Origin of the sequence: Mesorhizobium sp. M0029, assembly GCF_040323735.1 — a bacterium.
Lineage (GTDB): Bacteria > Pseudomonadota > Alphaproteobacteria > Rhizobiales > Rhizobiaceae > Mesorhizobium.
In genome coordinates this window covers 443,379-498,926 of sequence record NZ_JAMYVF010000002.1, presented here as the reverse complement: position 1 = coordinate 498,926, position 55,548 = coordinate 443,379, and the positions used below count along the sequence as shown (strand labels likewise).

Below are 55,548 nucleotides of genomic sequence, written 5' to 3'. Positions count from 1 at the left end.
GCATTTTTCATTCTGTCCGGCGTCTTAAATGTTGACTCAGTTGGTCCGGTATTGCACTGACTAATAAACATGATTATTCGAGTCAAGAAATGAATCGGCATTTTTGCAACGCCTAGCCAGTTGCCCGGCACAGGAAAGGGATCGAAAGAGATGAACACCCACAATCCCAACGACTTTCGTTACCGCGTCCGCCGTTCCGAGGAGACGCCGACCCGCTTCGACCGGGTGCCGCTGGCGGTGCGGACGCTGTCCTCCAACACGCTGTTCCAAGGCGAGCACGAGATCGGCATCGAGCACCATGGCGCGCTCTATCGGCTGAAGATCACCCGCCAGGGCAAGCTCATCCTCAACAAGTGACGAAACGACCAAACACGGCAGACAGGTAAGCAGGACATGGACCAGCGCGCAAAACCCGCCCCGCATGAAATCCGGCGGGCGCGGGCAGACAATCCGAAAGCGCGCGAGCGCGATCTTGCCGCCGAGCTCGGTATTTCCGAGGCCGAGCTGGTGGCCGCGCATTGCGGCGACGGCGTCGTGCGCGTCGAGCCCTGGGTCAACGATCTTCTGACCGGCCTCGACGCCGTCGGCGAAGTGATGGCGCTGACCCGCAACGAAAGCGCGGTGCACGAGAAGATCGGCGTCTACGACAAGGTTGTCACAGGCACGCACAACGCCATGGTGCTGGGCGAAAACATCGACCTGCGCATTTTTCCCAAAGTCTGGGCGCATGGCTTTGCCGTGGAAAAGCGCGACGGCGGCGACATCCGCCGCAGCCTGCAATTCTTCGACGCGGCCGGCGATGCGGTGCACAAGGTGCATCTGCGGCCGGCTTCCAATCTCTATGCCTACCAGAAGCTCGTGGCCGCACTCGAATCGCCGAACCAGGAGGCGACCGTGTCTATCGCAGGCCTGGCCGACGACGACGCGGAGACGTCGGGCATTGCCGCAGACATCGATGATCTGCGCGACCGCTGGAGCCGGCTGACCGACGTGCATCAGTTCTTTGGCATGTTGAAAACGCTGAAGCTCACCCGCCGCCAGGCCGTGCGCATGGTCGGCCAGGACTATGCCTGGCTGCTCGACAATGACGCCATCGGCGCCATGTTCCACCATGCCGCCGCCGACGGCATGCCGATCATGTGTTTTGTCGGAAACCGAGGCTGCATCCAGATCCATTCCGGTCCCGTCAAGTCGATCAGGCCGATGGGGCCGTGGATCAACGTGATGGACGAGACGTTCCACCTGCATCTGCGCACCGACCACATCCAGGAGGTGTGGGCGGTGCGCAAACCGACCAAGGACGGTCATGTCACCTCGCTCGAAGCCTATGGCGCCGACGGCAAGATGATCATCCAGTTCTTCGGCGAGCGCCATGAAGGCGAGGGCGAGCGCGACGACTGGCGGTTTATCGCCGAAAATCTGCCGCGCATTCCAAGCCCGACCGCAGCCTGAGGAAACGACGATGATTTCACTGTTCAGGATGCTTGCCGCGGCCATGGGCCTGTCGCTGTTTATTGCCGCCCCAGTGCCGGCCAGCGAGAACGTGGCCGTGTTTGCCGACACGTCGCGGATCGTGGCGATCGGCGGTTCGATCACCGAGATCGTCTACGCGCTTGGCGAGGAAGGTCATCTCGTCGCCCGCGATTCGACCAGCCGCTACCCCGCCGCCGCGGTCGCGCTGCCCGACGTCGGCTATATGCGCCAGCTGTCGCCGGAAGGCGTGTTGTCGGTCAATCCTTTGGGCATTCTGGCGCTGCATGGCAGTGGGCCGAAGGAAGCGGTCGATGTGCTGAAAAAGTCGAGCGTCCCGTTCATCGACGTGCCCGAGCACTACAGCCATGACGGCATCCTGGAAAAGATCCGCATCGTCGGCAAGGCGCTCGGCGTCGATGCCAAGGCCGAGAAACTTGTGGCCGAGACCGACGCCAAGCTGAAGGCGGCCGAGAAGCAGACGGCGTCGATCAAGCAGCGCAAGCGCATCCTGTTCGTGCTGTCGATCCAGGGCGGCAAGATCCTGGCCGCCGGCACCGACACCGCCGGCGACGGCATCATCAAGCTCGCCGGTGCGGTCAACGCCGTCGAAGGTTTTTCCGGCTACAAGCAGATGTCCGACGAGGCCATCGTAACCGCCAGGCCGGACGTGATCCTGGCGATGAAAAATGCCGGCCCGCCGATTGCGGAGGCCGAGCTTTTCGCCATCCCGTCGATCACCTCGACGCCGGCCGGTGAAGGCCGCAAATTGACCCTGATGGATGGCAGCTATCTCCTCGGCTTCGGGCCGCGCACGGCCGATGCCATCCACGATCTGGCCGCCTCGCTCTATGGCAGCCAACTCACGGACTGAGCCGATGGTGGATCAGTCGATCGCCGGCGCGGCGGGCAAGGTGGCGGAGGGCGATCGTTCCGGGCGCGCTCGCCTGGTTATTGTGCTCCTGTGTGTGGCGCTTGCCCTTTCGATGTTCCTGTCGCTGAGGTCGGGCGCTTCCGATGCATCGGCCGTTGGTGTCATTCGTGACTGGCTGACCGGCGCCATGCCGGACGACGCCGCGCTTGGTGCCCGCGACCGGTTGATCGTCTACGATATCCGCATGCCGCGCGTACTGCTCGGTGTGCTCATCGGGGCGGCACTGGCCGTATCGGGTGCGGTCATGCAAGGCCTGTTTCGCAACCCGCTCGCCGATCCCGGCCTGATCGGCGTTTCCGCCGGGTCGAGCCTCGGCGCCGTCGCCGTCATCGTGCTCGGCACGACGTGGCTGGCGCCGCTCACTTTGGCGCTCGGCGGCATGGCCTTGCCGCTCGCCGCTTTCTGCGGCGGCCTTGCGGTCACGCTGGTGCTCTACCGCGTCGCCACACGGCAGGGGCGCACATCGGTCGCCACCATGCTGCTTGCCGGCATTGCGCTCGCAGCCCTTGCCATCGCGCTGACCGGTATCCTGATTTTCATGGCCGACGACCGGCAGTTGCGCGATCTGACCTTCTGGCAACTGGGCTCGCTGGGCGGCGCGACCTGGCCGAAGATCGCTTCCGTCGGTCCGATCATCATCCTGGCGCTTGCGGCAATGCCGTTCCTGGCCAAAGGCCTCAACGCCCTGGCGCTCGGCGAGGCGACGGCCGGACATCTCGGCATCCCGGTACAGCGGCTGAAATACACCGCGATCGTCGGCGTCTCGGCAGCGGTAGGCGCCTCTGTCGCAGTCAGCGGAGGCATCGGTTTTGTCGGCATCGTCGTGCCGCATCTGCTGCGGCTGCTGATCGGTCCGGACAATCGCTATCTCTTGCCGGCTTCGGCGCTGCTCGGCGCCTCGATGCTGCTGATTGCCGACACAGTTGCCCGCGTCATCGTGGCGCCGGCCGAATTGCCAATCGGCATCGTCACGGCGATCGCCGGCGCGCCGTTCTTCCTCTGGATCCTGCTGCGCAAGCGCGGCGTAATCGACTTGTGAGGCGGCATGATCGAAGCACGCGATGTCTCGGTGGCGATGGGCGGCAAACGCATCGTCGCTAATGTCGATTTTGTCGCACGGCCGGGCGAGATCGCCGCCATCGTCGGACCGAACGGCTCGGGCAAGACGACTTTCTTGAAGGCGTTGTCGGGCGATCTGGCGTTTACGGGGACAGTGGCCGTCAACGGGCGCGACCTCTCCGCGATGAGGCCGGTGGAGGCCGCGACCGTGCGTGCCGTGCTGCCGCAGGCGACGACCCTGTCCTTTCCCTTCACCGTGCACGAAGTGGTCAGGCTCGGCCTTATCGGCGGCCGTTCCGGCGTTCTGCCGGGCGAAGATGATCGTCTGCCCGAGCGGGCGCTGGCGCGGGTCGACCTCGACGGCTTTGCCGGCCGGTTCTATCAGGAGCTTTCGGGCGGCGAACAACAGCGTGTGCAGCTGGCGCGCGTGCTGTGCCAGGTCTGGGCCCCGGTGCTGGACGGCAAGCCGCGCTATCTCTATCTCGACGAGCCGGTCTCCAGCCTCGATATCAAGCACCAGCTGATCATCATGAACATCGCCCGCGATTTCGCCCGGCGCGGCGGCGGTGTGATCGCCATCCTGCACGACCTCAATCTGACGGCCATGTATGCCGACCGGATTTTCGTGATGCATCGCGGCCGGCTCGCCGCCGACGGTTCACCGCAGGAGGTGCTGAGCGACGATCTGATCGAAAAGGTGTTCGATTGTCGGCTAAGGGTCGGTGTGTTGCCGGCGGCGAACATGCCGTTTGTCTTGCCGCAGTCAGCCGCCTAAAGCGCGTCGCGTTTGAACGGACTCAGGCGACGCGCTTTAGGTCTTTGTCTTTATGCATGTCGTTGTCTCAAAACCGGGGCCACTTTTGAGCGACATGCACTAGAAAACTCAGGCGGCCGGTGCTCGCTGGACCAGCATGTCGATGCCGAGCAAATGACGCACATTCGGGCGCGCCGCCACCATATCGGCGATGGTGTAGCGGGAGAGTACGGCAAAGAAGGCGTTGAGCGCCTCGCGCAGCGCCGAATTCAGCTGGCAGCTGTCGACCAGCGGGCATTCGGCGGCATCGTTCTCGAAGCATTCGGCCATGGCAAAGCTCTCTTCGGTCACCCGTACGACGTCGAACAGGCTGATCTGCTCGGCGGGGCGGCCGATCCTCACGCCGCCATTCCTGCCGCGCACTGTCTCGACCAGGCCATGCTCGACCAGCGGCTGCAGGATCTTGAACAGGAAAAGCTCCGACACCGAATAGGCGGCCGCAATCTCGGGGATGCGGCTCAGGCGATCGTTGTTGGCGGCGCAATACATCAGGATGCGCATGGCGTAGTTGGTCTGGCGCGTCAGCCGCATTTCATTCCTCACCCGAGTGCTGGCGCGCTGGAACTGCACCAGATTTTAGATTGTGCTGGTGCGGCTTTCTCACCCGGAGTTTCGGATTCGCTCACACTGGCCTGATCGGAATATGGCCTATACCTTGGAACAATTCCAGACTGGGATTGCATGATAGATGAACATTCTTGTCAACTTTACGTGCGAAACCGGCAATTCCCGGACGAAATCGGCCCATCCGATCATGCTACGGGCCCAAACACCCCCTAAATAGCCCATGCCAGATAGCCAAGAGATCGATGAGGAGCGGCGTATCATGTCCCAATCGGCTTCGTCCCTGGCGCCTGGCGGTTTTGATGGCGAGACGGGCGCCAAGCTTTTCGCGTTGCGGCGGACAAAGTTCCTCGCCACGGCTGCGCTGGTGCTTTGCGTCGTGGTTTTTGCCGTGGCCAAATCGTCCGAGGCCAAGTATCCGTGGCTGGGCTTCGTGGCGGCCTTCGCCGAGGCGGCGACAATTGGCGGCCTGGCCGACTGGTACGCGGTGGTGGCGCTGTTCAAGCGGCCGCTGGGCCTGCCGATCCCGCACACCGCCATCATCCCAGCGAACCAGAACCGCATCGCCGATAATCTGGGCCGCTTCATCGAGGTCAATTTTCTGGCGCCCGGGCCGGTGCGGGAAAAGCTGGCCGAGGTCGATTTTGCTGCACTCGTCGCCGACTGGCTGACTGACGCCGAACGCTCTGCCGGCCTGTCACGCTTCGTCGTACGGCTGGTCCCGCAGACGCTTGCGGCGATCGAGCAATCCGGCCTGCGCGGCTTCGTCACCAGCCGCATGCTGGAGCAGATCGACAAGGTGCCGCTGGCGCCGCTCGCGGCCGAATTGCTGTCGGCACTGACCGACGACCGCCGCCACCAGAAACTCTTCGACGAATTCACCAGGGTGATCGGCCGGTTCCTGAACGATGAAGAGGCGCTGGCGACCATGCGCGAGAAAATCCGCGAGGAATTGCCGTCGCTGTTCAACCTGTTCAGAGCCGACGCCTATCTGCTGAAGAAGATCGTCGCTTCCGCCGGTTCGCTGCTTGACGAGGTGCGGGCCGACCCCGACCATCCGATGCGCGCCGAATTCGACCGTTTCGCGCACAGCTTCATCGAGCGGCTCAGAACCTCGAAGCAATACGCCAAACGGGCCGAGAAGCTGAAGCGCGATTTCCTGGCGCGGCCGGAAGTGAAGTCGCTCGCCGGCGACATGTGGCAGAGCCTCAGCGTGTTCATCGAACAGGACGCCAAGGCGGAGAATTCGATTGTTCGCGCGCATCTCGCCAACATGTTCGTCGAGGTCGGCCGCCATCTCTCAGGCGATCCGCAGATCAGGGCCGACATGAACCAAGGCTTTGTCGTGGCGCTGTCGTCATTCGTCGAGAGCCAGAAGAGCGGTGTGTCGACGTTCATCTCCGACCAGGTCAAGCGCTGGGACCTTGCCCAGCTGACGAGGCTGATCGAGATGAACATCGGCAGGGACCTGCAATATATCCGCTTCAATGGCATGATTATTGGCGGCCTGGCCGGTCTCGTGCTCTACACGGCGGAGAGGCTGTTTCTCGCTGGCTGATGCTGCATTTGCCGCTGAATTGCTTGGGCGTCCGAATGGACACACGGCGCGCGAGTGCTATTGTCCAGAACAGGGTTCAGCATTTGCGACACTGGGGAGCACGAGCAATGGCCAAACAACCCGACTCCGATTCGTTCCTTGACATGTTCAGCCGGTTCGGCCGTGACCTGAAGGTGCCGAATGTCGAGGCGATCCTCGCGCATCATCGCAAGAACCTCGAGGCCCTGGAAAGATCGGCGCGGGCGGGAGCTGCCGGCGCGACCTCATTGTTGTCCAGACGGCGCGAGATGCTGCAGGACACGCTGCGTGAAGTCAGCGACATGGCGCAGAGCTACAAGGCGCCGGGCAATCCCCAGGAACTGATGACAAAACAGGCGGAGTTCGCCAGGAAATCCTTCGAAGCCGCCCTGAAAAATGCCGGCGAAGTGGCCGAGCTGGTCAAGAAATCCGGCACCGAATCGGTCGAAATCCTGCGCAGCCGCATCAAGGAAGCGATGGAGGAAATCCGCTCGGGCTATGACAAGAAGTGACTCTCAACGTAACCATGAGAGGAGTGGGCCGGTTGCGGCGCATGAGCATGGACGAGGGACGCTGTTTGGCGGAAAATGGCGGAACGGAATCGCAACGGGCGAATTGACAGGAGCCGTCCGTTCGTGGTCCGAGGCACTGGGAGCCACCGGGAAAGCAGGAATGACGGAACTACGGCCGAAAACGCCGCCGACCTTCGAGCAGTTAAGGGCGATGGCCGGGCAGGAGCTCGGCGTGTCGGAATGGACGACCGTCGACCAGAACCGCATCAACCAGTTTGCCGAATGCACAGGCGACCATCAGTGGATCCACGTCGATCCGGAGCGGGCGAAGCGGCAGAGCCCATTTCGCACCACGATCGCGCATGGCTATCTGACGCTGTCGATCATCGGCGCGCTGGCGCTGGGCATGGGCATCGTACCCGAAAACACGCAAGCCGCCTTCAATTACGGCTTCGACAAGGTGCGGTTCCTGGCGCCCGTCAGGGTCGGCGCACGCATCCGGCTGCGCACGACGCTGTTGTCGGTGGAGGACAAGGGGCCGGGCCAGTATCTGATGAAGGCCGCCAATACGGTCGAGATCGAGGGCGAACAGAGGCCGGCGCTGACCGCCGAAACGCTGGTCATGCTTTATGAGCGGCGCAAGCGGGCGGGAGCGTAAGCTCCCTATCTTCGGTCATGATGGCTGTTGCCGCACCGACAGCCTGCCGCCGGCGCGGGTCGAGAGCAGTGCCAGCAACAGCGCAGCCACCGCCAGGACCGTTGCCGTCTGAAAGGTAACCTGCATGCCGCGCGCGGCTGCCGCTGAGGTCAGCATGTCCTGGCTTTGCCGTTCTCCCGTCGAGGCAGCCGCAAAAATGGCGCCCATAAGCGATGCGCCGGTGATCAGGCCGAGATTGCGCGACAGATTGAGCAGGCCGGACACCACGCCGCGCTCGCCGGCAGCGACACCGCTCACGACGGCGGCATTGTTGGATGTCTGGAACAGGGCGTACCCGAAGCAGGTGACGGCGATCGGCACGATATAGCTGACAATGCCGAGTTTCGTTGCGGCGAGCGACAAAAGCAAGGTGCCGTTGACCAGGCCGAATAGTCCGGCGATCATCATCCTGTTGGCACCGAAGCGATCGGTGAGGCGGCCGGCGATAAGCGCCGAGAGCGCGGAGACCAGCGGACCTGTCGACAGGACCACGCCGACCATCGCAGCATTGAGTCCCAGCCCTCGCGACAAATAGAACGGAGCGACCACCAGGGTCGCCATCATCACGGTGGCGACAACGAGGTTCGCGGCGAGGCTGGCGCTGAGCCGGATGTCGTACAACCGGGCAAGCCGGATCAAGGGATTCTTCGCCCTCTTCTGCGCGACGCCGAACAGAACGACGCCGATGCCGGCGGCAACCAGCAGGCCGGTGTTGAGGGCGCCGAAATGGCCGTGGCCGAGCGTCATGGCCAGTGCATAGGCGGCGAGCGTCAGGCCTAGCAAGACCGTCCCGATCGCGTGGAACCCGCCTTGAACGCCCGCAGCCTTGCCGCGGGCAGGCAGGGCCAGCCAGGCGAGGGCAAAGGTCAGGAGGCCGAGCGGCACATTGACGAGGAAGATCGCCCGCCAGCCAAAGCCGGCGATCAGCAAGCCGCCGAGCGAGGGTCCGAGCGTCGTGCCGATCGCCGACATGGCGCCGAGCAGGCCCATGGCGCTGCCGGTTCTCTCCCTGGTCACGGTCTCCGCGACAAAGGCCAGCGTCAACGCCATCATCAGCGCGGCACCCAGTCCTTGTACGGCGCGCGCCGCGATCAGCAGCCAGAGCGTCGGCGCCAGGCCGCAGAGCACCGAGGCCAGTGTGAACAGCGCGATGCCGCCGAGCAGCAACGGCCGGCGGCCGACCATATCGGCCAGCCGACCGGCGCTGACGATCAGGGCCGTGATGGCGAGCAGATAGGCGAGAACCACCCATTGCACGGACTGGAACGGCGCACCGAACGCCTGCATGAGGGAAGGCAGTCCGACGCTGGCAATGCTGGTTCCAAGCGACGACAGCAGCGTGGCGAGCGACAGGCTGGCCAATGCCAAGACAGGAGAGTGGGCCAGGCCTGCGGACCGGGTGTTCTGCGGCGCCGATGCGCACTCGTTCTGCTCAGCAATTGCCATGGCGATTTCCTCCTTGTCAGTCCCGCAACCGGACCTGTCGGAGATCTAGTCGTCACGATGGAATGGCGGAAGGCGCATCATTTGCATCTTATTCGTGCACCAAACGCCATGGCATGTGCTACAATCCGCCAATGACATCGCCCGATCTCAATCTGCTGTTCGCTCTCGACGTCCTGCTGACCAAAGGTAGCGTGGCTCGCGCGGCAACCCGGCTGCGGCTCAGCCCTTCGGCGATGAGTCGCACCTTGGCGCGACTGCGCGAAGCGACCGGCGACCCGCTGCTGGTTCGGGCCGGTCGAGGCCTTGTGCCGACGCCGCGCGCGGAGGCATTGCGGCAGCAGACCGGCCGTGTCGTCCAGGAAGCAGAAACGTTGCTGCGCCCTGCCAGGCCTCTCGATCTCGCGAAGCTGAACCACATCTTCACGCTGCGCACCAATGAGGGGTTCGTCGAGGAGTTCGGGCCGCGTCTCGTCGCTCGCATACAGGCCGAGGCGCCGGGCGTGCGGCTGCGCTTTGCGCCGAAAGCCGACAAGGATGTCGCCTCGTTGCGCGACGCAGCGATCGATCTGGAAATCGGCGTTGCCGGCGAGGCCGGACCTGAAGTGCTGATACAGGCGCTGTTTCGCGACCGCTTCGTCGGTGCTGTGCGAGCCGGCCACCCTTTGAGTGAAGGCGCGGTAACGCCTGAACGCTACGCGGCCGGCCGCCACATCAGCGTTTCACGGCGGGGTCGGGAAAGAGGGCCGATCGATCAGACTTTGGCGCAGCTAGGCCTGCAGCGAACCGTGGTGTGCATGGTCTCCGGCTTTTCGGCTGCACTCGCCATGGCGCGCGCTTCGGACCTTATTGCCAGCGTGCCCGAACGGCACACGCAAGGCGCACGCGCCGGCATGGTCAGCTTTCTGCTGCCGGTCGCCACGGTGGAGGTCACCATCTCGATGCTCTGGCATCCACGGCTCGATGCCGCTCCGGCGCAACGCTGGCTTCGAGATTGCATTCGGGAGGTCTGCGACTCCCGCTGAGCGCTCAGCGCGCCATTGCCGCCTTGAGCACCCTGAAAATCCGCTCGTCTTGGCATTGGGCAACGTTGAAGCGCAGGAACCGGCCGGCGGTTCCCGACAGGCTGAATGCATTGCCGGGCGCCAGCACGATGTTGTCGGCCAGCGCGCGGCGCGCCATTTCAGCGGCGTCCACGCCATCCGGCAGGCTGCACCACAGGAACAAGCCGGCCGGTTGGTCGATCCAGGGCGTGATGCCGATCGCCTTCAGGCGCGCGCCCGTCTCGCCCATGGCGCGGGAAAGCCGCGCGCGCAGCAATTCCATGTGCTTGCGGTAGCTGCCGTCCCTAAGCAGCGTCAGCACCAGTTCGGCCGCCAGCCGGCTGCCGCCGAAGGTGGTGGCAATCTTGAGGTCGGTGAGTTGCTCGATCCAGTCGCGCGGTGCCGCGATGAAGCCGCAGCGAACCGATGCCGATAGCGTCTTGGAGAAGCTGCCGATATGAACGACGCGCTTGAGGCCGTCGAACGCCGCCAGCCGGGGCGCGGGACTGTGCTCGAAATCGGCGAAGATGTCGTCCTCGACGATGGTCAGGTCCGACTGGTCGGCGAGTTTCAGCAGCCGGTGCGCGGTGACCGGCGACAGGATCGCGCCGGTCGGGTTGTGGATGGCGGAATTGGTGATGTAGAGGCGCGGCCTGTGCTCGGCGAGCGCCTGCGCGAACATCTCGATGTCCGGCCCCGATGGCGTGTAGGGCACGCTGACGACCTTGGCGCGGTGGGCGCGCAGCAGTGCGTGGAAATTGAAATAGCAGGGGTCGTCGACCAGCACGGTATCGCCGGGTTCGATCAGGAAGCGGCACAGAAGATCGATGGCCTGCGTGCCCGATTCGGTCAGCATGATCTGTTCGGGCGAGACCTCGATGCCGTGGCCGGCCATGCGCCGCGCGAGCAATTGCCTGAGCGGCGGCAGGCCGAGCGGCGTGCCGTAATCGGCTAGGTCGACATCGTCGGCGCGCGCCACGGTGCGCAGCGCCCGGCGCAAGGCCGATTGCGGCATCCACGAGGCCGGCATCCAGCCGCAGCCTGGTTTCAGCATCTCGTCGCCGGCTTCCAGCGACTGGCGCGAGACCCACAGCGGATCGATGGCGCGATCGAGCCGGGGTCCAATCTCGGCCAGCGACAGTGGCGCCAGCGATCCGGCGGCATAAAAACCCGAACCCGGCCGGGAGCGAATCGCGCCTTCGGCGGCAAGCCGTTCATAAGCTTCGACGACGGTGGATTTCGACACCTGCATGGCCTTGGCGAAGGCGCGGATCGAGGGCAGCCGCGCGCCCGGCGTCAGGCTGCGCGCCGATATCCGCTGGCGGATGGTCGCCATCACAGTTTCGACCAGAGTGGTCGCGAGAACGGTGGGCGCGCCGTCCGCTTCCAAAGCGAGTTCCTTCATCCGTACTGCTCGACCTGCCATTACAGTTTTGCGGAATTGTACTGCATTGTCTCTGGCTGCACCATAGGCACTTGCCCGATAGAGGTCGAAAGCAATGGAGCCTGGAATGGACAAGACCGCGAGCGGCTGGCTGAACGGATTCGTCGGCGTGCTGATCTTCTCAGGCTCGCTGCCGGCGACGCGCGTCGCAGTGGCGGAGTTCGATCCGACATTCCTGACCTCGGCCCGCGCCGCGATTGCCGGGCTGCTTGGTCTCGCGATGCTCGTCCTGTTCCAGCAGAAGCGCCCGGCGCGCAGCGATTTTCTGTCGCTGGTGATCGTCGCCCTTGGGGTGGTTGTCGGCTTTCCCTTGCTCACCGCTCTGGCGCTCAAGCACGTCACCTCTGCGCATTCCATCATCTTCGTCGGCCTGCTGCCGCTGGCCACCGCGATCTTCGGCGTGCTGCGCGGTGGCGAGCGTCCGCGCCCGGCCTTCTGGCTGTTTTCCTGCATCGGCAGCGCGCTGGTCGCCGGTTTTGCCCTGATGCAAGGCGTGACGGCCTCACCTGTCGGCGACGGCCTGATGCTGGCCGCCATCATCGTCTGCGGCCTGGGCTATGCCGAGGGGGCGGCGCTGTCGCGCAGGCTGGGCGGCTGGCAGGTGATCTGCTGGGCGCTGGCGATCTCGCTGCCGATCATGCTGGTTCTGACCTTTGCGACGCTGCCGTCGTCCTTCGCCGGCGTCGGCTCCGGCGCCTGGGCGGGTCTCGCCTATGTCTCGCTGTTCAGCATGCTGATCGGCTTCGTGTTCTGGTACCGCGGCCTCGCCCAAGGCGGCATCGCTGGCGTCGGGCAGTTGCAGCTACTGCAGCCCTTTTTCGGCCTGGCGCTGGCAGCGTCGCTGCTGCACGAGCAGGTCAGCCCGCTGATGATTGTTGTCACGCTCGGCGTGGTGGCCTGCGTGTTCGGGGCGAAGAAATTTGCACGCTAGGAGTTTGGTGGTGGAGGGCGACTCCGCCCTAGAACTTCGTCACCACCCCAATGCCAATCCCCTCGAACCCGCCCATTGCCATCAGCGCCGCAGGCGCCTCATCAAGGCTGATCTTCTTGCCGACCAGCAGTTCGGGCTTGAGCTTGCCGGTGCGGATCATCTCCATCATGGCGGGGTAGCGGTAGGCCTGCATGCCGTGGCTGCCGAGGATTTCGAGCTCGAAGGCGATCACCTTGTCCATCGGCACTTGCGGGCGGGCATGTTCGCCCAGCATCAGGCCGACCTGCACGTGGCGGCCGCGCCGGCGCAGATTGGCAATCGAGTTGAAGGATGTCGTGGGGTGGCCGAGCGCGTCCATCGACATATGCGCGCCGCCATTGGTGATTTGCTTGACCGCCTTGACCACGTTCGGCGTGGTCGCGGCGTTGATGGTCGCCACGGCGCCGATCTTTTTGGCGAAGTCCAGTTTCTCGTCGGTGAGGTCGATGGCGATGACATTGGCGCCCATGGAACTGGCGATCATGATCGCCGACAGGCCGACGCCGCCGCAGCCATGCACCGCCACCCATTCCCCCGGCGTCACCCGGCCCTGGTCGACAATGGCGCGAAACGAGGTGACGAAGCGGCAGCCGAGGCTGGCGGCGGTGGCGAACTCCATCTCCTCGGGCAGGCGTACGAGATTGGTGTCGGCATGCTCGATGGCGACATATTCGGCAAACGATCCCCAGGCGGTGAAACCCGGCTGCGTCTGGTGCTCGCAGACCTGATGATTGCCCGAATTGCATTCGAAACAGCGGCCGCAGCCGACGCAAAACGGCACGGTGACGTGTTCGCCAGCCTTCCAGCGGGTCACCTGCTTGCCGACGGCGACGACGATGCCGGCCAGTTCATGGCCCGGCACATGCGGCAGTGTGATGCCATCGTCATGGCCCATCCAGCCATGCCAGTCGCTGCGGCAGAGCCCGGTTGCCTCGACCTTGATGACGACGCCGTCGGCGGCCGGTTTAGGATCCGGCACGGTCTGGATTCTCGGCGCTTCGCCGAATTTTTCGAAGACGACGGCTTTCATCGGCAACTCTCCGTGCTCTGCTCCGGCATTGTGAGCCTATTCGGCATCTATCTGATTCTCCGGCGCTGCCTTCTGAAAGGCCGGCAGCGCCATGCAGGCGGCGTGGATGCGCGAGATCTCGGGGTAGGGTGTCAGGTCGACTCCGAAGCGGGCGTTGCTGGCGATCTGGGCGACCAGGCAGATGTCGGCGAGGCCCGGTGCGTCGCCATGGCAAAATGTGCCGGTCTCATCCGATGAAGCCAGAATCTTTTCAAGCGGCTGGAACCCTTCGTTCACCCAGTGGCGAAACCAGTGGATGACATCCTGGTCGCCGGCGCCGAACAAAGTGCGCAGCGAGGTCAGCACGCGCAGATTGTTCACCGGGTGGATGTCGCAGGCGATCATCTGCGCCAGCATTCGCACGCGCGCCCGGCCGAGCGCGTCCTTCGGCAACAGCGGCGGTTCGGGATGGGTCTCGTCGAGATATTCGATGATTGCCAGCGACTGCGTCAAAAGCGTGCCGTCGCCCAGGATCAGCGCCGGCACCAGCCCCTGCGGATTGACCGCTAGGTAAGCCGGCTCCAGATGGTCGCCATGACGCAGATGATGCGGCACGTAATCGTAGGTCAGGCCCTTCATCTCGAGCGCAATGCGTGCGCGATAGGAGGTGGAGGAGCGATAATAGTTATGGAGGACCAGATCGCTCATCGGATTACGGCTTGTCGGTGGAATTTTGGCCGATGGGATCTTGGCCGATGGTGATCTCGATGGTGCCGATGCTGTCGACACCGCCGGTCATCGTCTGTCCCGGCGCTACCGCGCCGACGCCGGCCGGCGTGCCGGTGAAGATCAGGTCGCCCGGTTGTAGTACAACCGCACTGCTGCAGATCGAAACGATATCGGCGATCGGCCAGATCAGTTCGGCGAGGTCGCCCTCCTGCTTCACCGCGCCGTCGACGGCGAGCCAAATGCGGCCATTTTGCGGATGGCCGGATTTGGCGGCTGATACCAACGGGCCGCAGGGCGCCGAGCGGTCGAAGGCCTTCGACCAGTCCCACGGCCGCGCCGCCTTCTTGGCCTCGTCCTGCAGGTCGCGGCGGGTGAGATCGATGCCGACGCCGTAGCCCCAGACATGGTCTAGCGCCTCAGTGCGGGGAATGCGGACGCCGGCCTTGCCGATCGCCGCGACCAGTTCGATCTCGTGGTGCAGGTTTTTGGTCAAGGGCGGGTAGGGGATCGTGGTGCCGGAATCGACCACCGCATCGGCCGGCTTGGTGAAGAAGAAGGGCGGGTCGCGTTCGTCATTGCCGAGTTCGCGGGCGTGGGCGGCGTAGTTGCGGCCGACGCAGAAGATGCGGCGCACCGCAAAACGCTCGGCCGAGCCGGCGACGGCGACCGATGGTGTTGCGGGCAGGGGAAGGACGAAGTCTGTCATGCGCGGGTCTCTGCTTGGGATCTTGACGGCACATTTGACCGATTTGAACCCCCGGGCAAGGCATCAGCGTCCGCAAAAGCACGAGCTGCGCCTTGATTGTCGGATAAAGTCGGCTTCGCTTCCGGGGGTTAAGATGGCGATAGACTATTTGCCAATAAGCTGGCCATACCAGCGGGAGTATCGTGCCCACGGAGAACTGAAACAAACACCATGACCGCAATCAACGATCGCGCCCGGTTTCTGATCATCGACGACCATCCGCTGTTTCGCGAGGCGCTGCACAGCGCCGTGCAGATGGCGTACCCGGAAGTCGACACGGTGGAGGCGCGCTCGATTGCCGAAGCGCTCGATCTCCTGGGTGGGATAAAACCGTTCGATCTGGCGCTGCTCGATCTCAACATGCCCGATGTGCATGGCTTTGACGGGTTGCTGCAGCTGAGGACCCGCCATCCGCGGCTGCCGGTGGTCGTCGTCTCGGGCTATGAGGAGCCGAAGATCATCTCCGAGGCGTTGTCCTATGGCGCTGCCGGCTTCATCCCGAAATCGGCGCGCAAGAGCGATCTTGCGGCCGCAATCCGCTCGGTGATGGAGGGCGCGATCTATGTGCCGGAGACATATGAGGGACAGCCGCCCGACGCCGACAGCGCCGACCGCGCCGACATGGTGCAGCGGCTGGCCAAACTGACGCCGCAGCAGCTGCGCGTGCTGCAGATGCTGCGCCAAGGCCTGCTCAACAAGCAGATCGCCTACGAGCTGCAGGTCGGCGAGACCACGGTCAAGGCGCATGTCTCGGAGATCCTGCGCAAGCTCAACGTCTACAGCCGCACGCAAGCGGTGATCGAGGTGTCGAAGCTGGACAATGCGGAGCTGTTTCGCGATCAGGCCGGGTTTTGATCTTTACCCTCCCCCTTGTTGGGAGGGTCGATCCGCGAAGCGGAGCGGGGTGGGGGACCTTGGCGCTGCACCCCGCCCCGGCGTTGCGCGCCGACCCTCCCCATCAAGGGGAGGGTATGGGGCTCAAGCCAGCAGATGCGCCAGCAGCGCCCTTAGCTGCGCCGGTTTCAGCGGCTTGCGCATCAGTTCGATGCCGGCGGCGCGGGCGGCTTTGGCGACGGCCTCCGATCCGTCGGCGGTGACGATCAGCGCCGGCACGGCGCGGCCGAGATAATCGCGCACTTCGGCTATTGTTGCGGTGCCGAGGTCGCCGTCGTCGAGATGCTGGTCGGCAATGACGATGTCGGGCACCCAGTCGGTGTCGCCGAGCAGGCTGAGCGCATCCTCGGTCGAGGTCGCGGCACGCACCAGGCACTGCCAGCGCTCGAGCAGGAAGGTCATCGCCTGCAACACATCGGCGTCGTTTTCGACCAGCAGCACCTTGGTGCCGAACAGGCCGTAGCCGCGCGGCCGCTCCATCTCGGCAAGGCTGGCGATGGCGTCGGCGCTGGCGCCGATGCCGACCGGCACATCGATGTGGAAGATGGTGCCGCGCCCGACTTTCGACGAAAACGTCACGGGGTGGCCGAGCGCGGCGGCCATGCGCCGCACGATGGCAAGGCCCAGCCCCAGTCCGCCGCCGGAAATTCCGGTATCGGCCGGAATGGCGGAGCCGCGATGGAATTCCTCGAACACCGCCTCGCGCTGGTCGTCGGGAATGCCGCAGCCGGTGTCGGCGACATCGATGCGGATGGTGTCGCCGCGATGCCTGGTGCCGACCAGCACGCCGCCCGAGCGGGTATAGCGCAGCGCATTGGACAGGATGTTCTGCAGGATGCGGCGCAAAAGCGTGCGGTCCGAACGCACCACGGCGCTGACCGGGCGGAATTTCAGTGTCAGCCCCTTCAGCTTGGCAACCGGCTTGAAATCCGAGCGCAGCGACGAAAACAACGTCTCCAGATTGACGTCGCCAATGTCGGGCTGGACCACGCCGGCGTCGAGCTTGGAAATGTCGAGCAGCGTGCGCAACAGGTCTTCCATCGTCTCCAGCGAGCGCTCGACCTGACGGACGAGTTTCTTGCCCTCGTCGCTGGTCTGCACTTCGGCCAGTGCCGAGACCGAGAGGTGGGCGGCGTTCAGCGGCTGCAGCACGTCATGGCTGGCGGCGGCCAGGAACCTGGTCTTGGACAGGTTCGCCAGCTCGGCGTTTTCCTTGGCGGCGCTGAGGTCGATGTTCGACTGTTCCAGCCGGCGCAAGGTCGAGTGCAGTTCCTCGGTGCGCATGCGCACCCGGTTTTCCAGTGAAATTGCAGTCTGGAACAGCGAGAAGGCATTGCCCTGCTGGTCCATCGAGCGCTCGACGCGGCTGACCAGAGCGGCGTTGATCTTCTTCAGCCTGTCGACGTCGTCGATGTCCCTGAGCGGCATGGGCTATTCCGCCGCCTGGCGTTCGCCGAAGGCGATGCCGGTGAAAGTCTGGTTGAGGTGCATCGAACGATACTGTTCGCCATAGGTGCCGAAGCCGATGACATTGTTGACCCGGTAAAGCTCCGAAATGTCGCGGAACACCTGGCGGTTGCGGGCGTCGAGCCGGCGCAGCACGCAATCGAAGCCGAGGATCATGTCGATGCCGCCGAGCCGCTCCTCGACGTCGCGCAGTGCGGCGCGCGTCGATTCCACCATGTCCTTGGGCTGGGCGATGGACAGCACGACGCCGTCGTCGATGGCGCAGAAGAACGACAGCGAGCCGTCGGGATGCATCTTCTGGATCGAGCGGCAGTAGTATTCGCCGCCCACCTTCACCACAACGGGGTGAGAGGCGAAGCTCAGCGGCGTCAGGTTCTGCGCAACGATGCCGACCGAGGCTGCATATTCCTCGGCCGCATTGGTGGCGTTGAACTCGCGCACGGTGCGGTGGTCCGGGTCGGATGCCGTCACCACCAGCTTTTCGTCGGTGGGGATGAAATTGTCGGTCTTGAAGACGTGGAAGGGAATTTCGGTAGCAATCAACACGATGATGGCGCTGTCTGACGCCACCTTGCCGTTCGAAATCAGACTGGTGGTTTCGAATTTGAGGTCGTCGCCCGCCGAACCGCCGATCAGCGGGATGTCGTCCAGCCCCCAATGGATGGCCGAGGTTACAGCTTCCTCGGCAAAGGACAGGCCGTCGATGAAGCAGAGCGCGAAGGTGCTTTTGGCATGGCAACTGCCGGTGCGTCCGCGCAGCAACCGCCGCAAGCCCTCGACTTCATCAGTGATCCTGTCCATTCCCGACGAGGAGAGATTGTCGACCATGGTGCTGACCGCCGAAAACGACGCGGAGGGAAAGAGCAGCGCCAGCACATGGCCTTCCTCCAGGCCCTGGGGGGTGATCTCGCCGGCGGTCGAGCAGGCGGCGTAGGCCAGCGTCGGCGCGTGGGTCTTCAGCCCTTGCGAAAGGACGCTCGCGTCAAACAAGCTCTGGGAGAAGAACAGCAGGGCAAAGCCGGCATCGATGGCTGCGGCCTCGACGGCGACCGCCAGGGCGAATGCATCGGCGTCGGGCTCGTCGGTGGTGAGCGCCGACAAACCGGATGCATAGCTCGTCCGTGAACTGGCCAGAGGCTTCCTCCCGATATCCTCCGACGCTTCCTGCGCGCGCCCGTTTTATGTCTCTCGGCGCGCTGGCGTCGAGGGCATTGTTGCCCCCTATTCGCTCTTTGGCAATGGGGCGGACAGGCCCGTGATTTTCGTTTTCTCCATGACCGAAAGTACAATGAGCGCCGTGTGTTTTTTGCGCTTTGTGCAGTGTACCAATAGCGCATGGCCGAGCGCCAAAGCCGCATCGGCAGCATGACTACCAAGGTCATACCCAGGGAGGATGCATGTCGGACGTTTCGTTTGTCGTGAACGGAAAACGGATCAGCGGCGCTGCCGAGGACCGAACGCTTCTGGTTCATTTCCTGCGCGAAAATCTTGGTCTCACCGGAACGCATGTCGGTTGTGACACCTCTCAATGCGGCGCCTGCGTCGTGCATGTCGACGGCAGGGCAGTGAAGTCCTGTTCGATGCTGGCCGTGCAGGCCTCCGGGTCGACCGTGGTGACGATCGAGGGGCTTGCCAATGGCGGCGACCTGCATCCGATGCAGGCCGCGTTCAAGGAACATCATGGGCTGCAATGCGGCTTCTGCACGCCGGGCATGATCATGACCGCGACCGACATGGTCGCGCGCCATCCCGAAGGCCTCGACGAGGCGACGGTGCGCGCCGAGCTCGAAGGCAACATCTGCCGCTGCACCGGCTACCACAACATCGTCAAGGCGATCCTCGCCGCATCGCAGACGATGGCGAAGGTGCCGAAGGGCAGGGCGAAACAGGCAGCTTAGGGGATAGGTGGTAGGTAATAGGGAGTAGGGCAAAACGGCGATACGACACCGCGTGCTCTTTCCCTACCGCCTAACTCCCTACTGCCTATTCCCTTAAATTCCGGAGGAATTCCTATGGGCATTGAAGGTATCGGCGCTCGGGTCGTGCGCAAGGAAGACAAACGCTTCATCACCGGCGCCGGCCGCTATGTCGAGGACATGGTGGTTCCCGGCATGAAGCATGCCGCTTTCGTGCGCAGCCCGCACGCGCATGCTCAGATCAAGAAGATCGACGTCAGACGAGCGCAGGCGATGCCCGGCGTCATCGGCGTCTTGACCGGCAAGGAGCTCAAGGCCGACGGCATCGGCAACCTGATCTGCGGCTGGATGATCCATTCCAAGGACGGCTCGCCGATGAAGATGGGCGCGTGGTCGCCGCTGGCGGTCGACAAGGTGCGCTATGTCGGCGATGCGGTCGTCATCGTGGTGGCGGAAACCAAGGGCCAGGCCCGCGACGCGGCCGAAGCGGTCGAGATCACCTACAAGGAATTGAAGGCGGTGGTCGATGCCACCAAGGCGCTGCAAAAAGGTGCGCCGCAGGTCCATGCCGATGCCGAGGACAATCTGATCTTCGACTGGGAGATCGGCGACGCCAAGGCGACCGACGCGGCGATCCAGGCGGCGGCCCATGTCACCCGCATGAAGATCGTCAACAACCGGCTGGTTCCCAACGCCATGGAGCCGCGCGCGGCCCTTGGCCATTACGACAAAGCCGAGGACCATTTTACCTGCTGGACGACGTCGCAGAACCCGCATGTCGCGCGGCTGGTGATGAGCGCCTTCTACAATGTCGCACCGGAAAACAAGCTGCGCGTCATTGCGCCCGATGTCGGCGGCGGCTTCGGCTCGAAGATCTACATCTATCCCGAAGAGATCGTCTGCCTGTGGGCGTCGAAGAAGACCGGCGTGCCGGTCAAATGGGTTGCCGACCGCACCGAAAGCTTTCTCACCGACGCGCATGGCCGCGACCATGTCTCGACAGTCGAAATGGCGTTCGACAAGAACAACCGGATCACCGGCTTCAAGGTAGACACCATCGCCAATCTCGGCGCCTACATGTCGCTGTTCTCGTCTTGCGTGCCGACCTATCTCTACGCGACGCTGCTGTCGGGCCAGTACAATATTCCCGCAATCCACGCCAATGTGCGCACCGTCTACACCAACACGGCACCCGTCGATGCCTATCGTGGGGCAGGGCGGCCGGAAGCGACCTATTTGCTCGAACGCACAATGGAGACCGCCGCACGCGAACTCGGGGCCTCTCCGGCGGAGTTGCGGCGCATCAATTTCATCACCGAGTTTCCGCACCAGACGCCGGTCATCATGAATTATGACGCCGGCGATTACGGCGCTTCGCTCGATGCGGCGACAAAGGCGTCCGACTATGCCGGCTTTGCCGAACGCAAGGCTGCCGCCGCCAACCAGGGCAGGCTGCGCGGCATCGGCATGAGCTGTTACATCGAGGCCTGCGGCATCGCGCCGTCGGCGGCCGTCGGCTCGCTCGGCGCCGGCGTCGGCCTGTGGGAATCGGCCGAGGTGCGGGTCAATGCCGTCGGCACGATCGAGGTGCTGACCGGCTCGCACAGCCATGGCCAGGGCCATGAGACGACCTTCGCGCAACTCGTCAACCAGCGTTTTGGCGTGCCACTGGACTCAGTCTCGATCGTCCATGGCGACACCGACAAGGTGCAGATGGGTATGGGCACCTACGGTTCGCGCTCGGGCGCGGTCGGCATGTCGGCCATCGCCAAGGCGCTCGACAAGGTCGAGGCCAAGGCCAAGAAAATCGCCGCCCATCTGCTCGAGGCCGACGAGGGCGACATCGTCATCGAGAATGGCGAGGTCAAGGTCGCCGGCACCGACAAGAGCCTGCCCTGGTTCCAGGTGGCTCTTGCCGCCTACACCGCTCACAATCTGCCGGCAGGCATGGAGCCGGGACTGAAGGAAACAGCCTTCTACGATCCGGCGAACTTCACTTTCCCGGCGGGCTGCTACATCTGCGAGGTCGAGATCGATCCGGAAACCGGCACGACCGAGATCGTCCAGTTCGTCGCCGCGGACGATTTCGGCAACATCATCAACCCGATGATCGTCGAGGGCCAGGTGCATGGCGGCATCGCCCAGGGCATCGGCCAGGCGCTGCTGGAAGGCGCTCACTATGACGATAGCGGGCAGCTGCTGACGGCGAGCTACATGGACTACACCATGCCGCGCGCGGACGACCTGCCGTCATTCAAGGTGTCGACCTCGAACACGCCGTGTCCGAGCAATCCGCTCGGCATCAAGGGCTGTGGCGAGGCCGGCGCCATCGGCTCGCCGCCAGCGGTCATCAACGCCATCACCGACGCTTTGGGGATTGTGGACATCGCCATGCCGGCCTCGCCTTCGACGGTGTGGGCGGCGATTAGGGCGAAGAAATGAGTGAGTAGGGAGTAGTGAGTAGGGAATGGGCATTACCGGAGATGACAGCGTCCCTATTCCCTACTCCCTACTCACTACTGCCTAACCACTTCAGGGGAGGATCCCATGTACGCAGTCAACTACCACCGCGCCGCCTCGGTCGCCGACGCCGCCAAGCTGGTGAAGAGCGGCGACGCCAGGCTTTTGTCAGGCGGCATGACGCTGATCCCGGCGATGAAGACGCGGCTCGCCGCACCCTCCGACCTGATCGACCTGTCGCGGATCAAGGAGCTGCAAGGCGTCAAGGTGTCGGGCAAGACCGTCACCATCGGCGCCGCCACAACCCATTACGACGTCGCCAATGACGAGAAGCTGCGGAAGGCCTGTCCGGCGCTTGCGCACCTTGCGTCGCTGATTGGCGATCCGGCGGTGCGCCACAAGGGCACGATCGGCGGCTCGGTCGCCAACAACGACCCAGCCGCCGATTATCCGGCGGCGCTCTTGGCGCTGGGCGCCACCATCGTCACCAACAAGCGCGAGATTTCAGCCGCGAAATTCTTCACCGGCCTGTTCGAAACGGCGCTGAAAGAAGGCGAGATCATCACCGCGGTGAGTTTTACCGCGCCGGCCAAGGCTGCTTACGAAAAATTCCGCAACCCGGCCTCGCGCTATGCGATCGTCGGCGTGTTCGTGGCAAAGGGCAAGGACGGGGTCAGCGTTGCCGTTACCGGCGCCGGCGATGACGGTGTGTTCCGCTCGAAGGAGATCGAAGCCGCACTGGCGAAGAACTTTGCCGCATCGGCGCTCGACGGCGTGAAAGTGCCGGCGAAGAATTTGATGACCGACCTCCACGCTTCGGCCGAATACCGTGCCAATTTGATCGCCGTGATGGCCAAGCGCGCGGTGGCGGCAGCCAACGCCTGACATCATAAAGCTACTGACAAGGAGAGGGGCCATCGCGGCCCCTTTGTTCGTCTGCGGCGGGCTGTAACTGGCCAGTCCTTGCGGGTTCGCTGCCACGCGCAAATCCGTTGTTTCAGGTAATTCCCGTGCAAGAACAGGCGCATACTTCCCAAGGGACTGCCCAGCCCCATTCTCGCACTTGCACAATCTGATATTGCACTGCAATATGTATAGCTAGGCGGAACACGGGGTGGATTCTGCGCGCGGCGGTGTGAGCTGCGCCAAGATCTTGCGTCGTAGAGGATCGGCATGGCCGACATCTCCGCAGCGTCTGTTGCCCTGCCGCGGGCCACAGCCGACAAAGCAGCCAGAGCAAGACTGGCCTATCTCGATGGCTGGCGCGGGCTTTCGATCGCACTGGTGCTGATCGGCCATTTCTTCCCCGTTCCCGGGATCAATCTCGGCGTGCTCGGCGTCGAGTTCTTCTTCGTGCTCTCAGGCCGGCTGATGGGCGAGATACTGTTCATCGAACGCTTTCCGCTGAAAAAATTCTTCAAGCGCCGCTTTTCGCGCATCTATCCCGCGCTGCTGGTGTTCGTGACATCAGCCATGATCGGGCTCTCCAGCACCTTTATCGCCTTCAAATGGAAGGCGGCGCTGACGGCGCTGACATTCACCTACAACTATGCCGGAATTCTCATCACCCGCGCCGGCGCGCTCGACCACATCTGGTCGCTATGCGTGGAAGAGCACGCCTACATCATCCTGGCGCTGATCAGCGTGGCGGTGACCGGGCGGGGCAATGTCGTGCGGCTGCTGGTGACGCTGTCGCTGCTGGCGATGGCCAATGGCGCCATTCGTACTGGGTGCTCGGCATGGATTACGAGCACAGCTATTGGCGCACCGACGTGCATATCGCCTCGATCCTGCTGTCGGCATCGATCTGCCTGCTCAGGCACGATGACCGGCTGCCGGCATTCCTGAAGGGTCCCTATGTCAGTCTGGTGTCGGCGGCCGCCGCCATTCTGCTGTTCCTCGATCCGGTGCCGACGCCGGTCCACTATCTCCTGGCGGTGCCCTTGCTGGCGCTTGTCGTCAATACGCTGGACACCAGCAGCTGGCATCTGACCGGCCTGTTATCGTACAGGCCGATGGTGATGATCGGGCTGTGGTCGTACTCGCTCTATCTCTGGCAACAGCCCTTCTACAAATTCGTCGCCGAGCAGGGCAGTGCGCCGATCCCGATGCTGGCGGCTGTCTTCGCCTGTGCACTATGCAGCTACTATCTGGTCGAGAAGCCCGCGCGGGCCTGGCTGAACCGGAATTGGTGAGGGCTACGGACTCCTAATCTTATGCTGCCGTGGCGATCTGCTTGCCGATCATCAGCCAGCGATGCGTCAGCCCGCAATCTGCCTGAGGTAGTAGCGCACCGCCTTCTTGCCGCCATGGATCACCGCGTCGCCGACCTCGGCGAAGCCAAGCGCGGCATGGAAGGCGTCCGAAGCCGGATTGGGCGGTTCGGCATTCACCTCGCACGTGACGATGCTGTGGCCCGCGCGGGCGACTTCCCCGAACAGATCCTCGTAGAGCCGGCGGGCATGGCCGCGGCCGCGCGCTTGCGCCGCGACGACGACGCGGTCGACATAGACGAAGCGTGGATAGCGCTCGCGGAACCAGAGGAAATTCGGGCTGTCGTAGGCCGCATTCTGGTCGAAGGTCATGATGAAGGCTTCGAGCGCGCCGATGCGCCTGACGTAAAACGCTTCGCCAAGCAGGAAAGACAGCCGTTCGGGCTCGAGCCATGACAGTTCGGCGGCGTGCTCATTGTTGAGTGCGAGGATGGCCGCTTCGTCCTGAGGCGAGACACGGCTGATCGGCGACGGCCCAGTCACGGCTTCGCTCATCATGCTCTGGCCGCCGCAATCGTCGCGGCAACCAGCGCCCCATCGGTGACTGTGGTGCGGTATTCGCGGTCCAGATCGCCGCCGCCCATGCCGACTTGCGGGTTGCGGTAGGCCATGGCGCTCGGTACGTCCTTGAGCGCGGCGAAATGCAGTTCCCTCAGCCCGGTTGATGCCAGCACCCCGGCGATGTTTTCGGGGTCCAGCGCGCCGCAGCCGAGGATGATGATGCGGCCGTCGGCCTGGCGGACGAGATCCGCCAACAGGCCGGCGCCTTCCACCGCGGTGTCCCTCTGGCCGCTGGTCAGCACGCGGCCGACCTTGCAGCGGATCAGCGCTTCCAGCGCCTCGGCCGGGTCGCGCGTCATGTCGAAGGCGCGGTGGCAGGTAACGGCGAGCGGACCGGCGGCATCGACCAGCGCGCCCATGCGGGTTTCATCGATGGTGCCGTCGGCATTGAGGCAACCGACGACGACACCGGCGACGCCGAGGTCACGAAGCGCTGCGACATCGGCGAGCATCGAGCTGTATTCGGCCTCGCTGTAGAGGAAATCGCCGCCGCGCGGCCGCACGATGACATGGAAGGGAATGGTCGCGCTCTCGAGTGCGGCGCGCACCGTGCCGAGGCTGGGCGTGATGCCGCCTTCGACCAGGCTGGCGCAGAGCTCGACCCGGTCGGCGCCGGCGGCCTGCGCGGCCAGCAGTCCATCGATGCCTTCGACGCAGATTTCGATCAGGGGGCGAGCATTTCCGGCCAAGGGGCGATCCTTCATGATTGCATGACGGCCAGCCCTAGCATCGGCTCGGTTGGTGGGGAAGCCGGAACAGCCAGTCGCTGCTTGGGCCAGCCCGGCAACCCGGCCGATCCGCAACTACTGGCGCAGCACCGTGTTCTTGGCGCCTTGTTCGACCTGGTCGATGACCAGCAGCTTGACCGGGCCGTCGCCGATGTTGGTGGCCTGGTGCCACTGGCCGATCATCTCGATGATGAAATCGCCCGTCTTGTAGGTGTTGCTGTTGCCGGTCTCGACATTCGTCACTTTGAGTGTCCCGGCCTCGACATAGGCGTAGCGGGCAAACGGGTGCTTGTGCACCGGCAGAGTGGCACCGACCGCAATGTCATAGGTTGAAACCAGGACCTGGACATTTTTCTGCGGCAGCACGATCGGCTGGCTGGACGCCGTCTGGCTGCGATCGGCAAGCGGTGTGACGACAACCGGCGGGATGGTACTGTCCAGCGCCCGAGCGGGGTTTGCAGATAGCGCTGCCGCGAACAGCAGCATCGATGCCAGGATCTTTCGCATGGTTCCTCCAGGTTTTACCGCCACCGCGCGGCGCGACGCCAAAGTTCTAACTCTCGTCAGTTACTGGAGACACAACGTCATCCGCCGGTGCCGTCGTCCATCATCGTATTCGTGAGCGCTTCATAGATGTTGCTGCATACCTGAGACCGCGGACAGTGTTTTACGATGAATGCCGGCACGACAGTCAGTGCGGCGGCGATCAGGATTTGCAGGAAGAGAGGAGCAGGCTCGAAGCGTTTGCCAAACAAGGCTCGGCAAGCGAAGTAGAGACTTTGAGCCAGGCACGCCCAGACAAGGACATGCAACAGCGTGCTCGTTGCTCTTGCATAGGGCGTTATGTATCCGTCGGGAAAGCCGACCATGCCAAGGTCGACGAGCCACTGCAGAGCCAGCAGGCAGGACAGGCATGCCCACAGAAAGGGCGCTACGCGGGTAACTAAAATTCTGCTGCGGTCAACGCTCATGTGCATCGAAGCACAACAGCGCTCGGCCTTCCAGAGCGGCTGCTGCGTGGCTTGGAGTATCGCCTATTTAAGAGTGCGCAGCGTGATGGAGTAGCGGTGACCGGCGACCGGCGGAATGCTGTGCTCCCACTCGTGGCGCGCCGGACCGTCCATGAGATAGAGGGACCTCGGTTCGACCTCGATCGTCTCGCGATCCCATTTGGAGCCGTTTTTGCGGCGCAGCCGAAAGCTGCAGGGCGCCAGCAGCGAGACGCCGGCGACGAGATCGAAATGCGGCTTGTCGCGATGCCAACCTATGCCCGCGCCCGGCGGATACTCGTTGATCAGCACCTGCGCGAAATCTGTGGCGGACCGGCCGGCAAAGTCCGCGACCTTGTCGCGGAGCGGCAGCAGGAATTGAGGTATGGGCGGCGCTTCGACGACCTGGCGCCGGTCGTAGTCGTAGCGCAGGCCGAAACCGGCCACTTGCCGGTTGGCAAGATGGCCGTGGAAATCGAAGGGCTTGAAGGACAGTTCATTGAGGTGACGGACCAGTTCCGCGTCTTCATCCGTTGTGATCAGGCCCGGCCGGTAGGAAAATCCTTCCGGCAGCGTGTCGGCCGCGCCGAAGAGATCGCCCTGGCTGGCATACGCTGTTGTGCTGGATTTCGTCTGTGACATCTGACGGAGAGATAGGAAGCCTCGCCGCCCGGGCAAGATTTCGGTGGTGTGGTGCGCCTCCCTCTCGGAACCTCCGCATCGTTGCGGCATTACGCATGTTCGAAGCAGGATTTGGGACGAAAGATTTGGGGACGAAGCAGGATTTCGACATGCCGTCCACCGCCATCCGCAACATCCATTACGACCCGTCGACGAAAATCCTCTCGGTCTGGTTCGTCCCGAGCGGAGCCCGCTACGACTATGAAGAGGTCGAGCCCGAGACCTATGCGGCGTTCCGGGCCGCCTTCTCGAAAGGGCAATTTTTCAACGAGTTCGTGCGCGACCGCTACCGGTTTCAATTGGTTGAAGAAGGGCGTCCGCGAGCAACCGGGTTCTGAAGGTGCGGTGATCCGTATAAGGTCGCGAACCCCAATTGCTTTTCGAATTGACTTGTTTCAACCTGCTTTGTGGGGACGGACAATGCCGTGGTCGAGATGGCCATAACATTGGGGGAGGCAGCTTTTGAAATGCATATCGATTATACTCGGCGTGGTAGGTGTCCTGTCTTCCGCTGCGTCTGCAAAAGATAATCGACAACACATCGACCCTGCCTATCAAAAAAACATCAACTATCTGGCCGGGCTGTCCGACGCCCAGTTGAAATTGGTCGTAACATGGTCAGCCAACGTCATCGCCGTTACGACGCGATGCCCGGCGCTGCAGCTGACTCCAGACGGAAAATCCAAAATAACGGCGATATACATCTTGTACGATGTGCAAGATAAACACCTGATGCCCAATCCCCCCAAATTCAAGAGAGCCATCAGGTTTTATGAAGGCGCTTTCCGCACGGCGGCGCAACGCACGGACAGCTGTCGGGCGGAGAAAGCCAAGGACCCGGGAAGCTACCGGTAAATAATTGTCGGCATGATCGACTAGAAGTGATTTGGCTCGCCGGAACCCCGGCGAAGCGCTCTCTATAGCCCTTCGCCAAATCGCCGCGAGAACTCACGGCCCGAAAACGCGACCGGACCGCGCGGACGCGCTTCGCCTTGCTGGTGGCCCCCCACCGTCACCTCGCGACCGAGCCCCCGCAAAAATGGACCTGGAGGCTTCTAACGCGGGCATCGAACGTCTGGAAAGGCAACGGCGCTCTGGCTTGGTTGAATTCTCGACCGCCACCGCGGAAATCGTGCGGACGGAATCCAAACGGGCGCCCGTATAGCCGCTCATCAAAGCCCTGTTCAACTCCTCAATTCGTGGTAAGGTGATTATACCAGTTAATAACATGACGATCGGCGCGGCCGTCGTTTAATGCGGGAGTAGGGATAGATGACGACGATTGCGCTGTTCGGTGCCGGCGGCAAAATGGGTTACCGCCTGTCGACCAATTTTCGCGGATCGCCCTACACGGTACGCCATGTCGAGGTCAGCGAGGCCGGCCGCGAGCGGCTGAAGACCGGACTGGGCTTCGACGCGGTCAGTGCCGATGCGGCGCTCGACGGGGCGGATATCGTCATCCTGGCCGTTCCCGACACGCATATCGGCAAGGTGGCGGCTGATATCGAGAGCAAGCTCGCGCCTGGCACGATGGTGATAGTGCTCGACGCGGCCGCACCCTTCGCCGGCCATCTGCCCAACCGGCCGGACCTGACCTATTTCGTCACCCATCCCTGTCATCCGCCGATCTTCAACGACGAGACCGACATGGCGGCCAAGAAGGATTATTTTGGCGGCGTCAAGGCCAAGCAGCATATGGTCAGCGCGCTGATCCAGGGGCCGGAAGCGGACTACGCCAAGGGCGAGGCGGTCGCAAAAATCATCTGGGCGCCGGTCATGCGCTCGCACCGTGTCACCGTCGAACAGATGGCGCTGCTGGAGCCCGGTCTATCGGAGACGGTGTGCGCGTCACTGCTTGTCGTCATGAAGGAAGCCGTCGACGAGGTCGTCGCGCGAGGCGTCGACCAACAGGCGGCGCTCGACTTCCTGCTCGGCCACATGAACGTGCTCGGCGCCGTGATTTTCGGCGAGACCAAGGGCGTATTCTCGGATGCCTGCAACAAGGCGATCGAATTCGGCAAGCCGGTGCTGATGCGCGACGACTGGAAGCGGGTGTTCGAGCCCGAAGAGATCGCCGCGAGCATTCGGCGCATTACCTGAGACAGGCCGAGTCGGGCGCTTGCCGGAGCGCCTCGATGGCTCGACACACCCGCCATGACGAACAGATGTTTTGCTCAGCGGGAACATGTCACCTCAATTAGTGATTGACTCATCATACCAGTTGGCTTAGCTGTTGATGGCTTGGGCAAGGGTTCGCGGGAAGTACGAAGCCTGGGCGAGTGGAGGGACGGCGGGGGAGCAGCGATCGTTTGGGAAGCCGGCACCGGCATTCAGCCTAAACCGATCGGCGGCCCGCGTTGCGCGATGAATTCGAATGCAGAGGCCTTGATTTATCAAGGCAATTTTTCAAACGGGAGGACATCATGAAACTCACACGCAGAATGACACTTGCGGCGTTCGCCGGCATGCTGGCGTTTGGCACGGCGGTACCCGCCTATGCGGCCGACCTCATTGCCATCATCACGCCCTCGCACGACAATCCGTTCTTCAAGGCGGAAGCCGTCGGCGCCGAAGCCAAGGCCAAGGAACTCGGCTACGAAGCGCTTGTGCTCGTCCATGATGACGACGCCAACAAGCAATCCGAATTGATCGATACGGCGATCGGTCGCGGCGCCAAGGCGATCATCCTCGACAATGCCGGCGCCGACGCCACTGTCGCTGCCGTGCAGAAGGCCAAGGACGCAGGCGTGCCGTCGTTCCTGATCGATCGCGAGATCAACGCCACCGGCGTCGCCGTGGCTCAGATCGTCTCCAACAACTACCAGGGCGCCCAGCTCGGCGCGCAGGAGTTCGTCAAGCTGATGGGCGAGAAGGGCAATTTCGTCGAGCTGGTCGGCAAGGAATCCGATACCAATGCCGGCATTCGCTCGAAGGGCTATCATGACGTCATCGACGATTATCCGGACCTGAAGATGGTCGCCCAGCAATCGGCCAACTGGAGCCAGACGGAAGCCTATTCCAAGATGGAATCGATCCTGCAGGCCAACCCGGATATCAAGGGCGTCATCTCCGGCAACGACACGATGGCCATGGGCGCGTATGCGGCGCTGGTTGCGGCGAACCGCAAGGAAGTCATCGTCGTCGGTTTCGACGGATCCAACGACGTGCGCGATTCGATCACCGCGGGCGGCATCAAGGCAACCGTGCTGCAGCCGGCCTATGCGCAGGCGCAGATGGCGGTCGAGCAGGCCAACGACTTCATCAAGAACAAGAAGTCGCCCGAGAAGGAAAAGCAGCTGATGGACTGCGTGTTGGTCAATGGCGACAATGCTTCCAAGCTGGAAACGTTTGCGCTGACCAACTGAGCCGGCGTGACATGAACAGCGAGGGGCGACCCAAGGGTCGTCCCTCGTCGCCATTTTCCGTGGGTACTGATCACCATGCTCAACAAGCCATCATGCTGAACAACAAGCCGACCTGGCCGATCCTTGCCGTGATACTCGGCATCAGCCTGACCGCATGTAAGATTTTGCCGACTCCCTCGGGGGATAGCGGCAACGGCTTCAATCCTGACAGGATGGTCGAGGAGATCTGGGCCGCGAAGGTCGTACCTTACCTCCAGCAGAAAGCCGGGCCGTTTGCCCAGGTCCACGCTCTGGCGAAAACCGATCCTGCTTCCGCCGGCGCCAAATATGGCAATCCGAACAAGCAGGCGAATTCGCCCTGGACCTTCGCGGTTCGCGTCGAGGGCAAGATCATCGCAGCCAACACGCAGTCGCGGGCCGCGACCATGGATATCGATGTGGACGGCGACGGCAAGGCCGATGCGCGGGTACAGATCGGACCGGCCATGCGCGGAACCGCGCTGCGCGACAGCCTCGATTTCATCCAGTTCAACGATTTCACCAACCAGATCGACTTCGCCCAGTTCGGCAAGGCGTTCAACGCCTATGCCGTCAAGGCCGTGCTTGCCAAACTGCCGCGTGACGCCTTGGAGGGCCGGACCGCCAAGGTCCTCGGCGCCTATACGCTCGAAAACGGCCAGGACCTGCCGCTGGTGACGCCGGCGGAGGCAGAAATCGGGCCGAAGCCATGAGCGCTGCGGTTGCTCACGATGTCATCCTGAAACTGGAGGACGTCTCCAAGGTGTATTCAGGCACCGTCGCGGTCAAGCGCGCGAATTTCGAGGTGCGCAAGGGCGCGGTCAATGTGCTGGTCGGCGAAAACGGCGCCGGCAAATCGACGCTGATGAAGATCATCGCCGGCGTCGAACAGCCGACGCTTGGCCGGATCCTCCTGGAAGGGGAGGAGGTCTCCTTCTCGTCATCGGGCGATGCGGTGAACCGCGGCATTGGCATGGTGTTCCAGGAGCTGAACCTGTTTGGCAATATGACCGTCGCCGAGAACATCTTCGCCACGCGCGAGATCACCAACCGGTTCCGCAAGATCGACCGCAAGGAGCAGGAGCGTCGCGCGGCGCAATTTCTCGAACGCCTGCAGGCCGGGATAAGGCCCGACATGCTGGTCGAGGATCTGCGCATCGGCCAGCAGCAGCTGGTCGAGATCGCCAAGGCGGTTTCGCTCGATGCGCGCATCCTGATCATGGACGAGCCGACCTCGGCGCTCAGTGCGGCGGAAGTCGAGATCCTGTTCAAGGTGATCGCCGACCTCAAGGCGCGCGGCGTGGCGATCGTCTACATCTCGCACCGGCTGGAAGAACTGATCCGCATCGGCGACTACATCACCGTGCTGCGCGATGGGCACATCACCGGCCAGGAGGAGATGAAAAACGTCGACACGCGGTGGATCGTGCGGCAGATGATCGGCTCCGACGCCAAGGATTTCGCCAAGGCCGACGGCCATGTTCCCGGCGAAGAGATATTCCGCGCCGAGGACATCTGCCTGCCGCGCGCCACCGGCGGGCTGGCGGTCGATCACGTCTCGCTGTCGCTGCGCGCCGGCGAGATCCTCGGCATATACGGCCTGATGGGCGCTGGGCGGAGCGAGCTGTTCGACTGCATCATGGGCCGCCATGGCCAGGCGACCGGCGCGATCTTCATCGCCGGCAAAAAGGTCAAGGAGCGCGACACGACGCGGCGTATCCGGCGCGGGCTGGCGCTGATCCCCGAAGACCGCCAACGCGAAGGGCTGGTGTCGATCCTCTCCGTCGCCAGCAATCTGACGCTGGCCAGCCTGTCGCGCTTTGTCCGCCTGTTCCACATCAGTGGCGGCCAGGAGAAGCAGGCGGTGACGCAGATCGTGCGGGAACTGGCGATCAAGGTTGCCGACCCGGCGCAGGAGGTCTCGTCGCTGTCGGGCGGCAACCAGCAAAAGGTGGTGATCGGCAAGGCGCTGCTCACCGGGCCGAAGGTGCTGCTGATGGACGAGCCGAGCCGCGGCATCGATGTCGGCGCCAAGGCCGACGTCTTCCGCACCATGCGCAAACTGTCGCGCGATGGGCTCGGTATTCTGTTCGCCACCTCCGATCTCGATGAGGTGATGGCGCTGTCCGACCGGATCGCGGTGATGAGCAATGGAAAACTGACCGGCATGTTCGATCGCGCCGAGGCGACGGAGGCAGCCCTTGTCGCCGCCTCGGCACTTGGCCACGGACCGGCCCCGCACACGGAGAACCCATGACTGACATCCCGGCCAAGGCGGCTGTCTCCTCCGTTTCGAGCGGCTCGCTGCTGCTGACGCTGATGAAGGCGAGGACCTTCATCGCGCTGATCGCCGTCTTGATCTTCTTCTCGATCGCGGCGCCGAATTTCCTGTCGACCGCCAACCTGATCCTGATGTCGAAACATGTGGCGCTGAACGCCTTCCTCGCCATGGGCATGACCTTCGTCATCATCACCGGCGGCATCGACCTGTCGGTCGGCTCGATCGTCGGCCTGTGCGGCATGGTCGCCGGCTACCTCGTGCTGAACGGCATCGACCTGCAATTCGGCTACACTATCTATTTCAACGTCGTCGAGATCGCGCTGATCACGCTGGCGGTTGGCATCCTGATCGGCGCCGTCAACGGATTGCTGATCACCAGGCTGAACGTCGCGCCGTTCATCGCCACGCTTGGCGTGCTCTATGTCGCGCGCGGCCTGGCGTTGCTGTCGTCGGACGGCCGCACCTTCCCCAACCTGGTCGGCAAGCCGGAGCTTGGCACCACCGGGTTTGGTTTCCTCGGCGCCGGGCGGCTGCTCGGCCTGCCGGTGGCGATCTGGATCCTGATCGTCGTTGCGCTGGCGGCGGCATATCTCGCCAAATACACGCCGCTCGGCCGCCACATCTTCGCCGTCGGCGGCAATGAACGGGCGTCGCGAATTTCGGGCGTTCGTGTCAACGTGGTGAAAATGTTCGTCTACATGTTCTCCGGCTTTTGCGCGGCGATCGTCGGTTTGATCATCTCGTCCGAACTGATGGCCTCGCACCCGGCAACGGGCGAAAGTTTCGAGCTCAACGCCATCGCGGCGGCAGTGCTCGGCGGCACCTCGATGTCAGGTGGGCGCGGCACGATCGGCGGCACCATTGTCGGCGCCTTCGTCATCGGCATTCTTTCGGACGGGTTGGTGATGATGGGCGTGAGTTCCTTCTGGCAGATGGTGATCAAGGGCCTTGTCATCATCGTCGCCGTCGTCGTCGACCAGGCGCAGCGCCGGCTGCAGAGCCGGGTGACGTTGATGCAGATGGCAAAGGCAGGCTGAGCATGGCGGAGTTGCGGGGAGGGCTCATCGGCTGCGGCTTCTTTGCCATCAACCAGATGCATGCCTGGCGCGACATTGAAGGCGCCGCGATGGTCGCCATTTGCGACCGCGACCCGGAGCGGCTGCGCATCATCGGCGACCAGTTCGGCATTGCGAAGCGCTACACCGACGCGGCAGAGATGTTTGCAAGCGAAAGCCTCGACTTCGTCGATATCGCCACTACCGTTCCCAGCCATCGTCCGCTGGTCGAGATGGCGGCGCTGCACCGTGTGCCGGTGATTTGCCAAAAGCCGTTCGCGCCGACGCTTGCCGACGCCAAGGCGATGGTGAGGGCCTGCGTGGAAGCCGGCGTACCGCTGATGGTGCATGAGAATTTTCGCTGGCAGTCGGCGATCCAGGCGGTGCGTGCCGTGCTCGACAGCGGCGAGATCGGCACGCCGTTCTTCGGGCGCATCTCCTTCCGCTCTGCCTATGACGTGTTTTCCGGCCAGCCCTATCTCGCCAAGGGAAAGCGCTTCATCATCGAGGACCTCGGTATCCACAGTCTCGACATCGCCCGTTTTCTACTGGGCGACGTGTCGACGATCACGACGCGAACCGCGCGCATCAACCCCGGCATCGCGGGCGAAGATGTCGCGACGATGCTGATGGACCACAAGAGCGGGGCGACGTCAGTGGTCGACTGTAGCTACGCGACGAAGCTCGCCACCGAACCGTTTCCCGAAACGCTGATCGAGATCGACGGCAGCGACGGCACGATCCGCTTGGCGCAGGGATATCGGCTCACCGTCACCGGCAGGAGCGGCACGAAGATCACCGACGTTTCGCCGCCCGTACTCGCCTGGGCATCGCGCCCATGGCACAACATCCAGGAGAGCGTCGTCGCCATCCAGCAGCACTGGGTCGACTGCCTGGCAAAGGGAACCGAGCCGGCGACCTCGGGCGCCGACAATCTCAAGACATTCGCGCTGGTCGAGGCGGCCTATCTGGGCGCCGCGAGCCACGAACCTGTCCACCTGGATGGCTTGCTGACATGACAGCCGACGCCTTCCTCCTATACGGCACACGCGTGGTCGAGGCCGAGCCGGTTAGGCTGAGTGCGGGCTTGCTCAGCGCCGACTTTGTCAACGGCAGCCTGCGCACCATCCGTTACGGCGGCATCGAAGTGCTGCGCGCCATCGCCTACATCGTGCGCGACCGCGACTGGGGCACCTATGAACCGGCGCTGACGGACCTTGCCGTCGATCAGAACGCCGACAGCTTCTCCGTCAGCTACTCCGCAACTTGCTTAGCACCGGGCGGAAGCCGGCTCGACTTTCGCGCTACGATCAAGGGCTCCGCCAACGGTCACCTAGTGTTCGACGTCAGCGCGGTCCCTGAAAGCGATTTCGAGACCAATCGCTGCGGTTTTTGCGTCCTGCATCCGATCGCCGGCCTCGCCGGCAGCCCGGTCACGGTCGAGCATACCGACGGCAGCGTCGTGGCGACGAAACTGCCGCTGTTGATCGATCCCTGGCAGCCTTTCAAGGATTTGCGCGCGATCACCCATGAAGTCCGGCCGGGCATTACTGCCGAATGCCGGATGGAGGGCGACACTTTCGAGATGGAGGACCAGCGTAACTGGTCGGACGCGTCCTACAAGACCTATGTGCGGCCACTCGCGCTGCCTTGGCCCTATGTACTGCCGGCCGGCCAAACTGTAAGCCAGACGGTCAGCCTGCGCATCACCGGCGAGGGGGGAATGCCGGCCGCAGCATCTGCCGCCGAACCGGTCAGCGTCGAACTCGGCGAGACCGGGCAGAGGCTGCCGGATCTCGGCGTGATCATCTACCCGGATGAGGTCGAAGCAGCGCTCGCAAATCTTTCGACATTGACCGAGCTCGGCCCGCAGCAACTTGTCTTCCACTACGATCCGACGCGCGGCCACGGTCTCGAAGCATTGCAGTCTTATGCAAGGCTCACCGCCGCCTATCCGGTGCAGACGACGCTGGAATGCGTCGTTGCCTGCGCGGGCGACCTCGATCCCGAGCTGTCAGGCGTTGCCGACATGGTGCGTCAAGCCGGGTTGAAGCTTTCGGCCATTGCCGTCTCGCCTTCGGTCGACCGGCAGTCGACACCGCCGGGCAGTGCGTGGCCGGACTGTCCGCCGCTCGAAGACGTCTATGACGCGGCGCGGCGCGCCTTTCCCGATATCCGGCTTGGCGGCGGCATGTTCAGCTATTTCACCGAGCTCAACCGCAAGCGCGTGCCGGGGGGCCTGCTCGATTTCGTCACTCACTGCACGTGCCCGATCGTGCACGCCGCCGACGATCTCAGCGTCATGCAGTCGCTGGAGGCGCTGCCCTCCATAACCGCGTCGGCGCGGGCGATCTTTGGGGAAAAGCCTTACCGCGTCGGTCCATCGACGATCGCCATGCGCCAGAACCCCTATGGCGGCGCGACCAAGGGCAATCCCGGGGGACAGCGCATCGCCATGGCCGATCGCGACCCTCGCCATGCCGGCCTGTTCGCAGCCGCATGGGCGATCGGCTATGCCGCGCGTGTCGCGCCGGCCGGGCTGGAACTGCTCACGCTGTCCGGCTTCGCCGGGCCCTTCGGCGTGCTGGCAGCATCCGGCGAACCCGTCGCGGAAGGATCGCCTCGGCCGATCTTCGATGCCATCAAGGGGCTTTGCGAACTGGCCGGCCTTGCCCATGTTGCGGCAAGGACGAGCGACGAGACCAAGGTGCTGGCGCTGGCCGGCCGCTCCGCTTCGGGCAAGACCGTGGCGTGGCTGGCGAACCTGACGGCGGACGACGTGACGGTCGACATCTCAGCGTTTGGCCGAGGCCAACTGGTGATGACCCCTTACGCGATCACGCGGATCAGCTGAAATCAGTTGCCGGAGTTCATCACATAAAGCGCGCTCGAGCGCTCGAGGTGCTTGATCATCGCCTTCTCGGCGCCGTCGGCATCCTTCTTCTCAATGCGGCCGATGATCTCTTCATGCTCGGTCAGCGTGAACTGTTCCTTGCCGGTCCAGATCAGCATTTCGGTGTGATATTCCTTCAGCCAACCGAGCATCGCCTCGCTGACGGCGATATAGATCGGGTTGCCCGAGATCGCCGCGATCTGGGTGTGAAACTTCATGTCGGCGGAGATGAAGGCTTCGGAATCGCCGCGAAAGCCACGCTGTTCGGCAATTGTGGCCCGCAGCTGCTCAACGTCCTCGGCAGTGGCGTTTTCGGCGGCTTCCCTGACCATACCGCGCTCGAAGAAGATGCGCGCCGTTTTCAGGTGTTCCAACGTGTCCTTCGACGACGACAGGATGATCTTGGCTGCGCCATCGACCTGCTTGATGATCGACTTGGCGGTCAGCTGCAGCACCTTGGCGCGTTCCCCATGCGAGATCGCGACGAGGCCCATATTGCTCAGTGCCTGCATCGCCTCGCGGATCGCGGGACGGCCGACCTCGAAGCGCTCCATCAACTCGCGCTCCGACGGCATGTCGTCGCCCGGCGTCAATTCTCCGCTGGTGATCAGGCGCTTCAGCCGCAAAAACACTTCGTCGGAAAGTTTGCGCCGGACGATCGGCTCCGAACGGTTCATCGTCGCGAATCACTCCCTTGACCTGTCTCTATCTAGCATTGCCACAGCCATTCCCGGAATGGCCGTCGCCCCCATCGGCGATAGCCGCAAGACAGGATATCGCTTGCAAAGCTTATGTACTCATTATACCAGATTTCGACGATCAAGGAACTCTTTTCGAACCTTCCGCCCCTCAGACAACGAACCATGATCACGCTCACCTACCGCATCGAAACATCAGGCAGCATCGAGGCGCTGGCAGCCAAGATCGCGAGCGACCAGTCGACCGGAACCTTCGTCGCGCTGCCCGGCGAAACCGAGGAACTAAAGGCCCGGGTGGCCGCGCGCGTCCTGGCCATCCGGCACCTGCCGGACGCACTTCGCCCCTCCATTCCCGAGGCCGGTAACGGGCCGTTCAAGCGCGCGGATGTCGACATCGCCTTTCCATTCGATGCCATCGGCCACGACCTGTCGGCTCTGATGACCATTGCCATCGGCGGCGCCTATTCGATCAAGGGCCTGTCCGGCATTCGCGTTGTCGACATGAAGCTGCCGGAGCAATTCCGCGGCGCGCATCCAGGGCCGCAATTCGGCGTCGCCGGCAGCCGCAGGCTGACAGGTCTCACGGATCGGCCGATCATCGGCACCATCGTCAAGCCGGCGCTGGGGCTGCGGCCCCCCGAGACCGCCGCGATGGTGGGCGAGCTGATCGCCGCCGGTGTCGATTTCATCAAGGACGATGAGAAGCTGATGAGCCCAGCCTATTCGCCGCTGGCGGAGCGGGTAAAGGCAATCATGCCGCTGATCCTCGACCACGAGCAGAGGACCGGCAAGAAGGTGATGTATGCCTTCGGCATCTCGCATGCCGACCCGGACGAGATGATGCGCAATCACGATCTGGTGGCCAAGGCCGGCGGAAATTGCGCGGTGGTCAACATCAACTCCGTCGGTTTCGGTGGCCTGGCCTTCTTGAGAAAACGCTCCAGCCTGGTGCTTCACGCTCATCGCAACGGCTGGGACATCCTCACCCGCCATCCCGGCCTCGGTATGAACTTCAAGGTCTGGCAACAGTTCTGGCGGCTGCTCGGCGTCGACCAGTTCCAGATCAACGGCATCCAATCGAAATACTGGGAGCCGGACGCGTCTTTCGTCGAGTCCTTCAAGGCGGTAACGACCCCGATCTTTGCGCCTGAGGATTGCGCTCTGCCGGTCGCCGGTTCCGGCCAATGGGGCGGGCAGGCGCCCGAGACCTATGAACGGACCGGCCGGACGGTCGATCTGCTCTATCTGTGCGGCGGCGGCATCGTCAGCCATCCGGACGGGCCGGGCGCCGGGGTGCGTGCCGTGCAGCAGGCCTGGCAAGCTGCGGTCGACGGCATTCCGCTGGCGGATTTCGCCTTGAGCCATCCCGAACTGGCGCGGTCGATCGAAAAATTCGGCGACGGCAAAGCGGCCTGAAGCGATGCAAGATCTGCTTCTCAGCTATTATGGCGATGACCTCACCGGTTCGACCGACGTCATGGAAGCGCTCGAACTCGGCGGCGTGCCGACCGTGCTGTTCATGCGCCAGCCGGACGCGGCCATGGTTGAGCAGTTCAACCATTGCCGCGCCATTGGCCTGGCCGGCACCAGCCGCAGCGAAACCCCGCAATGGATGGACACGCATCTCACCGACGCTTTCGCCTGGCTGAAGGCGCTGAATGCCCAAATCTGCCACTACAAGGTCTGCTCGACCTTCGATTCCAGCCCGGCGATCGGCAGCATCGGCCGGGCGATCGAGATCGGCCGCTCGGTCTTCGCGCAGGACAGCGTGCCGCTGCTGGTCGGGGCGCCGCAACTCAAGCGTTACACTGCCTTCGGTCATCTGTTCGCCGCCTATCGTGACAAGTATTTCCGCATCGACCGCCATCCGGTAATGAGCCGCCACCCGACGACGCCGATGGATGAATCCGACCTGCTGATCCATCTGTCGCGGCAGACGGAGCTCACATCGGGGCTGGTCGATCTCGCGACGTTGCAGTCGGCGTCGCGCTCGGAAGCCTTCGACCGCTTGCTCGCCGAGGGGACCAACATCGTACTTGTCGATGTCGACAGCCGCGAGACGCAGGCGCTTGCCGGCAAGGAGATATGGCGCGCCCGCAAGCCGGGCGGTTCGTTCGTCATCGGCTCGTCCGGGATCGAATATGCGCTGCTGGCCGAATGGGTGTCGAACGGGACCGTCAGAGCTGAACCAAAATTTTCACCGCCGGGTGCCGCCGACCGGATCGCGGTCGTCTCGGGCAGTTGTTCGCCGACGACCGAACGACAGATCCGGCACGCTTTGACCGACGGCTTCGATGGCATCGAGGTCGATCCCGTCGAACTGATCTCCGAAGCTTCCGGAGATGCGATCGCACGCGCGACGGCAGCCGGTCGCGCCAGCCTGGAAGGCGGACGCAGCGTCGTTCTCTACACGGCCCTTGGACCCGCGGCCGACAGGGGGGGCGAAATCGACCGCCAGGAAGGCGCCCGCCACAAGCTCGGGCGGGGCCTCGGCGAACTGCTTCGCGCGCTGACGATCGAGCAGAAGTTGCAGCGCGTGGTCATAGCCGGAGGCGACACGTCGAGCCACGCTCTCGGCCAGATGGGCGTCGGTGCGCTGATGGTGCGGATGCCGCTGCCGGCGTCGCCGGGCTCGCCGCTTTGCGTCGCTCACTCGCGCGTCAAGGCGATCGATGGGCTGGAGGTGGCACTCAAGGGCGGGCAGGTTGGAACCGACCGCTATTTCAGCGCCATCCGTGACGGCCTTAGCAGCTGATTACGCGTCGCCTGGCAACCTCGAGATCCATTCATGCCCTCTAACGGCGCCGTAGCGGTTTTTGTCGCGCATGTTGACGTTAAATTCACATAAAGATATGGGTGTTTTGTCGGGGCAAGGTACTTTTGCCATTTATCCGCCTTGCTCTATCGGGGTTGTCGCCATGTGTTTCGCCCTTGCATCAGACTGCAGGATCGCCCTGTAGCAATCGCCAATGCTGAAAGAGGCGGTGATCATGCCCAGCCTGCTCGGAATCGATAACGGCCTCACGGTCACCAAGGCGGTCATCTTCGATGCCGACGGCACGCAATTGTCCGTGGCGCGTCGCCGGGTGCCGCAATCGATGCCCCACGCGCGCTGGGTGGAGCGCGACATGTCAGGCCTGTGGCAAGCAACAGCCGACGCCATCAAGGAGGCGATCGCGCTCTCCGGCAGGCCGGCGGAAGACATCAAGGCGGTGGCGGCGACCGCGCATGGCGATGGTCTCTATCTGCTCGATCATGATCGTCAGCCTTTGGGACCAGGCATCCTGTCGCTCGACAGCCGCGCCGGCGACATTGTCGACAGGTGGTCCGCCGGTACCGTTTTCACCGATGCGCTGGCGACGACAGGCCAGACGCCGCATGTTTCTGCGCCGTCGGCGCTGCTGGCATGGCTCAAGCAGAACGATCCTGATCGCTATAGCCGCATCGGCCATGTGCTGGCCTGCAAGGACTGGCTGCGCTTTTGCCTGAGCGGTACGATCGGCACCGACCGCACGGAGGCAAGCACCTCATTCACGGATTTTCGCACGCAAGCCTATGCGCCTGAAGCGCTGCGCATCTTCGGGTTGGAGGATCTGTTCGACGCGCTGCCGCCGGTGGCGCATTCGGCTGACATCGCCGGTCAAGTCACCGCCGATGCCGCCGAAAGGACCGGCCTCCGCCAGGGAACACCGGTCGCCTGCGGCCTGCACGACGTGGCCGCCTCGGCGCTTGGCATGGGCGGCCATGAAGACGGCGTGCTCGCCATCGTCGCCGGCACCTATTCCATCAATGAAGTCGTCTCTTCGCAACCGCGCGTCGACCGACGTTGGTTCTGCCGCAACGCCATCGACGCGGGCCGTTGGAACAACATGTCGATCTCGCCGGCCTCGACCGCGAACTACGACTGGTTTCTCGACACCTTCTGTCGCTTGGAGCAGAACAGGACGGATGGCGGTTCCATCCACGAATTGCTGGCGGGAGAGATCGACGCGGCGTTGAAGAAGCCTTCGACCATCCTGTTTCATCCCTATCTGTTCGGCTCTCCCTATGGCGATTTGGCCAGCGGCAGCTTTGTCGGCCTGCATGGCTGGCACAATCGCGGCGACATGCTGAAGGCGGTTCTGGAAGGCATCGCCTTCAATCACCGCACCCATGTCGAGGCCTTGCGCGACGGCTTTGCCGTCAGCGAGATCCGCCTGACCGGCGGCGGCTCGCGTAATCCTGCCTTCGTCCAGATGTTTGCCGACGTGCTGAACGCCCCGGTCACCGTCACCTCGACGGATGAGACCGCGGCTTTGGGTGCCGCGCTTTGCGCGGGTGCCGCGGTCGGCTTGTTCAAGACGCCGCAAGAGGGGGCAAGGCAGGTCGGGATGACGGAGCGGACGTATCAACCCGTGCCCGCCTCCAGTGCTGTGTTCAATGAGCGGTTTTCGCTCTACTGCAGCATAGCCGAGCAGCTGAAGTCGCATTGGCCGGACATCGAAAGACTGGCGCGGCCAAGGGGAGACGCATGATCAAGGCCGACGAACGACGCGAAGAGATCGCCGATTATGTGATCAAGCTCGGCCAGGTGCGCATCGATGATCTGGTCGAGTATTTCGGCGTGTCGCGCATGACCATCCACCGGCATATCGACCGGCTGGCGCAGCAGGGCGTGCTGCGCAAGCTGCACGGTGCGGTGACGGTCCAGCCTTCCGGCCTCTACGAGAGCGCTTTCCGCTACCGGGTGACCGTCAATCGAGCCGAGAAGGATGCACTGGCGCGGGCGGCACTGGATTATATCGAGGCCGGCCAGGTGGTGATGCTGGACGATTCATCGACGGCAAACGCGGTCGCGACGCTGCTGCTCGACGTCAAGCCGCTGACCGTAATTTCCAACAGCGTCTCGACGGCGGGCCAATTGATCAATGTGGACGATATCGATTTCATCTGCCTCGGCGGCCAGTATCATCCCACTTACAATGCCTATATCGGCATTGTCTGCGAGAACGCCGTGGCGCAGTTGCGCGCCAATGTGCTGATCTGTTCGGCTTCGGCCGTCACCGGAACCACTGCTTTCATCCAGGATCCGAATGTCGTGCGGGTCAAGCAGGCGATGATGACCGCCTCCGTGAAGCGCATCCTTTTGGTCGACCACGCAAAATTCGACCGGATCGCGCTGCATGTCTTCGACGATTTGACCAGTTTCGACGCCGTGCTGGTGACCGAGGGCCTCGGCGATGCGCAGGCGCAGAGCCTCGATCGGGCCGGCGTGAAACTGCGCATCGTCAAGACGAAAGCGCCATGAGCCGAACAGACGGAGCAGGGGCGGACAATCCCGCAGGGCGTCTCGCCGCGGTGGCCGGGACCGGCGAGGTCGACGTCGTCATTCTTGGCGCCGGCATCAACGGGGCAGGGCTGTTTCGCGATCTGTGCGCGCAAGGTGTCAGCTGCCTGATCGTCGACAAGGCGGATTTCGGCTCGGGCACCAGTGCCGCGCCGTCGAGGCTCATCCACGGCGGCCTGAAATATCTCGAGACGGGCGAGTTCGGGCTGGTGGCGCAGTCGACGCTCGAACGCAATCTGCTTCTGCAAAACGCGCCGCACTATGTCAGCCCGCTGCCGACCGTCATCCCGATCTTCTCGTGGAGCAAGGGCATGCTCGCGGCGTTGCGAACGCTGTTCGGCTCGACCAGCGCGCCGCGCAGCCGCGGCGCCATACTGATCAAGATCGGCTTGATGATCTACGATTTCTACGGTTCACGAAACCAGGTCATGCCGCGCCACCGCATGGTCGGGCGGCGGCAGGCGCTTGTTGAGATGCCGGCGCTCAATCCGGCGATCGTCGCCACCGGCACCTACTACGACGCCAAGATAAGTCACCCGGAAAGGCTGGTGCTGGAACTGATCCTCGACGGCTTGCAGGCTCACGCGGCGTCTGCCGGTGCCAACTACACGACACTGGCGGCTTCAGCCAATGGCGTGCTCACCTTCCAGCCGGAAAACGGCGCGGCCTTTTCGGTGCGGCCGAAACTGGTGGTGAACGCCGCCGGTCCGTGGATCGACGACGTCAACGCGCTGCTTGGTGCTCCATCGAAGATGATCGGCGGCACCAAGGGCTCGCATATCCTGTTAAGGCATGACGAACTGGTCAAAAGCCTCGCCGGGCGCATGCTCTATTTCGAGGCCGATGACGGCCGCATCTGCCTGGTCTACGACTATCTCGGCCTGGCGCTGTTCGGCTCGACCGACATCAAGGCCGACAATCCGGACGCGGTCCGCTGCGAACCCGAAGAAGTCGACTATCTGCTCGACAGCGTGCGAACGCTGCTGCCGGGCATGGCGTTCGAGCGCGACCAGATCGTCTACGCCTATAGCGGCATCCGGCCGCTGCCGACGTCTGAAGCAGCGACGCCCGGACTGATCAGCCGCGATCATTCGGCGCCCGTTGCCGAGCCGGACGGCAACAGGCCCTTTGCAGTCATTTCGCTGGTCGGCGGCAAATGGACGACGTTCCGCGGCTTTGCCGAGGAAGTCACTGATACCGTACTCAAGCGCTTGCAGCGCAGCCGCAAGGTGACGACGCGAGCCATGCCGATCGGCGGCGGGAGGGATTTCCCGGCCAACGCCCCGGCCCGCGCGGACTGGCTGGCCGAGGCACAGCAGGCAACAGGCGCCGGGGAAGGGCGCCTTGATCAATTGCTGTCGCGCTACGGGACCAGAGCCGTTGAGATCGCCAGGCATGGGTCGGATGATGAGGGTCGTCTGCCGGACTCGGACGGCTACGGCAAGGCGGAAATCGACTACATCGTGCGCAACGAGTTCGTCGAACATCTGGCCGATGTCGTTATGCGCCGCAGCACGTTGGCGATAGGCGGCTCGTTGACGAGCCGCGACCTGCAGGAGATTGCCGCGATCGCCGGGCGGGCGTTGGGGTGGAGCACCGAGCGCCTGGCGCGGGAGGTCGAAGCCGCTGTTGTCGAACTCGAGGGCAGGAACCTGATGCGGCTGGACTGATCGCTCCATCGCCGACACCTTAGCTTTTCCTGAGGCAATCCGATCGATTTGCCCTTGTTGCGCCGTGTGCATCAACCTTCCCATTTTGCACCCGGATTGGGATTTTGCCGGCGCCCTACGGGTTCATGCCGTCACCTGGATGAGGTAACACAAATTGACGTTAAATTAACACTGCCGTATGGTCGGATTATATGCTTAGCTTCTAATAGGCCCGCGTTGGCTGCCGAACATCGGCTGAGGCAACCATCTGCGGAGGGATTGACAGCGATGCAAAGGTATGAAAATTTTTGCACACAAAGATAATATTATCACCTGGGGAGGGGATGGCTTGAATTCCGGCGGAAGTGCAAACCGCGACCATGAGTCCAGCCTCGCCACGCGCGCGGCCTGGCTGCACTATGCCGGTGGTCTGACCCAGGCCCAGGTGGCCAAGCGGCTTGGCCTGACCAGCCTCAAGGCGCATAGGCTGATCACCAAGGCCAACCAGGAAGGTCTGGTCAGGGTCTTCATCGACGGCGACGTCGCCGAATGCGTCGATCTGGAACAGCGCCTGATCGCCGCCTATGGGCTCCACTATTGCGAGGTGGTTCCCGATCTCGATCAGGACGAACTGCCGCTGAAGGGGCTGGGCATTGCAGGCGCCCAGTTCCTGAAGCGCGAAATCGATCGCGGCGAAGACATGCTGATCGGCGTCGGCCATGGCCGCACGCTTGCCGCCAGCGTCGAATATCTGACGCGCGCAACTGCTGCTCACATCCGTTTCGTCTCGCTGCTTGGCGGCGTGACGCGCAAATTCGCCGCCAACCCGCACGACGTCATGCATCGCCTGGCAGAGCGGACAGGCGCGCAGGCCTTTGTCATGCCGGTGCCTTTTGTCGCCAATACCGCCGAGGACCGTGAAGTGCTGCTTGGCCAACGCGGCATCAGCGATGTGTTCGCTCTCGCCAGCCGGTCCGACCTGATGTTCGTCGGAATAGGCACGGCCGAGCGGGAGGCGTCGCTGGTCGCCACCGGCATGATCGAGCCTTCCGAAATCGATGAGGTCAAGCGGGACGGCGGCGTCGGTGAATTGCTGGCGCATTTCTTCGACGACAAGGGGCGTCCGGTCGAAACGGCGCTGTCGGAAAGAATACTGGCGCTTCCGCGCGATCAGTTGAAGGGCCGCAGGATCGTTGCCGTCGCCGGCGGCAAGGTGAAGGTGCGCGCCATCAAGGCAGTACTCGAAAGCCGTTATCTCAGCGGCCTGATCACCGACGAATGCACGGCCCGCGCGCTGGTCGAGCTCGACGATGCAGCCGGGACCGCGAAGCGCTACGTGAACGGAGGAACTTCGAATGCGTGACAACGGACAATCCGCACCGCTGGTGGTTGCATCATGAGCGCGAAGGCCACCGCCCGGCAAGCTTCGCCCGGCCTGCGCCGGGTGCTTGCCGGCGCTGCGGTTGTGGTTCTGCTCGGCGCCATGGCGCTCGACACCAAGGTGATCAAGATCGGCTCTGCCGGCGATGTTCGCAACGCGGTGTTTTCGGCCGCCGACTACGGCAAGTCTGAATTTCCCAAGGTGCAGGCCGATGTCGAAGCGCGTGCCGCCGACGCCGCGACGGTGGCGGCGGCGATCGCCAAGGACAGGGCGACGGCCGAAAAGGAATATGGCGTGCCGGCGGGAGTCGGACCGGTCATCTCGGTCAAGTTCACCGGCGTCGTCGGCGAGGGAAAATCGGGCATCTACAAGGTCGCCGTCGACGGTTTGCCGGACACGTTGACCGTCCGCGTACAGACTGGGCCGGCGATCAACGGAACCGAGCTTCGCGACGCCACCGGCAAGATCACCTTTGGTCAGTTCACCAACCAGATCGAGTATCAGGACGCCGGCTCGGCGCTGAACAACGAGATGAAGAAGGAGGTGCTGGCGAAAGTCGATACCAGTGCCTTGACCGGCAAGACAATAGCGGTGGTCGGCGTCTTCAAGCTGGTCAATCCGAAGAGCTGGCTGGTCACACCGGTGAGGCTGGACGTCAAATGACAATGGCTGCCGGCACAGAACCCGCGACTGGCGATGCCGTGCTTTCGGCGCGCAATGTCGTCATGTCGTATGGCGGCGTCCACGCGCTCAAGGGCGTCAACTTCGACATCCATCGCGGCAAGGTCACCACCCTGTTCGGAGAGAATGGCGCCGGCAAATCGACGCTGATGAAGATCCTGTCCGGCGTGGTGACGCCGACATCCGGCGACATCGTGCTCGACGGCAATCTCGTCAGCTTTGCCTCGTCTTCGGACGCGCGCGATCGCGGCATTTCGATCATCCACCAGGAGCTCAGCCTGGCGCCGAATCTGAGCGTCCGCGACAACATCTTCATGGGCCGCGAACTGCGCACCAGAACCGGCCTCGACTTCGCCGAGGAGGCGCGCCAGGCGCGGGCGCTGATGGCCGACCTCGAAGAAGACATCGATCCGATGACCCTGGTCGAGGACCTGCGCCTGGGGCAGCAACAGATCGTCGAGATCGCACGCGCGCTGTCGGTCGATTCCCGCATCCTGATCATGGACGAGCCGACCTCCGCACTCAGTGCGACCGAGGTGGAGGTGCTGTTCAAGGTGATCCGCGATCTGACCAGCCGCGGTGTCTCCATCGTCTACATCTCGCATCACCTCGAAGAGGCGCTGCAGATCACCGACTACGCCGTCGTGCTGCGTGACGGGGCGATCACGGCAACGGCCGAGGCCAAGGACATCGACCTCGAATGGATCGTCCGCAACATGGTGGGCGAGAATTTCGATCTCGGCTCGCCGCCGACCGGCCACGAGTTCGGCGCGGTGGCGCTGTCGATCGAGGATGTCAGCGTCACCGACGCTTCGGGTTCAGGCTACGTCGTCGATCATCTGTCGCTGGATGTCAAAGCGGGCGAGATCGTCTGCATCTATGGGCTGATGGGCGCGGGCCGCACGGAATTGCTGGAGGCCGTCGCCGGCCGTGTGCCCATGGCGGGCGGGCGGGCGCTGCTGGAGGGTGAGGACGTTTCGGGACTGACCATTGCCCAGCGCATCGCCCGAGGTCTGGTTCTGGTCCCCGAGGATCGCCAGCGCGATGGCCTGGTTCAGACCATGACCGTCGGCCGCAACCTGTCGCTTGCCAGCATCGAGGCATTCGCCAAGGGGCTCTTCCTCTCCCGGCAGAGGGAGCGCGCACTGATCGACGATTCGATCCGCAAGGTGACCATCAAGACCGCGGGCGGCAACGCCATGATCGGATCGCTGTCGGGCGGCAACCAGCAGAAGGTCGTCATAGGCAAGATGCTGACGACAGATCCCAAGGTCATCCTTCTCGACGAGCCGAGCCGCGGCATCGACGTCGGTGCGAAGGCCGAAGTCTTTCGCTTGCTCAGCGAGCGTGCCGCGCAAGGCCTGGCGGTCGTCTTCTCGACCTCGGAGGTCAATGAGTGCCTCAGCATCGCCCACCGCATCGTCGTCATGCGGCGCGGCAAGATTTCAGCCGAATTCGGCGCCAACGCCACCAAAGAGCAGATCATGGCCGCCTCCGGCGAAGCCGTGGTCGCCTGACCACAGAATTTCCGGAGCCCCGACCCATGAGCGATGTCAGCCAGGCCAGCAAACAGTCCAGCCCCAATGCGGGCGGAGAGGGCTTCGACGTGGCCAAGCTGCTGCTCGAAGGCCGGGCCTTCTTTGCCCTGATCGTCATCATTGTCGTCTTCTCGATCCTGTCGCCCTACTACCTCTCGGTGGCGAATTTCCTGACCATGGCTTCGCATGTCGCCATCTTCGGGATTCTCGCCATCGGCATGCTGCTCGTCATCCTCAATGGCGGCATCGACCTGTCGGTGGGGTCGACGCTCGGGCTTGCCGGCGTCGTCGCCGGTTTTCTGATGCAAGGCGTGACGCTGACCTGGCTCGGCGTCGTTCTCTATCCGCCGGTCTGGGTGGTCGCGGTGCTGGCCTGCATGCTGGGCGCCGCTGTCGGGCTGATCAACGGCGTGCTGATCGCGCGGTTCAAGGTTCCGGCCTTTGTCGCCACGCTCGGCGTCATGTACATGGCGCGCGGCCTGGCACTGCTGATGACCAGCGGCCTGACCTACAACAATCTCGGCGGCAAGCCGGAGTTGGGCAACACCGGTTTCGACGCGCTTGGCTTCAACCGTCTGTTCGGCGTGCCGACCGGCGTGGTGGTGCTGGCGGTCATCGCGCTGATCGGCAGCATCGTGTTGAACCGCACCGCGTTCGGGCGCTGGCTCTACGCCTCGGGCGGCAATGAGCGCGCCGCCGAACTGTCCGGCGTTCCGGTCAAGACTGTGCAGATTTCGGTCTATGTGCTTTCAGGCATCTGTGCCGCCATTGCCGGCCTGATCCTGTCCTCGCAGTTGACCTCGGCCGGACCGACCGCTGGCACCACTTACGAACTGACGGCCATCGCCGCCGTCGTCATCGGCGGCGCCGCACTCACCGGCGGGCGCGGCAACATTCGCGGCACCCTGCTCGGAGCCTTCGTCATCGGCTTCCTGTCCGACGGTCTGGTGATCATCGGCATCTCATCCTACTGGCAGACAGTGTTCACCGGCGCCGTCATCGTGCTCGCCGTGCTCCTCAATGCCGTTCAGTATCGCCGCCGTAGCAAGCTTCCAGCTTCGACGGGCGGCCAACCGACTTCTCAGAAACGGGGGAAGGCCGAACCGGCCAATCCTGCCCAAGGGAAGACTGCCAGCTGACTGGCAGCAAGACCGCGTAAAATCATTGGAGGAATGTACATGAAAATCGTGCTTAGAAGTTTGCTTGCCGCCGCGATGGTGGTCGGGTTTAGCGCAGCCGCATCGGCCGCGGGCCTGATCTCGATCATCGTCAACGATCCGGCCAACCCCTACTGGCTGACCGAAGGCAACGTTGCCAAGGCCGAAGCCGAAAAGCTTGGCTATACGGCCAATGTCGCCGCCCACAAGGGCGACACCAATACCGAAAGCAATCTGATCGACACCGCCATCACCAACAAGTCGGTGGCGATCATCCTCGACCCGGCCAATGCCGATGGTTCGGTCGGCGCGGTGAAGAAGGCGATTGCCGCCAACATCCCGGTTTTCCTCGTCAATGCCGAGATCAACCAGGAAGGTCTTGCCAAGGGACAGCTCGTCTCCAACAACGCCCAGGGTGCGGCTCTCGGCGCCCAGCAGTGGGTGCAGGCGGTCGGTGAAAAGGGCAAGTATGTCGAACTGCTCGGCGCCCCCTCGGACAACAACGCCGCCACGCGCTCGAACGGCTACGCGACTGTGCTGAGCCAGTATCCGGATCTCGAAAAGGCCGCTTCGCAGGTCGCCAACTGGGATCGTACCCAGGGACACGACAAGATGCAGAGCATGCTGCAGGCCAATCCCGACATCATCGCGGTGATCAGCGGCAACGACGAAATGGCGCTTGGCGCGGTTGCGGCGCTGAAGGAAGCCGGCAAGCTCGCCGGCATCAAGGTCGGCGGCTTTGACGGCTCCCCGGATGCGGTTGCGGCCATCAAGTCCGGCGAACTGCAGTACACCGTGCTTCAGCCGGTGGCCATCTTCTCGGCCAAGGCCGTGCAGCAGGCCGACTCGTTCATCAAGACGGGCGCTACCGGCGCCACCAGCGAGAAGCAGCTGTTCGATTGCCTGCTCATCACCAAGGACAATGTGGACAAGTACACCGCACCCTTCGTGCTGTCGGAATAAAAACCTGCTCAGGGGGTGTCCTTCGCGGACACTCCCTGGCTCTTCCATGGCTTCGAGACAACAAAGACTGCTCCTTGTGACTTGCCTTCATAACCATCCGGAACTTGCGGCATGAAAGACCTGCTGATCGGGATCGACGCGGGAACGTCCGTGATCAAATCGGTCGCTTTCGATCTGTCGGGGCGGCAGCTCGCCATGGCATCGGTGACCAACAGCTTCGTCACGCTGGAAGGCGGCGGCGCCGAACAGGACCTTAATCAGACCTGGCGCGACATGGTGCTGACCGTTCTCGATCTGGCGACGAAAATTCCAGACCTCGCGCGGCGAACCGCGGCCGTCGCGGTCACCGGGCAGGGCGACGGCACCTGGCTGATCGATGGCGACGGCATGCCGGTCGGGCGCGCGTGGCTCTGGCTCGATGCGCGCGCCGGACATCTGGTGGACGAGATGCGCGGCGATCCCCGGGATCGCACGCGGTTCGAGATCACCGGCACCGGGCTCAACGCCTGCCAGCAGGGCGCTCAGCTCAGCTGGCTGAAGAAAAACAGCCCGGAAATCCTGGAGCGCGCCGCCACTGCCTTTCACTGCAAGGACTGGCTCTATTTCAAGATGACCGGCGAGCGCGCCACCGATCCTTCGGAGGGAACATTCACCTTCGGCGATTTCCGCGCGCGCAGCTATTCCGACGAGGTGCTCGACATTCTGGATCTGACGTCGCACCGCCGCCTGCTGCCCCCCATGCTCGAAGGCACGACCGACCATCATCCGCTTTCTGCGTCGGCAGCAGGCGAGACCGGCCTGCTTGCGGGCACGCCGGTGGTGCTGGGCTACGTCGACATGGTCAGCACCGCGCTCGGCGCCGGCCTCTATGATCCAAGCGGCAATGTCGGCTGCACGGTCATCGGCTCGACCGGCATCCACACACGCCTAGCGCGCACTCCTGATGATGTCGTCCTCAACGACAATGCCTCCGGCTACACGATCGCCATGCCGGTTCCGGGCGCCTATGCGCAGCTGCAATCCAATATGGCGGCGACGCTCAACATCGACTGGCTGCTTGGCCTGGCGCGCGACGTGCTGACCGCCAGCGGCGCAAAACCTTCGCGCGACGAGCTGCTGAAAGCGCTCGATGTCTGGGTCGAAGGATCGGAGCCGGGATCGCTGGTCTATCAGCCCTATATCTCGCTCGCCGGCGAACGCGGACCGTTCGTTGACCCCGACGCACGCGCGGGCTTCATCGGCCTCTCGGTCAAGCACGGTTTTGGCGATCTGGCGCGCGCCGTTCTCGAGGGATTGGCCTTCGCGGCCCGCGATTGCTACCAGGCCATGGGCAGCATGCCCAGCGAGATCCGCCTGTCTGGCGGCGCGGCGCGCAGTCCGTCGCTGCGCCGTATTATCGCCGCGGCAACCCGCGCGCAGGTCAGAACCAGCAGCCGCCAAGAAGCAGGTGCCGCGGGTGCGGCGATGATGGCCGCGGTCGGGCTCGGCTTTTATCGCTCGATGGATGATTGCTGCGCCGAATGGGTGACGCCGCTTCTGGGCGAATGCGACGCCTATGACGAGGCGCTTTCGCAAACCTACGATGCGCTGTTTCCGTCTTTTGTCGCGGCGCGTCAGGCGCTGCATCCGGTGTGGAAATCGATGGCGCACCGCACAGGAGCTAAGTCTTGAGCGATACAACGGATATTGTCGATCTCTTCGTGATCGGCGGTGGCGTCAACGGCGCCGGCATAGCGCGCGATGCCGCGGGTCGCGGGCTGTCGGTCATCCTGTGCGAGAAGGACGATCTGGCGCAAGGCACCAGCTCGCGTTCCGGCAAGCTGGTGCATGGCGGCCTGCGCTATCTCGAATATTACGAGTTCCGGCTGGTGCGCGAAGCGCTGATCGAGCGCGAGGTGCTGCTTGAGGCGGCGCCGCACATCATCTGGCCAATGCGTTTCGTGCTGCCGCACAGCCCCGAGGACCGGCCGGCATGGCTGGTGCGGCTCGGGCTGTTTCTCTACGACCATCTTGGCGGCCGCAAGCGGCTGCCGGGAACGAGGACACTGAACCTGAGAACCGCGCCGGAAGGGGCGCCGATCAGGGACGAATTCAAGCGTGGCTTCGAATATTCCGACTGCTGGGTCGATGACGCCAGGCTGGTGCTGCTCAATGCGCTCGATGCCAGTCAGCGCGGCGCAAAAGTCTTCACTCGCACGGCCTGTATTGCTGCCAGGCGCGAAGGCGGCCTGTGGTCGATCGACATGCAGGACGGCCGCACCGGTGCTGTGACGAGGGTCCGCGCACGCGGGTTGGTCAACGCGGCCGGGCCATGGGTGAATGACATCGTCAGCCGCGTCGCCGGACAGAATTCCACCCGCAACGTTCGCTTGGTGAAAGGAAGCCATATCGTCGTGCCGAAATTCTGGGAGGGACGGCAGGCCTATCTCATCCAGAACAACGACAAGCGGGTGATCTTCGTCAACCCGTATGAGAACGATCTGGCGCTGATCGGCACCACCGACATTCCTTATGAAGGTCGGCCCGAAGAAGTGGCCGCCGAGGCAAGCGAGATCAATTATCTGATCAAGGTGGTCAATCGCTACTTCAAGCGGCAGCTGACCGCGCAAGACGTGGTCTACAGTTTCTCGGGCGTGCGTCCGCTCTATGACGACAATGCCGACAACCCAAGCGCGGTGACGCGCGACTATATCTTTGAACTCGATGCCCCCAACGGCGGCGCGCCGCTGCTGTCAGTGTTCGGCGGCAAGATCACCACCTTCCGCAAACTGTCCGAACATGCGCTGGAAAAGATCCAGCCGTTCTTTCCGACGATGAAGAAGGCCTGGACTGCCAAGATTCCCTTGCCGGGAGGCGATCTGGCGAATGCGGATTTCGAACAGTTCCTGGGTGATCTGCACGCCGAGTTTTCGTGGCTTAGCCCGTCGCTGGTGAAGCACTATGCCCGAAGCTACGGCACGCGCACGCGCGCCTTGCTGAAAGGGGTAAAAGGCGAAGCCGATCTCGGCCGGCGTTTCGGCCCGGATTTCTATGAGCTCGAAGCTGTCTTCCTGTTCGAGACCGAATGGGCGATGACCGCCGCCGACGTTCTCGAACGCCGGACCAAACACGGGCTGCATATCAATGCGGAAGAGCGGAAAACATTCGAAGACTGGTGCACAAAGACAATGGCGGCGGTGAACTGATGGCCTTCACGCTTTCGCTGAACACCAACCCGCTGGTCAATCGCTTCGCCGATCCCGACGATCTGATCGACGCCATTGCCTATGGCATCGGCATCCGCGACGTGCAGCTGACGCATGAATTCGTCAATCCGGGCTGGCCGGCGGCAACGATTGCCAAGTTCCTGCGCCGGTTCAAGAGCGCCCTGGCGCGGACCGGCGTGCGGATCACTTCGGGTATGACCGGTCCCTATGGTCGGCTCAATCATTTCGGCCATCCGGATGCCGATGTGCGCCGCTATTATGTCGACTGGTTCAAGACCTTTGCCGACATTTCCGCGGCGCTTGGCGCGTCGGGCATGGGCACGCAGTTTGCCATATTCACCTACAAGGATTTTGACGATCCAACCCGGCGCGCGGCGCTTCTCGACATCGCGCTCGAATGCTGGCGCGAAGTGGCCGAGCACGCCAAGGCGGCGGGCCTGACCTACCTTTTCTGGGAACCGATGTCGGTCGGCCGCGAGTTTGGCCACACGATCGAAAGCTGCGTCGAATTGCAGGGCGCCATCGATGCGGCCAAGCTGCCGATCCCGATGCAGATGATGGTCGACATCGACCATGGCGACGTGACCTCGCCCAATCCTGACGACACTGATCCCTATGCCTGGGCGAAAGCGTTCCCGTTGCAATCGCCGATCATCCACATCAAGCAATCGTCGATGAACAAGGGCGGGCACTGGCCGTTCACCGCCGCCTACAACAAGGATGGCCGGATCATCCCGCAGAAGCTGCTCGATGCCGTGCGGGCGGGTGGCGGAACCGACAATGAGATCTGCCTTGAACTTTCCTTCCGGGAGAGGGAACCGGTCGATCATCAAGTTATTGCCATGATCCGCGAGTCGGTGGATTTCTGGGCGCCTTACATCGACAGCGGCCGCAACGATCTCAAGCCTCGCGCCTGACGCAAAACGCCGGCGCACAAGTCGGGAAATACGCATCATCCGAATTCGGATCGAAGGAGAAAAGAATGACCCCATATTGGGTCGGCACCAGCTGGAAGATGAACAAGACGCTGGCGGAGGCGCTGCAGTTCGCCGAGGCATTGGCTGCCTTCGTGCCCGCCTTCGATCCGGCGATACAGCCTTTCGTCATTCCGCCCTTCACCGCGGTGCGGCAGGTCAAGGCGGCGCTCGCCAAAACCCGCGTCAAGGTTGGCGCCCAGAACATGCATTGGGCCGATGCCGGTGCCTGGACGGGCGAGATTTCGCCGGTGATGCTGAGGGATTGCGGGCTCGACCTGATCGAACTAGGCCATAGCGAACGCCGCGAGCATTTTGGTGAGACGGACAGGACCGTAGGACTGAAAACGGCGGCGGCGGTCAGGCACGGCTTTGTGCCGCTGATCTGTGTCGGCGAGACGCTGGCCGAGCGCGAGGGCGGCCGCGCTGATGAAATCCTGACCGCGCAGGTTCTGGGCGCGCTGCAGGGTCTCGCAAACAATGAGTTGTCGGCAGAGATACTCTTTGCCTATGAACCGGTGTGGGCGATCGGCGAGAAAGGCATTCCGGCCAGCGCCGACTATGCCGACAAGCAGCAGGCGCTGATCAAGCAGATCGCAGCAACCCGGTTGCCGACCGCCCCGCTTGTGCTCTACGGCGGCAGCGTCAATCCCGGCAACGCGGCCGAACTGATTGGCCAGCCGCATATCGATGGGCTGTTCATCGGCCGCTCGGCATGGCAAGCGGAAGGCTATATCGACATTCTCAAAAAGGCGGCGGCCGCCATCGCGCGCTGACCACGAAAACGAAGGAGTTAATTGCCATGAAGATCGCACTCGGAGCCGACAGCGCCGGCAAGCCGCTGCTCGATGTCATCGCCAAGCATCTCGCCACCAAGCCAGAACTGCAGGTCGTCGATCTCAGCCAGGCCGGATTCTACGCCGATATTGCCGCTGCGGTCGGCCACGAAATTGTCGACGGCAATTACGACCGCGCCATCCTGTTTTGCGGCACCGGCATCGGCGTCAGCATCTCGGCCAACAAGGTGCCCGGAATCCGTGCCGCGCTAACCCACGACACCTATTCGGCGGAACGCGCTGCGAAATCCAACAATGCCCAGATCATCACCATGGGTGCGCGCGTCATCGGCCCCGAACTGGCCAAATCGATCGCCGACGCCTGGCTGGCCTCGGAGTTCGATCCGAACGGTCCCTCTGCCGCCAATGTGCAGGCTGTCGACAGGCTCGACGCGAAGCGCTGAGGATTCGCTCCCGACCTAGCCGGTCAAGGCGATCCGCATCGCCTCGATGACGGTTACGGCGGACGCCGCGCCTGGATCCATATGGCCAAGCGAGCGTTCGCCGAGGCGGGAGGCCCGGCCCTTGGTGGCGATCATCGCCTTGGTC

General features: G+C 63.4%; 55 protein-coding genes (1 of these 55 cut by a window edge). 40 read left to right on the top strand and 15 right to left on the bottom strand.

The window, feature by feature from the left end:
- Positions 1-150: 150 nt before the first annotated feature.
- Genes hemP through NKJ76_RS05695 form a run of 5 tightly spaced genes read left to right on the top strand, consistent with a single transcriptional unit; the run spans position 151 to position 4,238 of the window.
- Positions 151-357, top strand: coding sequence for a hemin uptake protein HemP (gene hemP / locus NKJ76_RS05715; RefSeq protein WP_023673860.1), 207 nt, complete (start codon positions 151-153; stop codon positions 355-357).
- A 36-nt stretch (positions 358-393) separates the two neighbouring features.
- On the top strand, positions 394-1,452 hold the full coding sequence (locus NKJ76_RS05710) for a hemin-degrading factor (protein ID WP_352536963.1): 1,059 nt from the start codon (positions 394-396) through the stop codon (positions 1,450-1,452).
- A gap of 10 nt (positions 1,453-1,462) precedes the next feature.
- A complete protein-coding gene (locus tag NKJ76_RS05705; protein WP_352536962.1) occupies positions 1,463-2,344 on the top strand; it encodes a heme/hemin ABC transporter substrate-binding protein in 882 nt (293 codons plus the stop codon).
- A 4-nt stretch (positions 2,345-2,348) separates the two neighbouring features.
- The gene (locus NKJ76_RS05700) at positions 2,349-3,443 is read left to right on the top strand and encodes a FecCD family ABC transporter permease (RefSeq protein ID WP_352536961.1); all 1,095 of its coding nucleotides are present in this window, start codon (positions 2,349-2,351) and stop codon (positions 3,441-3,443) included.
- A 6-nt stretch (positions 3,444-3,449) separates the two neighbouring features.
- Positions 3,450-4,238 (top strand): heme ABC transporter ATP-binding protein, encoded by a 789-nt coding sequence (locus NKJ76_RS05695; protein WP_352445950.1) that lies wholly within the window; start codon positions 3,450-3,452, stop codon positions 4,236-4,238.
- A 108-nt stretch (positions 4,239-4,346) separates the two neighbouring features.
- Here the strand turns inward: NKJ76_RS05695 and rirA are convergent, their stop codons facing one another.
- On the bottom strand, positions 4,347-4,808 hold the full coding sequence (rirA, locus tag NKJ76_RS05690) for an iron-responsive transcriptional regulator RirA (protein WP_023672640.1): 462 nt from the start codon (positions 4,806-4,808) through the stop codon (positions 4,347-4,349).
- A 295-nt stretch (positions 4,809-5,103) separates the two neighbouring features.
- On the opposite strand from rirA, the gene NKJ76_RS05685 reads away from it, so the two are divergent.
- The 3 genes from NKJ76_RS05685 to NKJ76_RS05675 all read left to right on the top strand — a co-directional run bounded on the left by NKJ76_RS05685 (position 5,104) and on the right by NKJ76_RS05675 (position 7,587).
- Positions 5,104-6,399: a DUF445 domain-containing protein gene (locus tag NKJ76_RS05685; RefSeq protein WP_352536960.1), complete on the top strand. Its 1,296-nt coding sequence runs from the start codon at positions 5,104-5,106 to the stop codon at positions 6,397-6,399.
- Between the two features lie 107 nt (positions 6,400-6,506).
- Positions 6,507-6,929 (top strand): phasin family protein, encoded by a 423-nt coding sequence (locus tag NKJ76_RS05680; protein ID WP_352536959.1) that lies wholly within the window; start codon positions 6,507-6,509, stop codon positions 6,927-6,929.
- A 160-nt stretch (positions 6,930-7,089) separates the two neighbouring features.
- A complete protein-coding gene (locus NKJ76_RS05675) occupies positions 7,090-7,587 on the top strand; it encodes a MaoC family dehydratase (protein WP_023681725.1) in 498 nt (165 codons plus the stop codon).
- A gap of 15 nt (positions 7,588-7,602) precedes the next feature.
- Here NKJ76_RS05675 and NKJ76_RS05670 read toward each other — a convergent pair whose 3' ends face one another.
- Complete coding sequence (locus NKJ76_RS05670) at positions 7,603-9,072, bottom strand: MFS transporter (protein WP_352536958.1); 1,470 nt, start codon at positions 9,070-9,072, stop codon at positions 7,603-7,605.
- A 131-nt stretch (positions 9,073-9,203) separates the two neighbouring features.
- Here NKJ76_RS05670 and NKJ76_RS05665 point away from each other — a divergent pair, with 131 nt between their 5' ends.
- Positions 9,204-10,094 carry a LysR family transcriptional regulator gene (locus NKJ76_RS05665; RefSeq protein WP_352536957.1) on the top strand — a complete coding sequence of 297 codons (891 nt, stop codon included), beginning with the start codon at positions 9,204-9,206 and terminating at the stop codon, positions 10,092-10,094.
- Positions 10,095-10,098: 4 nt separating this feature from the next.
- Here the strand turns inward: NKJ76_RS05665 and NKJ76_RS05660 are convergent, their stop codons facing one another.
- Positions 10,099-11,517, bottom strand: coding sequence for an aminotransferase-like domain-containing protein (locus NKJ76_RS05660; protein WP_352536956.1), 1,419 nt, complete (start codon positions 11,515-11,517; stop codon positions 10,099-10,101).
- Positions 11,518-11,623: 106 nt separating this feature from the next.
- Between NKJ76_RS05660 and NKJ76_RS05655 the strand changes: the two genes are divergently transcribed.
- On the top strand, positions 11,624-12,487 hold the full coding sequence (locus NKJ76_RS05655; protein ID WP_352536955.1) for a DMT family transporter: 864 nt from the start codon (positions 11,624-11,626) through the stop codon (positions 12,485-12,487).
- 28 nt (positions 12,488-12,515) lie between these two features.
- Here the strand turns inward: NKJ76_RS05655 and NKJ76_RS05650 are convergent, their stop codons facing one another.
- Genes NKJ76_RS05650 through NKJ76_RS05640 form a run of 3 tightly spaced genes read right to left on the bottom strand, consistent with a single transcriptional unit; the run spans position 12,516 to position 14,970 of the window.
- Positions 12,516-13,556, bottom strand: a complete 1,041-nt coding sequence (locus NKJ76_RS05650; protein ID WP_023833808.1) for a zinc-dependent alcohol dehydrogenase family protein — start codon at positions 13,554-13,556, stop codon at positions 12,516-12,518.
- 36 nt (positions 13,557-13,592) lie between these two features.
- Positions 13,593-14,243 (bottom strand): maleylacetoacetate isomerase, encoded by a 651-nt coding sequence (gene maiA, locus NKJ76_RS05645; RefSeq protein WP_023688172.1) that lies wholly within the window; start codon positions 14,241-14,243, stop codon positions 13,593-13,595.
- 4 nt (positions 14,244-14,247) lie between these two features.
- Positions 14,248-14,970 (bottom strand): fumarylacetoacetate hydrolase family protein, encoded by a 723-nt coding sequence (locus NKJ76_RS05640; RefSeq protein ID WP_352536954.1) that lies wholly within the window; start codon positions 14,968-14,970, stop codon positions 14,248-14,250.
- A gap of 210 nt (positions 14,971-15,180) precedes the next feature.
- Between NKJ76_RS05640 and NKJ76_RS05635 the strand changes: the two genes are divergently transcribed.
- Positions 15,181-15,864, top strand: coding sequence for a response regulator (locus NKJ76_RS05635; RefSeq protein ID WP_023672627.1), 684 nt, complete (start codon positions 15,181-15,183; stop codon positions 15,862-15,864).
- A gap of 123 nt (positions 15,865-15,987) precedes the next feature.
- On the opposite strand, the gene NKJ76_RS05630 is transcribed toward NKJ76_RS05635, so the two are convergent.
- Together NKJ76_RS05630 and NKJ76_RS05625 are read right to left on the bottom strand one after the other, a co-directional pair.
- Positions 15,988-17,331 (bottom strand): hybrid sensor histidine kinase/response regulator, encoded by a 1,344-nt coding sequence (locus tag NKJ76_RS05630; RefSeq protein ID WP_023672626.1) that lies wholly within the window; start codon positions 17,329-17,331, stop codon positions 15,988-15,990.
- A gap of 3 nt (positions 17,332-17,334) precedes the next feature.
- Positions 17,335-18,471 carry an FIST N-terminal domain-containing protein gene (locus NKJ76_RS05625; protein ID WP_352536953.1) on the bottom strand — a complete coding sequence of 379 codons (1,137 nt, stop codon included), beginning with the start codon at positions 18,469-18,471 and terminating at the stop codon, positions 17,335-17,337.
- A gap of 296 nt (positions 18,472-18,767) precedes the next feature.
- Between NKJ76_RS05625 and NKJ76_RS05620 the strand changes: the two genes are divergently transcribed.
- The 5 genes from NKJ76_RS05620 to NKJ76_RS05600 all read left to right on the top strand — a co-directional run bounded on the left by NKJ76_RS05620 (position 18,768) and on the right by NKJ76_RS05600 (position 23,941).
- Complete coding sequence (locus NKJ76_RS05620) at positions 18,768-19,268, top strand: (2Fe-2S)-binding protein (RefSeq protein WP_352536952.1); 501 nt, start codon at positions 18,768-18,770, stop codon at positions 19,266-19,268.
- Positions 19,269-19,382: 114 nt separating this feature from the next.
- On the top strand, positions 19,383-21,728 hold the full coding sequence (locus NKJ76_RS05615) for a xanthine dehydrogenase family protein molybdopterin-binding subunit (RefSeq protein ID WP_352536951.1): 2,346 nt from the start codon (positions 19,383-19,385) through the stop codon (positions 21,726-21,728).
- A 105-nt stretch (positions 21,729-21,833) separates the two neighbouring features.
- A complete protein-coding gene (locus tag NKJ76_RS05610; protein WP_023672622.1) occupies positions 21,834-22,631 on the top strand; it encodes an FAD binding domain-containing protein in 798 nt (265 codons plus the stop codon).
- Positions 22,632-22,919: 288 nt separating this feature from the next.
- Positions 22,920-23,594, top strand: coding sequence for an acyltransferase family protein (locus NKJ76_RS05605; protein ID WP_352536950.1), 675 nt, complete (start codon positions 22,920-22,922; stop codon positions 23,592-23,594).
- Entirely contained in the window at positions 23,519-23,941 is a 423-nt protein-coding gene (locus tag NKJ76_RS05600; protein ID WP_352536949.1) for an acyltransferase family protein, read from the top strand. Before NKJ76_RS05605 ends, NKJ76_RS05600 begins: the two co-directional genes overlap by 76 nt.
- A gap of 66 nt (positions 23,942-24,007) precedes the next feature.
- Here the strand turns inward: NKJ76_RS05600 and NKJ76_RS05595 are convergent, their stop codons facing one another.
- The 5 genes from NKJ76_RS05595 to NKJ76_RS05575 form a co-directional block, all read right to left on the bottom strand.
- Positions 24,008-24,514, bottom strand: coding sequence for a GNAT family N-acetyltransferase (locus tag NKJ76_RS05595; RefSeq protein WP_352536997.1), 507 nt, complete (start codon positions 24,512-24,514; stop codon positions 24,008-24,010).
- Positions 24,514-25,284, bottom strand: a complete 771-nt coding sequence (locus NKJ76_RS05590; protein WP_502902273.1) for a copper homeostasis protein CutC — start codon at positions 25,282-25,284, stop codon at positions 24,514-24,516. The genes NKJ76_RS05595 and NKJ76_RS05590 overlap by 1 nt, the downstream gene beginning before the upstream one ends.
- A 99-nt stretch (positions 25,285-25,383) precedes the next feature.
- The gene (locus NKJ76_RS05585; RefSeq protein ID WP_023805422.1) at positions 25,384-25,815 is read right to left on the bottom strand and encodes a cupin domain-containing protein; all 432 of its coding nucleotides are present in this window, start codon (positions 25,813-25,815) and stop codon (positions 25,384-25,386) included.
- Positions 25,816-25,892: 77 nt separating this feature from the next.
- Complete coding sequence (locus tag NKJ76_RS05580; protein ID WP_023697647.1) at positions 25,893-26,279, bottom strand: hypothetical protein; 387 nt, start codon at positions 26,277-26,279, stop codon at positions 25,893-25,895.
- A 63-nt stretch (positions 26,280-26,342) separates the two neighbouring features.
- Positions 26,343-26,939 carry an alpha-ketoglutarate-dependent dioxygenase AlkB gene (locus NKJ76_RS05575; RefSeq protein WP_352536947.1) on the bottom strand — a complete coding sequence of 199 codons (597 nt, stop codon included), beginning with the start codon at positions 26,937-26,939 and terminating at the stop codon, positions 26,343-26,345.
- 95 nt (positions 26,940-27,034) lie between these two features.
- Here NKJ76_RS05575 and NKJ76_RS05570 point away from each other — a divergent pair, with 95 nt between their 5' ends.
- From NKJ76_RS05570 to apnL, 9 genes are all read left to right on the top strand, one after another.
- The gene (locus tag NKJ76_RS05570) at positions 27,035-27,316 is read left to right on the top strand and encodes a KTSC domain-containing protein (RefSeq protein ID WP_352536946.1); all 282 of its coding nucleotides are present in this window, start codon (positions 27,035-27,037) and stop codon (positions 27,314-27,316) included.
- A 124-nt stretch (positions 27,317-27,440) separates the two neighbouring features.
- Positions 27,441-27,833 carry a hypothetical protein gene (locus tag NKJ76_RS05565; RefSeq protein WP_352536945.1) on the top strand — a complete coding sequence of 131 codons (393 nt, stop codon included), beginning with the start codon at positions 27,441-27,443 and terminating at the stop codon, positions 27,831-27,833.
- A gap of 417 nt (positions 27,834-28,250) precedes the next feature.
- Positions 28,251-29,078 carry a phosphogluconate dehydrogenase C-terminal domain-containing protein gene (locus NKJ76_RS05560; protein ID WP_352536944.1) on the top strand — a complete coding sequence of 276 codons (828 nt, stop codon included), beginning with the start codon at positions 28,251-28,253 and terminating at the stop codon, positions 29,076-29,078.
- A 323-nt stretch (positions 29,079-29,401) separates the two neighbouring features.
- Complete coding sequence (locus tag NKJ76_RS05555; protein WP_352536943.1) at positions 29,402-30,343, top strand: D-ribose ABC transporter substrate-binding protein; 942 nt, start codon at positions 29,402-29,404, stop codon at positions 30,341-30,343.
- A gap of 92 nt (positions 30,344-30,435) precedes the next feature.
- A complete protein-coding gene (locus tag NKJ76_RS05550) occupies positions 30,436-31,074 on the top strand; it encodes a DUF2291 family protein (RefSeq protein WP_023741528.1) in 639 nt (212 codons plus the stop codon).
- Positions 31,071-32,618, top strand: coding sequence for a sugar ABC transporter ATP-binding protein (locus tag NKJ76_RS05545; protein WP_352536942.1), 1,548 nt, complete (start codon positions 31,071-31,073; stop codon positions 32,616-32,618). Before NKJ76_RS05550 ends, NKJ76_RS05545 begins: the two co-directional genes overlap by 4 nt.
- On the top strand, positions 32,615-33,679 hold the full coding sequence (locus NKJ76_RS05540; RefSeq protein ID WP_023741526.1) for an ABC transporter permease: 1,065 nt from the start codon (positions 32,615-32,617) through the stop codon (positions 33,677-33,679). Before NKJ76_RS05545 ends, NKJ76_RS05540 begins: the two co-directional genes overlap by 4 nt.
- 2 nt (positions 33,680-33,681) lie before the next feature.
- Positions 33,682-34,716 carry a Gfo/Idh/MocA family protein gene (locus NKJ76_RS05535; protein ID WP_023681700.1) on the top strand — a complete coding sequence of 345 codons (1,035 nt, stop codon included), beginning with the start codon at positions 33,682-33,684 and terminating at the stop codon, positions 34,714-34,716.
- Positions 34,713-36,551, top strand: a complete 1,839-nt coding sequence (gene apnL / locus NKJ76_RS05530) for a D-apionate lactonase (protein ID WP_352536941.1) — start codon at positions 34,713-34,715, stop codon at positions 36,549-36,551. Before NKJ76_RS05535 ends, apnL begins: the two co-directional genes overlap by 4 nt.
- Positions 36,552-36,553: 2 nt before the next feature.
- Here apnL and NKJ76_RS05525 read toward each other — a convergent pair whose 3' ends face one another.
- Positions 36,554-37,267 (bottom strand): transcriptional regulator NanR, encoded by a 714-nt coding sequence (locus tag NKJ76_RS05525; RefSeq protein ID WP_352536940.1) that lies wholly within the window; start codon positions 37,265-37,267, stop codon positions 36,554-36,556.
- A gap of 186 nt (positions 37,268-37,453) precedes the next feature.
- On the opposite strand from NKJ76_RS05525, the gene oiaX reads away from it, so the two are divergent.
- The 15 genes from oiaX (at position 37,454) to derI (ending at position 55,403) form a co-directional block, all read left to right on the top strand.
- Complete coding sequence (gene oiaX, locus NKJ76_RS05520; RefSeq protein ID WP_352536939.1) at positions 37,454-38,704, top strand: 3-oxo-isoapionate-4-phosphate decarboxylase OiaX; 1,251 nt, start codon at positions 37,454-37,456, stop codon at positions 38,702-38,704.
- A 4-nt stretch (positions 38,705-38,708) separates the two neighbouring features.
- A complete protein-coding gene (locus NKJ76_RS05515) occupies positions 38,709-40,043 on the top strand; it encodes a four-carbon acid sugar kinase family protein (protein ID WP_352536938.1) in 1,335 nt (444 codons plus the stop codon).
- A gap of 235 nt (positions 40,044-40,278) precedes the next feature.
- Complete coding sequence (locus NKJ76_RS05510; RefSeq protein WP_352536996.1) at positions 40,279-41,802, top strand: FGGY-family carbohydrate kinase; 1,524 nt, start codon at positions 40,279-40,281, stop codon at positions 41,800-41,802.
- Complete coding sequence (locus NKJ76_RS05505) at positions 41,799-42,575, top strand: DeoR/GlpR family DNA-binding transcription regulator (protein WP_352536937.1); 777 nt, start codon at positions 41,799-41,801, stop codon at positions 42,573-42,575. Before NKJ76_RS05510 ends, NKJ76_RS05505 begins: the two co-directional genes overlap by 4 nt.
- The gene (locus NKJ76_RS05500; protein ID WP_352536936.1) at positions 42,572-44,284 is read left to right on the top strand and encodes a glycerol-3-phosphate dehydrogenase/oxidase; all 1,713 of its coding nucleotides are present in this window, start codon (positions 42,572-42,574) and stop codon (positions 44,282-44,284) included. The genes NKJ76_RS05505 and NKJ76_RS05500 overlap by 4 nt, the downstream gene beginning before the upstream one ends.
- Before the next feature lie 277 nt (positions 44,285-44,561).
- Positions 44,562-45,626, top strand: a complete 1,065-nt coding sequence (locus tag NKJ76_RS05495) for a sugar-binding transcriptional regulator (protein ID WP_245261041.1) — start codon at positions 44,562-44,564, stop codon at positions 45,624-45,626.
- 33 nt (positions 45,627-45,659) lie between these two features.
- The gene (locus tag NKJ76_RS05490) at positions 45,660-46,307 is read left to right on the top strand and encodes a DUF2291 family protein (RefSeq protein WP_023681693.1); all 648 of its coding nucleotides are present in this window, start codon (positions 45,660-45,662) and stop codon (positions 46,305-46,307) included.
- Complete coding sequence (locus NKJ76_RS05485) at positions 46,304-47,842, top strand: sugar ABC transporter ATP-binding protein (protein ID WP_023706020.1); 1,539 nt, start codon at positions 46,304-46,306, stop codon at positions 47,840-47,842. Before NKJ76_RS05490 ends, NKJ76_RS05485 begins: the two co-directional genes overlap by 4 nt.
- Positions 47,843-47,868: 26 nt before the next feature.
- Entirely contained in the window at positions 47,869-49,002 is a 1,134-nt protein-coding gene (locus NKJ76_RS05480; RefSeq protein ID WP_023681691.1) for an ABC transporter permease, read from the top strand.
- Positions 49,003-49,041: 39 nt separating this feature from the next.
- Entirely contained in the window at positions 49,042-49,983 is a 942-nt protein-coding gene (locus NKJ76_RS05475; RefSeq protein WP_081726801.1) for a D-ribose ABC transporter substrate-binding protein, read from the top strand.
- Positions 49,984-50,094: 111 nt separating this feature from the next.
- Positions 50,095-51,654 (top strand): FGGY-family carbohydrate kinase, encoded by a 1,560-nt coding sequence (locus tag NKJ76_RS05470; RefSeq protein WP_023672596.1) that lies wholly within the window; start codon positions 50,095-50,097, stop codon positions 51,652-51,654.
- On the top strand, positions 51,651-53,168 hold the full coding sequence (locus NKJ76_RS05465) for a glycerol-3-phosphate dehydrogenase (protein ID WP_023815453.1): 1,518 nt from the start codon (positions 51,651-51,653) through the stop codon (positions 53,166-53,168). The genes NKJ76_RS05470 and NKJ76_RS05465 overlap by 4 nt, the downstream gene beginning before the upstream one ends.
- Positions 53,168-54,106 (top strand): sugar phosphate isomerase/epimerase family protein, encoded by a 939-nt coding sequence (locus NKJ76_RS05460; protein ID WP_023815452.1) that lies wholly within the window; start codon positions 53,168-53,170, stop codon positions 54,104-54,106. Before NKJ76_RS05465 ends, NKJ76_RS05460 begins: the two co-directional genes overlap by 1 nt.
- Positions 54,107-54,171: 65 nt before the next feature.
- Entirely contained in the window at positions 54,172-54,939 is a 768-nt protein-coding gene (locus tag NKJ76_RS05455) for a triose-phosphate isomerase (RefSeq protein WP_023815451.1), read from the top strand.
- A 26-nt stretch (positions 54,940-54,965) separates the two neighbouring features.
- A complete protein-coding gene (gene derI / locus NKJ76_RS05450) occupies positions 54,966-55,403 on the top strand; it encodes a D-erythrulose-4-phosphate isomerase (protein WP_023688203.1) in 438 nt (145 codons plus the stop codon).
- Between the two features lie 15 nt (positions 55,404-55,418).
- Here derI and dhaL read toward each other — a convergent pair whose 3' ends face one another.
- Positions 55,419-55,548, bottom strand: partial view of a dihydroxyacetone kinase subunit DhaL gene (gene dhaL / locus NKJ76_RS05445; protein ID WP_023688204.1) — the 3' portion only. The gene runs 512 nt beyond the window's last position; 130 of the gene's 642 nt are visible here — the last part of the coding sequence; the start codon falls outside the window, past its right edge; it ends in the stop codon at positions 55,419-55,421.

What these genes read in the sequence shown, in the direction of transcription:
- NKJ76_RS05695 (WP_352445950.1), top strand. Translation starts at nt 3,450, where the DNA reads ATGATCGAAGCACGCGATGTCTCGGTGGCGATGGGCGGCAAACGCATC.
- NKJ76_RS05495 (WP_245261041.1), top strand. Translation starts at nt 44,562, where the DNA reads ATGAAAATTTTTGCACACAAAGATAATATTATCACCTGGGGAGGGGAT.
- NKJ76_RS05515 (WP_352536938.1), top strand. Translation starts at nt 38,709, where the DNA reads ATGCAAGATCTGCTTCTCAGCTATTATGGCGATGACCTCACCGGTTCG.
- maiA (WP_023688172.1), bottom strand. Translation starts at nt 14,243, where the DNA reads ATGAGCGATCTGGTCCTCCATAACTATTATCGCTCCTCCACCTCCTAT.
- hemP (WP_023673860.1), top strand. Translation starts at nt 151, where the DNA reads ATGAACACCCACAATCCCAACGACTTTCGTTACCGCGTCCGCCGTTCC.
- NKJ76_RS05655 (WP_352536955.1), top strand. Translation starts at nt 11,624, where the DNA reads ATGGACAAGACCGCGAGCGGCTGGCTGAACGGATTCGTCGGCGTGCTG.
- NKJ76_RS05485 (WP_023706020.1), top strand. Translation starts at nt 46,304, where the DNA reads ATGACAATGGCTGCCGGCACAGAACCCGCGACTGGCGATGCCGTGCTT.
- NKJ76_RS05585 (WP_023805422.1), bottom strand. Translation starts at nt 25,815, where the DNA reads ATGCGAAAGATCCTGGCATCGATGCTGCTGTTCGCGGCAGCGCTATCT.
- NKJ76_RS05580 (WP_023697647.1), bottom strand. Translation starts at nt 26,279, where the DNA reads ATGAGCGTTGACCGCAGCAGAATTTTAGTTACCCGCGTAGCGCCCTTT.
- NKJ76_RS05490 (WP_023681693.1), top strand. Translation starts at nt 45,660, where the DNA reads ATGAGCGCGAAGGCCACCGCCCGGCAAGCTTCGCCCGGCCTGCGCCGG.
- NKJ76_RS05575 (WP_352536947.1), bottom strand. Translation starts at nt 26,939, where the DNA reads ATGTCACAGACGAAATCCAGCACAACAGCGTATGCCAGCCAGGGCGAT.
- NKJ76_RS05605 (WP_352536950.1), top strand. Translation starts at nt 22,920, where the DNA reads ATGGCCGACATCTCCGCAGCGTCTGTTGCCCTGCCGCGGGCCACAGCC.
- NKJ76_RS05660 (WP_352536956.1), bottom strand. Translation starts at nt 11,517, where the DNA reads ATGAAGGAACTCGCTTTGGAAGCGGACGGCGCGCCCACCGTTCTCGCG.
- NKJ76_RS05525 (WP_352536940.1), bottom strand. Translation starts at nt 37,267, where the DNA reads ATGAACCGTTCGGAGCCGATCGTCCGGCGCAAACTTTCCGACGAAGTG.
- NKJ76_RS05500 (WP_352536936.1), top strand. Translation starts at nt 42,572, where the DNA reads ATGAGCCGAACAGACGGAGCAGGGGCGGACAATCCCGCAGGGCGTCTC.
- oiaX (WP_352536939.1), top strand. Translation starts at nt 37,454, where the DNA reads ATGATCACGCTCACCTACCGCATCGAAACATCAGGCAGCATCGAGGCG.
- NKJ76_RS05635 (WP_023672627.1), top strand. Translation starts at nt 15,181, where the DNA reads ATGACCGCAATCAACGATCGCGCCCGGTTTCTGATCATCGACGACCAT.
- NKJ76_RS05590 (WP_502902273.1), bottom strand. Translation starts at nt 25,284, where the DNA reads ATGAAGGATCGCCCCTTGGCCGGAAATGCTCGCCCCCTGATCGAAATC.
- NKJ76_RS05630 (WP_023672626.1), bottom strand. Translation starts at nt 17,331, where the DNA reads ATGCCGCTCAGGGACATCGACGACGTCGACAGGCTGAAGAAGATCAAC.
- NKJ76_RS05570 (WP_352536946.1), top strand. Translation starts at nt 27,035, where the DNA reads ATGTTCGAAGCAGGATTTGGGACGAAAGATTTGGGGACGAAGCAGGAT.
- NKJ76_RS05595 (WP_352536997.1), bottom strand. Translation starts at nt 24,514, where the DNA reads ATGAGCGAAGCCGTGACTGGGCCGTCGCCGATCAGCCGTGTCTCGCCT.
- NKJ76_RS05620 (WP_352536952.1), top strand. Translation starts at nt 18,768, where the DNA reads ATGTCGGACGTTTCGTTTGTCGTGAACGGAAAACGGATCAGCGGCGCT.
- NKJ76_RS05650 (WP_023833808.1), bottom strand. Translation starts at nt 13,556, where the DNA reads ATGAAAGCCGTCGTCTTCGAAAAATTCGGCGAAGCGCCGAGAATCCAG.
- NKJ76_RS05550 (WP_023741528.1), top strand. Translation starts at nt 30,436, where the DNA reads ATGCTGAACAACAAGCCGACCTGGCCGATCCTTGCCGTGATACTCGGC.
- NKJ76_RS05680 (WP_352536959.1), top strand. Translation starts at nt 6,507, where the DNA reads ATGGCCAAACAACCCGACTCCGATTCGTTCCTTGACATGTTCAGCCGG.
- apnL (WP_352536941.1), top strand. Translation starts at nt 34,713, where the DNA reads ATGACAGCCGACGCCTTCCTCCTATACGGCACACGCGTGGTCGAGGCC.
- NKJ76_RS05540 (WP_023741526.1), top strand. Translation starts at nt 32,615, where the DNA reads ATGACTGACATCCCGGCCAAGGCGGCTGTCTCCTCCGTTTCGAGCGGC.
- NKJ76_RS05615 (WP_352536951.1), top strand. Translation starts at nt 19,383, where the DNA reads ATGGGCATTGAAGGTATCGGCGCTCGGGTCGTGCGCAAGGAAGACAAA.
- NKJ76_RS05455 (WP_023815451.1), top strand. Translation starts at nt 54,172, where the DNA reads ATGACCCCATATTGGGTCGGCACCAGCTGGAAGATGAACAAGACGCTG.
- NKJ76_RS05700 (WP_352536961.1), top strand. Translation starts at nt 2,349, where the DNA reads ATGGTGGATCAGTCGATCGCCGGCGCGGCGGGCAAGGTGGCGGAGGGC.
- NKJ76_RS05670 (WP_352536958.1), bottom strand. Translation starts at nt 9,072, where the DNA reads ATGGCAATTGCTGAGCAGAACGAGTGCGCATCGGCGCCGCAGAACACC.
- NKJ76_RS05675 (WP_023681725.1), top strand. Translation starts at nt 7,090, where the DNA reads ATGACGGAACTACGGCCGAAAACGCCGCCGACCTTCGAGCAGTTAAGG.
- NKJ76_RS05555 (WP_352536943.1), top strand. Translation starts at nt 29,402, where the DNA reads ATGAAACTCACACGCAGAATGACACTTGCGGCGTTCGCCGGCATGCTG.
- NKJ76_RS05610 (WP_023672622.1), top strand. Translation starts at nt 21,834, where the DNA reads ATGTACGCAGTCAACTACCACCGCGCCGCCTCGGTCGCCGACGCCGCC.
- NKJ76_RS05510 (WP_352536996.1), top strand. Translation starts at nt 40,279, where the DNA reads ATGCCCAGCCTGCTCGGAATCGATAACGGCCTCACGGTCACCAAGGCG.
- NKJ76_RS05560 (WP_352536944.1), top strand. Translation starts at nt 28,251, where the DNA reads ATGACGACGATTGCGCTGTTCGGTGCCGGCGGCAAAATGGGTTACCGC.
- NKJ76_RS05505 (WP_352536937.1), top strand. Translation starts at nt 41,799, where the DNA reads ATGATCAAGGCCGACGAACGACGCGAAGAGATCGCCGATTATGTGATC.
- NKJ76_RS05640 (WP_352536954.1), bottom strand. Translation starts at nt 14,970, where the DNA reads ATGACAGACTTCGTCCTTCCCCTGCCCGCAACACCATCGGTCGCCGTC.
- NKJ76_RS05470 (WP_023672596.1), top strand. Translation starts at nt 50,095, where the DNA reads ATGAAAGACCTGCTGATCGGGATCGACGCGGGAACGTCCGTGATCAAA.
- NKJ76_RS05460 (WP_023815452.1), top strand. Translation starts at nt 53,168, where the DNA reads ATGGCCTTCACGCTTTCGCTGAACACCAACCCGCTGGTCAATCGCTTC.
- NKJ76_RS05665 (WP_352536957.1), top strand. Translation starts at nt 9,204, where the DNA reads ATGACATCGCCCGATCTCAATCTGCTGTTCGCTCTCGACGTCCTGCTG.
- NKJ76_RS05535 (WP_023681700.1), top strand. Translation starts at nt 33,682, where the DNA reads ATGGCGGAGTTGCGGGGAGGGCTCATCGGCTGCGGCTTCTTTGCCATC.
- rirA (WP_023672640.1), bottom strand. Translation starts at nt 4,808, where the DNA reads ATGCGGCTGACGCGCCAGACCAACTACGCCATGCGCATCCTGATGTAT.
- NKJ76_RS05545 (WP_352536942.1), top strand. Translation starts at nt 31,071, where the DNA reads ATGAGCGCTGCGGTTGCTCACGATGTCATCCTGAAACTGGAGGACGTC.
- NKJ76_RS05705 (WP_352536962.1), top strand. Translation starts at nt 1,463, where the DNA reads ATGATTTCACTGTTCAGGATGCTTGCCGCGGCCATGGGCCTGTCGCTG.
- NKJ76_RS05685 (WP_352536960.1), top strand. Translation starts at nt 5,104, where the DNA reads ATGTCCCAATCGGCTTCGTCCCTGGCGCCTGGCGGTTTTGATGGCGAG.
- derI (WP_023688203.1), top strand. Translation starts at nt 54,966, where the DNA reads ATGAAGATCGCACTCGGAGCCGACAGCGCCGGCAAGCCGCTGCTCGAT.
- NKJ76_RS05710 (WP_352536963.1), top strand. Translation starts at nt 394, where the DNA reads ATGGACCAGCGCGCAAAACCCGCCCCGCATGAAATCCGGCGGGCGCGG.
- NKJ76_RS05480 (WP_023681691.1), top strand. Translation starts at nt 47,869, where the DNA reads ATGAGCGATGTCAGCCAGGCCAGCAAACAGTCCAGCCCCAATGCGGGC.
- NKJ76_RS05475 (WP_081726801.1), top strand. Translation starts at nt 49,042, where the DNA reads ATGAAAATCGTGCTTAGAAGTTTGCTTGCCGCCGCGATGGTGGTCGGG.